This window comes from Haliea sp. E1-2-M8 (assembly GCF_030649675.1).
Taxonomy (GTDB): domain Bacteria; phylum Pseudomonadota; class Gammaproteobacteria; order Pseudomonadales; family Halieaceae; genus Haliea.
This window is the reverse complement of the sequence record NZ_JAUTDR010000034.1, coordinates 1-41,656: the sequence shown is the minus strand read 5'-3', so window position 1 is coordinate 41,656 and position 41,656 is coordinate 1. Positions and strand designations below refer to the sequence as shown.

The 41,656-nt window shown below is 62.5% G+C and carries 39 protein-coding genes and 3 tRNA genes; 33 read left to right on the top strand and 9 right to left on the bottom strand.

Annotated elements, in window-relative coordinates:
• The first annotated feature begins 199 nt into the window (after window positions 1-199).
• The 9 genes from phoB (at window position 200) to hisC (ending at window position 11,460) form a co-directional block, all read left to right on the top strand.
• Window positions 200-910, top strand: coding sequence for a phosphate regulon transcriptional regulator PhoB (gene phoB, locus Q6D67_RS19755; protein WP_304707394.1), 711 nt, complete (start codon window positions 200-202; stop codon window positions 908-910).
• A complete protein-coding gene (phoR, locus tag Q6D67_RS19750) occupies window positions 907-2,181 on the top strand; it encodes a phosphate regulon sensor histidine kinase PhoR (protein WP_304707393.1) in 1,275 nt (424 codons plus the stop codon). The genes phoB and phoR overlap by 4 nt, the downstream gene beginning before the upstream one ends.
• A 111-nt stretch (window positions 2,182-2,292) precedes the next feature.
• Window positions 2,293-3,264, top strand: coding sequence for a PstS family phosphate ABC transporter substrate-binding protein (locus Q6D67_RS19745; RefSeq protein WP_304707392.1), 972 nt, complete (start codon window positions 2,293-2,295; stop codon window positions 3,262-3,264).
• A 78-nt stretch (window positions 3,265-3,342) separates the two neighbouring features.
• Window positions 3,343-5,586 (top strand): ABC transporter permease subunit, encoded by a 2,244-nt coding sequence (locus Q6D67_RS19740; protein ID WP_304707391.1) that lies wholly within the window; start codon window positions 3,343-3,345, stop codon window positions 5,584-5,586.
• Window positions 5,586-7,298: a phosphate ABC transporter permease PstA gene (pstA, locus tag Q6D67_RS19735; protein ID WP_370552001.1), complete on the top strand. Its 1,713-nt coding sequence runs from the start codon at window positions 5,586-5,588 to the stop codon at window positions 7,296-7,298. The genes Q6D67_RS19740 and pstA overlap by 1 nt, the downstream gene beginning before the upstream one ends.
• Before the next feature lie 103 nt (window positions 7,299-7,401).
• Window positions 7,402-8,139 carry a phosphate ABC transporter ATP-binding protein PstB gene (gene pstB, locus Q6D67_RS19730; RefSeq protein ID WP_304707396.1) on the top strand — a complete coding sequence of 246 codons (738 nt, stop codon included), beginning with the start codon at window positions 7,402-7,404 and terminating at the stop codon, window positions 8,137-8,139.
• Window positions 8,140-8,149: 10 nt separating this feature from the next.
• Window positions 8,150-8,875, top strand: a complete 726-nt coding sequence (gene phoU / locus Q6D67_RS19725) for a phosphate signaling complex protein PhoU (protein WP_304707390.1) — start codon at window positions 8,150-8,152, stop codon at window positions 8,873-8,875.
• Between the two features lie 104 nt (window positions 8,876-8,979).
• Window positions 8,980-10,254, top strand: coding sequence for a putative porin (locus Q6D67_RS19720; RefSeq protein ID WP_304707389.1), 1,275 nt, complete (start codon window positions 8,980-8,982; stop codon window positions 10,252-10,254).
• Window positions 10,255-10,398: 144 nt separating this feature from the next.
• Window positions 10,399-11,460, top strand: coding sequence for a histidinol-phosphate transaminase (gene hisC, locus Q6D67_RS19715; protein WP_304707388.1), 1,062 nt, complete (start codon window positions 10,399-10,401; stop codon window positions 11,458-11,460).
• 376 nt (window positions 11,461-11,836) lie between these two features.
• Here the strand turns inward: hisC and Q6D67_RS19710 are convergent, their stop codons facing one another.
• Window positions 11,837-12,709 (bottom strand): IS110 family transposase, encoded by an 873-nt coding sequence (locus tag Q6D67_RS19710; RefSeq protein ID WP_304707387.1) that lies wholly within the window; start codon window positions 12,707-12,709, stop codon window positions 11,837-11,839.
• On the opposite strand from Q6D67_RS19710, the gene Q6D67_RS19705 reads away from it, so the two are divergent.
• Complete coding sequence (locus Q6D67_RS19705) at window positions 12,708-12,845, top strand: hypothetical protein (RefSeq protein ID WP_304707386.1); 138 nt, start codon at window positions 12,708-12,710, stop codon at window positions 12,843-12,845. The two genes, Q6D67_RS19710 and Q6D67_RS19705, sit on opposite strands and share 2 nt — an antisense overlap.
• A gap of 5 nt (window positions 12,846-12,850) precedes the next feature.
• Here the strand turns inward: Q6D67_RS19705 and Q6D67_RS19700 are convergent, their stop codons facing one another.
• Together Q6D67_RS19700 and gltA are read right to left on the bottom strand one after the other, a co-directional pair.
• Window positions 12,851-13,972, bottom strand: a complete 1,122-nt coding sequence (locus Q6D67_RS19700; RefSeq protein ID WP_304707385.1) for a beta-ketoacyl-ACP synthase III — start codon at window positions 13,970-13,972, stop codon at window positions 12,851-12,853.
• A gap of 115 nt (window positions 13,973-14,087) precedes the next feature.
• Window positions 14,088-15,380, bottom strand: coding sequence for a citrate synthase (gene gltA, locus Q6D67_RS19695; protein ID WP_304707384.1), 1,293 nt, complete (start codon window positions 15,378-15,380; stop codon window positions 14,088-14,090).
• A 323-nt stretch (window positions 15,381-15,703) separates the two neighbouring features.
• Between gltA and sdhC the strand changes: the two genes are divergently transcribed.
• From sdhC to sucD, 9 genes are all read left to right on the top strand, one after another.
• The gene (sdhC, locus tag Q6D67_RS19690) at window positions 15,704-16,078 is read left to right on the top strand and encodes a succinate dehydrogenase, cytochrome b556 subunit (protein ID WP_304707383.1); all 375 of its coding nucleotides are present in this window, start codon (window positions 15,704-15,706) and stop codon (window positions 16,076-16,078) included.
• A complete protein-coding gene (gene sdhD / locus Q6D67_RS19685) occupies window positions 16,072-16,434 on the top strand; it encodes a succinate dehydrogenase, hydrophobic membrane anchor protein (RefSeq protein WP_304707382.1) in 363 nt (120 codons plus the stop codon). The genes sdhC and sdhD overlap by 7 nt, the downstream gene beginning before the upstream one ends.
• Window positions 16,435-16,437: 3 nt before the next feature.
• Window positions 16,438-18,210, top strand: coding sequence for a succinate dehydrogenase flavoprotein subunit (sdhA, locus tag Q6D67_RS19680; RefSeq protein WP_304707381.1), 1,773 nt, complete (start codon window positions 16,438-16,440; stop codon window positions 18,208-18,210).
• Between the two features lie 30 nt (window positions 18,211-18,240).
• A complete protein-coding gene (locus tag Q6D67_RS19675; RefSeq protein WP_304707380.1) occupies window positions 18,241-18,945 on the top strand; it encodes a succinate dehydrogenase iron-sulfur subunit in 705 nt (234 codons plus the stop codon).
• A 61-nt stretch (window positions 18,946-19,006) separates the two neighbouring features.
• Window positions 19,007-21,865: a 2-oxoglutarate dehydrogenase E1 component gene (locus tag Q6D67_RS19670; RefSeq protein ID WP_304707395.1), complete on the top strand. Its 2,859-nt coding sequence runs from the start codon at window positions 19,007-19,009 to the stop codon at window positions 21,863-21,865.
• Between the two features lie 20 nt (window positions 21,866-21,885).
• Window positions 21,886-23,166, top strand: coding sequence for a 2-oxoglutarate dehydrogenase complex dihydrolipoyllysine-residue succinyltransferase (gene odhB / locus Q6D67_RS19665; protein ID WP_304707379.1), 1,281 nt, complete (start codon window positions 21,886-21,888; stop codon window positions 23,164-23,166).
• Between the two features lie 23 nt (window positions 23,167-23,189).
• Window positions 23,190-24,629, top strand: coding sequence for a dihydrolipoyl dehydrogenase (lpdA, locus tag Q6D67_RS19660; RefSeq protein ID WP_304707378.1), 1,440 nt, complete (start codon window positions 23,190-23,192; stop codon window positions 24,627-24,629).
• 109 nt (window positions 24,630-24,738) lie between these two features.
• Complete coding sequence (gene sucC, locus Q6D67_RS19655) at window positions 24,739-25,908, top strand: ADP-forming succinate--CoA ligase subunit beta (protein WP_304707377.1); 1,170 nt, start codon at window positions 24,739-24,741, stop codon at window positions 25,906-25,908.
• A 1-nt stretch (window position 25,909) separates the two neighbouring features.
• The gene (sucD, locus tag Q6D67_RS19650; protein WP_304707376.1) at window positions 25,910-26,785 is read left to right on the top strand and encodes a succinate--CoA ligase subunit alpha; all 876 of its coding nucleotides are present in this window, start codon (window positions 25,910-25,912) and stop codon (window positions 26,783-26,785) included.
• Between the two features lie 234 nt (window positions 26,786-27,019).
• Here the strand turns inward: sucD and Q6D67_RS19645 are convergent, their stop codons facing one another.
• Window positions 27,020-28,552 (bottom strand): alpha/beta hydrolase domain-containing protein, encoded by a 1,533-nt coding sequence (locus tag Q6D67_RS19645; protein ID WP_304707375.1) that lies wholly within the window; start codon window positions 28,550-28,552, stop codon window positions 27,020-27,022.
• 125 nt (window positions 28,553-28,677) lie between these two features.
• Between Q6D67_RS19645 and htpG the strand changes: the two genes are divergently transcribed.
• Complete coding sequence (gene htpG / locus Q6D67_RS19640; protein ID WP_304707374.1) at window positions 28,678-30,597, top strand: molecular chaperone HtpG; 1,920 nt, start codon at window positions 28,678-28,680, stop codon at window positions 30,595-30,597.
• A gap of 135 nt (window positions 30,598-30,732) precedes the next feature.
• Entirely contained in the window at window positions 30,733-31,275 is a 543-nt protein-coding gene (locus tag Q6D67_RS19635; RefSeq protein WP_304707373.1) for a DUF4892 domain-containing protein, read from the top strand.
• A gap of 30 nt (window positions 31,276-31,305) precedes the next feature.
• Here the strand turns inward: Q6D67_RS19635 and folE are convergent, their stop codons facing one another.
• Entirely contained in the window at window positions 31,306-31,854 is a 549-nt protein-coding gene (gene folE / locus Q6D67_RS19630; protein ID WP_304707372.1) for a GTP cyclohydrolase I FolE, read from the bottom strand.
• Between the two features lie 194 nt (window positions 31,855-32,048).
• Between folE and prmB the strand changes: the two genes are divergently transcribed.
• From prmB to Q6D67_RS19615, 3 genes are read left to right on the top strand one after another with little or no spacing between them, the layout of a single operon-like run.
• Complete coding sequence (gene prmB, locus Q6D67_RS19625; RefSeq protein ID WP_304707371.1) at window positions 32,049-32,969, top strand: 50S ribosomal protein L3 N(5)-glutamine methyltransferase; 921 nt, start codon at window positions 32,049-32,051, stop codon at window positions 32,967-32,969.
• A gap of 37 nt (window positions 32,970-33,006) precedes the next feature.
• Window positions 33,007-34,113 carry a chorismate synthase gene (gene aroC, locus Q6D67_RS19620; protein WP_304707370.1) on the top strand — a complete coding sequence of 369 codons (1,107 nt, stop codon included), beginning with the start codon at window positions 33,007-33,009 and terminating at the stop codon, window positions 34,111-34,113.
• 9 nt (window positions 34,114-34,122) lie between these two features.
• Complete coding sequence (locus tag Q6D67_RS19615; protein WP_304707369.1) at window positions 34,123-34,341, top strand: hypothetical protein; 219 nt, start codon at window positions 34,123-34,125, stop codon at window positions 34,339-34,341.
• A gap of 12 nt (window positions 34,342-34,353) precedes the next feature.
• Here the strand turns inward: Q6D67_RS19615 and Q6D67_RS19610 are convergent, their stop codons facing one another.
• A complete protein-coding gene (locus Q6D67_RS19610; RefSeq protein WP_304707368.1) occupies window positions 34,354-34,875 on the bottom strand; it encodes a glycine cleavage system protein R in 522 nt (173 codons plus the stop codon).
• Window positions 34,876-34,946: 71 nt separating this feature from the next.
• Here Q6D67_RS19610 and Q6D67_RS19605 point away from each other — a divergent pair, with 71 nt between their 5' ends.
• Genes Q6D67_RS19605 through Q6D67_RS19585 form a run of 5 tightly spaced genes read left to right on the top strand, consistent with a single transcriptional unit; the run spans window position 34,947 to window position 37,956 of the window.
• Entirely contained in the window at window positions 34,947-35,744 is a 798-nt protein-coding gene (locus Q6D67_RS19605; protein ID WP_304707367.1) for a class I SAM-dependent methyltransferase, read from the top strand.
• 3 nt (window positions 35,745-35,747) lie between these two features.
• Window positions 35,748-36,002 (top strand): YheU family protein, encoded by a 255-nt coding sequence (locus Q6D67_RS19600; RefSeq protein ID WP_304707366.1) that lies wholly within the window; start codon window positions 35,748-35,750, stop codon window positions 36,000-36,002.
• Window positions 36,002-36,238 carry a sulfurtransferase TusA gene (gene tusA / locus Q6D67_RS19595; protein WP_304707365.1) on the top strand — a complete coding sequence of 79 codons (237 nt, stop codon included), beginning with the start codon at window positions 36,002-36,004 and terminating at the stop codon, window positions 36,236-36,238. Before Q6D67_RS19600 ends, tusA begins: the two co-directional genes overlap by 1 nt.
• 6 nt (window positions 36,239-36,244) lie before the next feature.
• Window positions 36,245-36,823, top strand: a complete 579-nt coding sequence (locus Q6D67_RS19590) for an elongation factor P hydroxylase (protein WP_304707364.1) — start codon at window positions 36,245-36,247, stop codon at window positions 36,821-36,823.
• Window positions 36,820-37,956, top strand: coding sequence for a 4-phosphoerythronate dehydrogenase (locus Q6D67_RS19585; protein ID WP_304707363.1), 1,137 nt, complete (start codon window positions 36,820-36,822; stop codon window positions 37,954-37,956). Before Q6D67_RS19590 ends, Q6D67_RS19585 begins: the two co-directional genes overlap by 4 nt.
• 134 nt (window positions 37,957-38,090) lie before the next feature.
• Here the strand turns inward: Q6D67_RS19585 and Q6D67_RS19580 are convergent.
• The 3 genes from Q6D67_RS19580 to Q6D67_RS19570 form a co-directional block, all read right to left on the bottom strand.
• Window positions 38,091-38,166: transfer RNA gene (locus tag Q6D67_RS19580), tRNA-Gly, on the bottom strand.
• A gap of 39 nt (window positions 38,167-38,205) precedes the next feature.
• A tRNA-Glu gene (locus Q6D67_RS19575) sits at window positions 38,206-38,281 on the bottom strand.
• A gap of 83 nt (window positions 38,282-38,364) precedes the next feature.
• Window positions 38,365-38,742, bottom strand: coding sequence for a PA2817 family protein (locus Q6D67_RS19570; protein ID WP_304707362.1), 378 nt, complete (start codon window positions 38,740-38,742; stop codon window positions 38,365-38,367).
• A 71-nt stretch (window positions 38,743-38,813) separates the two neighbouring features.
• Between Q6D67_RS19570 and Q6D67_RS19565 the strand changes: the two genes are divergently transcribed.
• From Q6D67_RS19565 to Q6D67_RS19550, 4 genes are all read left to right on the top strand, one after another.
• Window positions 38,814-39,731, top strand: coding sequence for an ABC transporter ATP-binding protein (locus Q6D67_RS19565; protein ID WP_304707361.1), 918 nt, complete (start codon window positions 38,814-38,816; stop codon window positions 39,729-39,731).
• Window positions 39,728-40,501: an ABC transporter permease gene (locus tag Q6D67_RS19560; protein WP_304707360.1), complete on the top strand. Its 774-nt coding sequence runs from the start codon at window positions 39,728-39,730 to the stop codon at window positions 40,499-40,501. The genes Q6D67_RS19565 and Q6D67_RS19560 overlap by 4 nt, the downstream gene beginning before the upstream one ends.
• A gap of 9 nt (window positions 40,502-40,510) precedes the next feature.
• Window positions 40,511-41,326, top strand: coding sequence for an NADPH-dependent 7-cyano-7-deazaguanine reductase QueF (queF, locus tag Q6D67_RS19555; protein WP_304707359.1), 816 nt, complete (start codon window positions 40,511-40,513; stop codon window positions 41,324-41,326).
• Between the two features lie 74 nt (window positions 41,327-41,400).
• Window positions 41,401-41,488 (top strand) — tRNA-Ser (locus Q6D67_RS19550).
• Window positions 41,489-41,656: the final 168 nt, after the last annotated feature.

Sequence of the window (41,656 nt, the reverse complement as noted above, 5' to 3'; positions counted from 1 at the left end):
TCCGGTAGCGTAGGTGTAGGAGCGCACTCTGTGCGCGACCGCCCGCGGAGCGGGCTCCCACAGGCCCCGTGCGCGATCGCCCGCCCGCAGAGCCGTTCCTACGGTAAAAACAGCGTGCAAAAGCGCCGCTGTAACTTTATTGTCACAATTTCCTCATCTAATACTCCCAAGTGGAATAGTAACGGGAGAATTGTGACCGATGAATGAACGCAAGGTGCTGATTGTCGACGACGAATTCGCGATACGCGATATGCTGCGCATGGCGCTGGAAATTGCCGAATTTCGCTGCATTGAGGCTGAAAACATCCAGGACGCGTTTACCCTGATCGTCGATGAACGCCCGGACATCGTGCTGCTGGACTGGATGCTGCCCGGGGGCAGCGGCCTCGAACTGTTGCGCCGGCTCAAGCGTACCGACACCACGCGCGACCTGCCGGTGATCATGCTCACCGCCAAGACGGCGGAAGACAATGTGATCCAGGGCCTGGATGTGGGCGCGGATGACTACATCACCAAACCCTTTGCCCCCCGGGAGCTTATCGCCCGCATCAAGGCCCTGCTGCGCCGCGCTACCGGCGGCGACGAATTGGATCGGATCCAGGTGGGTGACCTGGTGCTCGACGGTGAGAGCCGGCGCGTTTTCCTCGTCGATGAGCCTGTGGATATGGGCCCCACCGAGTTCAACCTGCTGCACTTTTTCATGTCTCATCCCGAGCGCGCCTATTCCCGCAACCAGCTTTTGGACCAGGTCTGGGGTGCCAATGTCTATGTCGAAGAGCGCACTGTGGATGTGCATATCCGGCGCCTGCGCAAGGCCCTGCAGACCGCGGTCGCTGACTACAGCGACCTGATCCAGACGGTGCGGGGCACCGGTTACCGGTTCTCCGCCCGCGGGGTTCCCGCGCGGTGAATGCTGCCGGCGCCTGGTTGGTGGAGCTGCGCCGGCTGGTTTTGCTCTCCGCTGTCGCCCTCGTGGTCGGCTGGCTGGTGGGGGCCCCCTGGCTGGTGTTGGCCCTCGCGCTGCTGGCATTGCTGGCGCGCTGGCTATATCAGCTGCAGCGCCTGCTTAGCTGGCTGGCGGACACATCGGTGGAACCGCCTGAGGCCCCCGGAATCTGGGGCGTGATCTACGACCGCCTGTACCAGGTGCAGCGTGCGGCCCAGGGGCGGCAGGCGCAGTTGCAGTCGCGGCTGGACTACCTGCAGGGATCCCTGTCTGCCATGCACGACGGCGCGGTCATGGTTACCGCCAGCGGTGCGATCGAGTGGAGCAACACGGCGGCAGAGCGGTTGCTGGGGTTGCGTTATCCCGCCGATCGCGGCCAGGCTCTGCTCAACCTGGTGCGCTTGCCCGAGTTTCATCGTTATTTCCTCGCTGCCGCCTTCGATAGTCCGCTGCAGGTGGTGCTCAAGGGGGAGCATGTGCAATACCTGCAGTTTACGGTCACCTCCTTCGGCGGCGGCGACCGGTTGGTGTTCGTGCGGGATGTCACCAAGGAAGCCAAGCTGGAGCAGATGCGGCGCGATTTTGTCGGCAACGTCTCGCACGAACTGCGCACACCGCTGACGGTCATCAAGGGTTACCTGGAAACCATTCTCGCCAACGCAGACCAGCTTGAGCAGCGCTTCCACCGGCCCCTGCAGCAAATGCAGCAGCAGGCAGCGCGCATGGAAACGCTGCTCAAGGACCTGCTCTGGCTCTCCCGAATCGAGAGCGTGCGCACCCAGCCCAGGCGCGAGCAGGTCAATATTGGCGCACTGCTGCAGGAGATGGAGGACGAGTTGCAGACTTCTCATCCCGGGCGCAAACTGGCTGTGCAACTGGAGACCGCGGAGAAGGTAGCAGGAGATTACCGGGAACTGCACAGCGCGGTATCCAACCTGGTGCTGAATGCGTTTAAATACAGCAAGGATGACACTGTTGTGACAGTGCGCTGGCGCCGGGAGGGTGAACACTTGCTGCTTTCGGTGCAGGACCGGGGTATAGGCATAGATTCCGTTCACCTGCCGCGCGTGACTGAGCGTTTTTACCGGGTGGATGACAGCCGCTCTTCGGCCACCGGCGGTACCGGTCTTGGCCTGGCCATCGTCAAGCATGTGGCGGCGGCCCATCGGGCGGAGCTGCGTATTGAGAGTACCCCCGGGGTGGGCAGCACCTTTACCCTGGTCTTTCCGGGGTAGCAGCCCCGGCGGGTGATTTTTTGCGCTGCCCGACACGGAATTGTCATAATTTTGTCACATACGGCGGTTACCGTGTGCGACTTCAACGTTGTTTAAAGACGGGAGCCCCATATGTCGATCAAAAATCTGTTCCAGGCCGCGGTCGCGGTTGCCGGCATCAGCCTCGCAAGCGCAACATTTGCGGACCTCGATCCCGACCTTCGCGATTATGAAATCGCCAGCGGTGTTTCGGGCAATCTGTCCAGCATCGGCTCCGACACCCTCGCCAACCTGATGACATTGTGGGCCGAGGAGTTCAAGCGCGCCTATCCCAACGTCAATATTCAGATACAGGCTGCCGGCTCATCCACGGCACCGACGGCATTGGTCGAGGGGACGGCCAACTTCGGCCCCATGAGTCGCGAAATGCGCGACCAGGAGATCGAAGCGTTTGAAACTCGCCATGGCTACAAGCCCACCGCGGTGCCCGTGGCCATCGATGCGCTCGCGGTCTACGTTCACAAGGATAACCCTATCGCCGGCATGACGATTGCCGAGGTGGATGCGGTATTTTCATCCACCCGCAAGTGCGGTGCTGCCGCCAATATCAGCAAGTGGGGTCAGTTGGGCCTGGGCGGCGCCTGGGAAAACCGTGATCTGCAACTGTTCGGCCGCAACTCGGTATCCGGTACCTACGGCTATTTCAAGAGCGTCGCTCTGTGCAAGGGTGATTTCAGGAACAGCGTCAATGAGCAGCCCGGGTCAGCCTCGGTAGTGCAATCAGTGTCCACATCTGTCAATGGCATCGGCTACTCGGGCATCGGCTACCGCACCTCCAGCGTGCGTACCGTCCCGTTGAGCAAGCGTGAGGGCGAAACACCGGTCGAAGCCAATGCCGAAAACTCCATCGATGGCAGCTATCCTCTGGCGCGCTTCCTGTACGTGTATATCAACAAGAATCCGAACCAGCCGCTGTCACCGCTGGAACGCGAATTCATCAAGATGGTGTTCTCGCGCCAGGGCCAGGAAGTTGTCTTGAAGGACGGCTACATTCCGCTGCCGGCTGCAGTAGTGGAGCGCTTCAGCAAACAGCTGGACCTGTAACCAACTCGGCCGATCGGGCAGGCGCCCCTTCAGGGCGGCCTGCCCGGACTTCGTACCCTACACTCGAGAGCCGCAGCCTTGGCCAGATTAAGCGAGCACGTTTCGCCCTTTACCCCCCGATGGCGCCACTTCAAGGATCGCGCGGCGACTGTCGCCGTGACGGCCGGCGGCTCCGGGGTGCTGATCGCCATCCTGCTGATCTTTTTCTACCTGCTGTATGAAGTTTTGCCCCTGTTCAGCAATGCCAGCATGGAACTGCGGGCCTCCGTCGACTCTCCCTTCGGCGAGGCGCCACTGCACCTGGCGGTTGAGGAGCAGACGGAACTGGGTTTTGGCGTCTTTGCCGACGGCACAGCACGTTTCTTTGTGCTCGACACCGGAGAACTGGTACTCAGTGAAGGCCTCGCGCCGGAACTGGGGGCCGTTACCGCAGTGGCGGCAGAGGGGGCCGAGGGCCGGTTGTTCGCGACGGCCCACAGCTCCGGCAGTATCTCCATGTACAGCCATGAGTATCGGTTGACCTATCCGGGCGGAGAGCAGGTCGTCACCCCGAGGATAGAGCGTCACTACCCTGATCTAGCGCTGGATTTTGGCCCTGTGCCGGTGGTAAAACTGGCGGTGGGCGATAACAGCGAAGGGCTGGTAGTCGCCGTCCTGAACCAGGCGGGGGAGCTGCGGGCACAGCGGGTTAATCGCGAGGAAAACTTCATCACCGGCGCCGTGTCGCTGGAGCAGGAGGAGCTGAAAATACCCGCCCTGGGCGGTGAAACTGCAGCTTTTCATATTGACGAGAACCTGGACTGGCTGTTTCGCGTGGATAAAGCCGGCGGCTTCACCGTGCTGAACCTGCGGCAGCGTGACAGCAACGGCTACCTGCAGGTGGTCAGCCAGGGTGAGCTGTTTACCGGTGGCGGGCGCCTCTCGACCAGTACCATGCTGCTGGGGGGTATCTCCCTGCTGGCGGCCTCCGACCGCGGCGAGCTGGCGCAGTTCTTCATGGTGCGCGATGGGGAGGGTGGCAATTATCTGCAGCGCATTCGCGAGTTTGATACCGGTGGCGTTGTTGTCAGCGAGTTGGTAACTGAACAGCGCCGCAAGGGCTTTCTGGCCCTGGGGCGCGACGGTGAACTGCAGATCTACCACACCACCTCCCACCGGCGTCTGCTGAGTCAGGATGCGCTGCCCCTGGGCGCGGGCGCGGCGGCGATTTCCCCGCGGGCGGACGCACTTGTCTACGTCGATAGCAACGGTGACCTGCGCAGCTGGCGTATCCACAACGAACATCCGGACATCTCCTGGTCCGCTCTCTGGAACAAGGTCTGGTACGAGAGCTATGACGAGCCCGCCTATGTTTGGCAGTCGTCCTCCGCCGACACCGATTTCGAACCCAAGTACAGTTTTGCCCCGCTGGCCTTCGGCACTCTGAAGGCCGCGTTCTACACCATGATGATTGCCGCTCCGCTAGCGATCTGTGGCGCTATCTACACTGCCTATTTCATGGCCGCACCCCTGCGGCGCAAGATCAAGCCGATGATCGAGCTGATGGAGGCGCTGCCCACGGTGATTCTGGGCTTCCTGGCGGGGCTGTGGCTGGCGCCGCTTATAGAGGACAAGCTTACCGCGGTGGTCACCCTCATGCTGGCCCTGCCGGTCGGCGTATTGCTGTTCGCCTTCCTCTGGTCACGGCTGCCGCTCTCCATTCGCTCCTGGGTGCCTGAGGGTTGGCACGCGGCGGTACTGATTCCCGTAGTGATCCTCATTGGCTACCTAAGCTTTGCCGCCAACGACAGCTTCGAGTTGCTGTTGTTCGACGGCGATATGCGCCGCTGGATCACCACAGAGCTGGGAATATCTTTCGATCAGCGCAATGCGCTGGTGGTGGGTATCGCCATGGGCATGGCGGTGATACCCACCATCTTCTCCATCGCCGAGGACGCCATCTTCTCCGTGCCCAAGCACCTGAGCTACGGCAGCCTGGCTCTGGGTGCCACACCCTGGCAGACCCTCGTGGGCGTGGTCATTCCCACCGCCAGCCCGGGGATCTTCTCGGGCCTGATGATCGGCCTGGGGCGGGCAGTGGGCGAGACCATGATTGTGCTCATGGCCACCGGCAACACGCCGATCATGGACGTCAACATCTTCGAGGGTATGCGCACGCTGTCGGCCAACATCGCGGTGGAGGTGCCGGAGGCGGAAGTGGACAGCACGCATTACCGGGTCCTGTTCCTCGCGGCATTCGTGCTCTTCATGTTCACCTTTGCGGTCAATACTATCGCCGAGCTGGTGCGACAGCGGCTGCGGGTAAAATACGGGTCCCTGTGATGAAAATGATCAACGAACAGGAGCTGCACAGTGATCGCGCTCCCGGGGTTAAATCCTGGCTGCGCAGCGGTGAGCCGCTGATCTGGCTCAACGGCGCTGCGGTGAGTGTCAGCGTGATTGCGGTAATGGGTCTGCTGCTGCTGCTCGCCGTGCGCGGCCTCAGCCACTTCTGGCCGGCGGATGTGCTGGCGGTAACGGTGAGCTACCAGGACCAGTCGCGGGAGCTGCTGGGCGAGGTGGTGGAAGAGGTCGAGGTAGTCGGCACTCAATTGGAGGGCGCAGGCATCGAGCTGCAGGGCCCGGGGCCCTTTTACCAGCGCACCCTGCTCAAGCAGGGCAACCGCGACTTCCTCGGCACCGATTTTACCTGGCTGATCAATGAGCAGTTCGGTGAGCGCCGTTTCCCCTCCGACGCGCTGGTGATCGAGCGCCTGGAATGGGGTGATTTCTACGGCTACCTGCGCGGCGTCAGCCGCTTCAATACGCCCGAGGTCACGGTCGCGGAGGAGGGGCCGGAGCTTACCTGGCAGGCGCTGCAGGAACTTATTGCCGAAACCGACGCGGTGCGCGAGCAGATTCGCCAGATCGAGCGGGTGGAGATCGGTGCGATCAACTACGAGTTGGAGCGCCTGCGCCTGCGCGAGCGTGAACTGGAGATGGACGGAGCCCTGGATGCGGCAGCGCAGGCGGATCTCGCCAGCCTGCGGGCAGAGCAGGAAGCCCGCTTCCGCGTTCTGCAGGAAGAGCTCTATGTTCTCTACGACAGTATCAAGGACCACAGCTACAGCGCCGAGCTCGCCGACGGCCGGGTAGTTACCCTGCCCATCGCCAAGGTGGTGCGCGCCTATCAGCCCAATGCCATGAGCATACCCGCCAAGGTGGGGCTGTACTTTGAACGGCTCTGGGAATTCCTTTCTGCCGAGCCCCGCGAAGCCAATACCGAGGGCGGTATTTTTCCTGCCATGTTCGGTACCGTGCTGATGGTGATCCTGATGTCCATCATCGTTACTCCCTTCGGCGTGGTCGCAGCCGTCTACCTGCGTGAATACGCCAGCCAGGGCTTCATCACCCGCACCATACGGATTGCGGTCAACAACCTGGCCGGGGTGCCATCGATCGTCTACGGCGTGTTTGGTCTCGGCTTCTTCATTTACTTCGTCGGCGGTGAACTCGACCAGCTGTTCTTCCCGGCGGCCCTGCCCCGGCCAACCTTCGGCACTCCGGGCCTGATGTGGGCCTCATTGACCCTGGCCCTGCTCACCCTGCCGGTGGTGATTGTGGCGACAGAGGAGGGCTTGTCGCGGATTCCGAAAAGCTTGCGCGAAGGGTCCCTGGCGCTGGGTGCGACCCGCGCGGAAACCCTCTGGCGGGTGGTTCTGCCCATGGCCAGTCCGGCAATGATGACGGGTCTGATCCTGGCGGTGGCCCGGGCCGCGGGCGAAGTGGCACCACTGATGCTGGTCGGCGTGGTGAAACTGGCGCCGACCCTGCCGCTGGACGGCAATTATCCCTATCTGCACCTGGACCAGAAGTTCATGCACCTGGGTTTCCACATCTATGATGTGGGTTTCCAGAGTCCCAATGTGGAGGCGGCGCGGCCTCTGGTCTATGCTACAGCACTGCTGCTGGTGCTGATCATCGCGCTGCTGAATCTCGCCGCCGTGAGCCTGCGCAACCGCCTGCGGGAACGCTACAAGTCGCTGGAACACTAGACAGGATCCCACCATGCAAACCCATGCTCTCGATATCCAGGCGCTGAAGCGCGACCAGGGCCCCTCTACGGGCCAGCTCGGGCCTGCGCACACCAGTCTGCGGATGGAAAACCTCAACCTGTTCTACAACGATGTGCAGGCCCTGTTCGATATCAATCTGGAAATCCCCCGCCAGCGGGTGACCGCCTTCATCGGCCCGAGCGGCTGCGGCAAATCCAGCCTGCTGCGCTGCATCAACCGCATGAACGACCTGGTAGATGGCTGCCGTATCAATGGCAGGCTACTGCTGGAAACTGAGGACGTATACGACCGACGGGTGGATGTCGCGGCGTTGCGCCGGCGCATCGGCATGGTGTTCCAGAAGCCCAACCCCTTTCCCAAGAGTATCTATGAAAATGTCGCCTATGGCCTGCGCATCCAGGGAATCAACAAGAAGCGGATCCTCGATGAGGTAGTGGAAAAATCCCTGCGTGCCGCGGCGCTGTGGGAGGAGGTCAAGGACCGCCTGCACGAGAGCGCCCTGGGGATGTCCGGGGGCCAGCAGCAGCGTCTGGTGATTGCCCGCACCATTGCGGTGGAGCCGGAAGTGCTGCTGCTCGACGAGCCAGCCTCGGCCCTGGACCCCATCTCCACGCTAAAGATCGAGGAGTTGATCTACGAACTCAAGTCGCGCTATACCATCGTGATCGTGACCCACAATATGCAGCAGGCAGCCCGGGTGTCGGACATGACGGCCTTCATGTACATGGGCAAGTTGATTGAGTACGACGACACCGATACGCTGTTCACCAACCCGGAACAGAAGCAGACCGAGGATTACATCACCGGTCGCTACGGCTGAGGACACTGTCATGCTGAACCAGGATAGCTATAAACAACACATATCAGCCCAGTTCAACGCCGAGCTGGAGGCCGTCAAGAACCACCTGCTGGAAATGGGTGGGCTGGTGGAGCAGCAGATCGGCAAGGCCGTGGACTCCCTCCTCAACCGTGACAGCGGCCTGGCGGAGGAGGTTATCGCGGGCGATGAGCAGGTCAATGACCTGGAAATCAGCATTGACGAGGAATGCTTTCGTATCCTCGCGCGGCGGCACCCTGCGGCCAGTGACCTCCGCCTGGTACTGGCGATTTCCAAAGTCACCACTGATCTGGAGCGCATCGGCGACGAAGCCAGTAAAATTGCCCGACAGGCGGTCAAGGCCTCCGAGGAAGCTGCGTCCAGCGCCGGGAGCTTTGTCGAGATCCGGCATATCAGCAACCACGTCGGCGAGATGTTGCGGCAAGCGCTGGATTCCTTTGCCCGCCTGGATGTCGATATGGCGGTGGAAACCGTGGTCGCCGACCGCTCCGTGGACGCCGAGTACGCCACAGCGATGCGTAGCCTGGTGACGTTCATGATGGAGGATCCGCGCACCATCGGTCCCGTGCTGGGGCAGATGTGGGCGCTGCGCAGCCTCGAGCGGGTGGGAGACCACGCCTGCAATATCGCCGAGAGCGTAGTCTACCTGGTGCGGGGGCTGGATGTGCGCCATGTCGAGCCGGATGAACTGCTCAACCAGGTGGAGGATCGACACTAGGGCAGCGCGTACTCGCTTGTCATGACAATGTCATAAAAAAGACATAAAATTGACATTAAAGCGTCATGCATCATGGCGCTGAAATAGACAGGTGAGGGCGGTACATGAGCGCAACAAGATTGGGGACGGCAGCGTGGTCTGCCGTTCTGGTAGGCATTGTGACCAGCGGCAACGCCGAGGCCGCGGTCAGCGACGCCGAATTCGAGCAGTTGCGGGCACAGATGACCGCCCTGATACAGCGGGTATCCGCGCTGGAGCAGGAAAACGCAGAACTGCGTGAAAACACTGCCCGTGCGGTTTCCGAGCTGGAGCTCACCCGGGCGCCCGATGCGGCGCCGTCCCGGCCCGCAGGTCACTGGTCCGACACGATCCGCCTCAGCGGTGACTTCCGCTACCGCTATGAAGAAATCGATATCGAAGCGCGGGATGTGCGCAGCCGGCACCGCCTGCGCGCTCGGGCGGGCCTGGTCGCGCAGCTGCCCAACTCAGTCGAAGTGGGGCTGCGCATCGCAGCGGGCAATGAAGCGCCGCCTTCAGGCAACACTACCCTGGGCAGCGGTGGCAGCAGCAAGGATCTCTTCCTCGATCAGGCCTGGGTCACCTGGAAGCCTTTCAACGGGGCTTACCTGACCGGTGGCAAGATGAAGAACAACTTCTACCGGCCGCAGGGCTCCGGCCTGTTGTGGGACTCGGACTACACGCCGGAGGGGATTGCGCTGGGCTGGTCCGGTAACGGTGTCTTTCTCAATGCCGCCGCCATTGGTCTGGAGAGCGACAGCAATCGGGCCAACCATACCTTCTACTACGGCGTGCAATCCGGGTTTACCCTGGACCTGGGAGAGCAACTCGCGTTTACAGCCGGTGCCGGTTATCTCGATATCCCCGTACAGGGGAAAACAGTCCTTTATGGTGACAGCGATGACTTTTATGGCAACAGCTTCGCTTGCGACTCCGACGGTCGCTGCACCTACAGCAACAATTTCGAGGAACTGGAGCTGTTTTCCGACCTGACCTGGAGCGGGATGGCGCTGCCGCTGGCAGTATATGCGCACTATGTGCAGAACCTGGATGCCGATGAGTACGACACGGGGTGGCTGGCGGGCGCGCGCCTGGGCAAGGCCAGTGGCGCCGGCAGCTGGGACCTGGGTTACCAATATGAGCGAGTGGAAGCCGACGCGGTGTTTGGCCTGTTGCGCGATTCCAATGTCGCCGGCGGTGGCGCCGACATCCGCGGCCATAAACTGTCCGGCCGCTACGCTATCGACAAGCAATGGCATATGGGCGTGTCTGTCTACGTCGACAATGAGTCGGGTGAAAACGCCCTTGGCGCCGGCCGCGACCTCGACCGCATAGTCCTCGACACTATATTCAAGTATTGAGCTGCTGCAGTCACACCTGGCGGGCCGCACCTGGCCGGCCACACCTCGCCGGCCACACCCGCCCGGCCCCTGTGCGGCTTGCAATGCCGCATTGCTCCAGTAGAATACCGCGCTTCCCGCACTGTGCCGACCGCAGGATTGTGCATGAGCCGCTTCTGGAGTGACCTTACCCGGCGCCTGACGCCCTACGTGCCGGGCGAACAGCCCCGCCATCAGCGGCTGGTGAAACTCAACACCAACGAAGCCCCGTACCCGCCGTCGCCGCAGGTGCTGGCGGCGATCCAGGGCATCGACGGCGAGGCCCTGCGCCGCTATCCCGACCCGGAATCCACCGCCCTGCGCCAGGCCCTGGCGAAGTACTACGGCCTGGCGGCGGATCAGGTGTTTCTGGGCAACGGCTCCGACGAAGTGCTCGCGCACACGTTTCTGGGGTTATTGCAGCAGGAGCAGCCTCTGCTGTTTCCAGACATCAGCTACAGCTTTTACCCGGTCTGGTGCCAACTCTACGGTATCGACTTCGAGCCGGTGCCTCTGGGCGAGGATTTCACCGTCGATGTCGCCGCCTACGCGCGCCCCAACGGTGGCATCATCGTGCCCAACCCGAACGCCCCCACCGGCATCCTGCTGGGCCTGGCTGATATCCGGCGCCTGTTGCAAGCCAACTCCGACCGCGTGGTAGTCATCGATGAGGCCTACATCGATTTCGGCGGCGAGTCCGCTGTCACCCTGATCAACGACTTCGCCAACCTGCTGGTCGTGCAGACCCTGTCCAAGTCCCGCGCCCTCGCCGGCCTGCGTGTCGGCATGGCATTCGGCCAGGTGCACCTGATCGACGGCCTGCAGCGGATCAAGAACTCCTTCAACTCCTATCCCCTGGACGCCATCGCCCAGCGCGCGGTCATTGCCTCACTGGCCGACGAGGACTGGTTCCAGGACAGCCGCGACAAGGTCATCGCGACCCGTGCGCGGCTCACCCGGGGGCTGGAATCGCTGGGTTTCTCCGTGCTGCCCTCGGCCGCGAACTTCGTCTTCGCCACCCCGGGCCCCGGGTGCGATGCCCAGGCGCTGTTCCTGGCGCTGCGGGAGCAGGGCATTGTCGTGCGCTATTTCGACAAGCCGCGGATTTCTGACTATCTGCGGATTACGGTGGGCACGGATGAGCAGTGCGATGCATTGCTGGAGGCGCTGCCGGCCTTGCTGGCGTGAGTCTCCTCGCGTACCCCGGTAATGTGAATCGGAGCACTGAATTCGGTTGGCGGGACGCTGGAGGGCTACAGGGACTCGCCGTGAATACATATATGGTCTCCTCCCCCTTTGCAAGGCTGGAACACTGATTCAGGGACAGGTTGCTGACATATATCCGGCCTGTTGATGGAGCCATTGATTCTTGGAGCTCCTGGCCTCGATGAGTATCCGCACCTACCGTCCTTATCATCCGAGCGGCCTCGCGGGCCGTCGTATTCACCAGGTTTTCGGCAGGTCGGTCTGACCTGTTAGTGACATCACGTGTTCGTTGCCTTCGCAACCTTGGGGTAGGTACCTCCTCTCTAATGCTCTGCTGACTGGTGAGCCTGTCTCAGGCCTAACTTGCCATTCTCGGTTGATAGGTTTCACCCCGGGCAACAATCACCCAGGCGATCCGAACTAGCTTGTTCGCCAGGGCAACAACTGCCTTGTTGTGCCCCCGCGTCTGTTTCAGGCGCATGACCCACTGACTCAGGGCATCTTTCTTGCCCGCGGCGTATCGCAGCACCGCCTGTGCGCCATTGATAATCTGTGAGCGGACATAGCGGTTTCCGCGCTTGGTGATACCCAGTAGTACTTCTCGGCCGCCTGTACTGAACTGCCTTGGAACCAGCCCCAGTGCCGCCGAAGCATCGCGCCCCCGGCGGAACTGCTGACCCCCACCTATCCAGGCCTGGAACACATTGGCAACAATGGGGCCCATGCCCGGTATCTCACACAGGCGACGGCACGTGTCATCCTCCCGCGCCTGCTCCTTCAACTGCCGGTCATACCAGACAATCTCTTCCAGCAGGCCCAGGTACCGATCGTACGCCTGTGCGAGGATGTGGCGGGCCACTACCGTCAGGCCATTGCTCGCGTCCTCCAGAACCCGGGGCACACCCACCTTGAGCGCTCTGACCCCGACAGGCAGAGCAACACCTCGTTCAGCCAGCAATGATCTCATCTGGTTACCCAGCCTCACCTGCTCTTCTTTCAGCTGCTTGCGTTGCAACACCACCAGAGCGGAGTCCTGTTGGGCTATGGTTTTGACCGGCACCGGCCGCAGATGGCCATGCAGGTGTGCCTCCGCCAGTGCCCTGGCGTCGTTGTAGTCGTTCTTCTGGCCACGCTGGTAGCTTTTGACGTGCTTGGGTGGGTAGAGCACGGCAGTATGGCCCATCTGTTCTACCTGCTGCGCTAGAAAGTGCGCACCAGAACAGGCTTCCATGACCACAGCGCTGACGCGCTGCTGGGCCAAGAAGCTCGGCGTGTCCTGCAACCCCCACCCGGATACGCGTTGCCCGGGTTCCGTGCGGATCCTGGCAGTGGCGAACAAGAAGGACTGGCGTAATCCCGTGGAGTGAGGTCGTCAAACCCGCTGCAGAATCACGCTGCCAATGCTGTAGCCCGCACCGAAGGAACACAGCACCCCGAGATCACCACTGGCAAAATCCCCGCGATGCTTGTGGAACGCAATCACTGAGCCCGCGGAACTGGTATTGGCGTACTCGTCCAGAATGGTGGGCGCTTCTGCGGCGGTGGCATCCCGGCCGAGGACCTTGCGTGAGATGAGCTGGTTCATGCTCAGATTGGCCTGGTGCAGCCACAGGCGCTTGAGGGAGTCGGGCGCGATGTTCAGGCGCTGCAGCTGCTCGGTGATCTGCTTTGCCACAGCGGGGCAGACTTCCTTGAAAACCTTGCGCCCCTCCTGCACAAACAGCTTGTCGGGCTCGCCGATACCTTCCTCGGCGGCGCGGTTGAGAAAGCCGAAGTTGTTGCGGATGTTGTTGGAGAACAGGGTCTGCAGTTTGCTGTCGACAACGCGGTAGCGCTCCGCGGCAGTGGCGCTGTCGCTGCTCTCGACGATAATCGCGGTGCAAACGTCGCCGAAGATAAAGTGGGAGTCGCGGTCGCGGAAGTTGAGATGGCCGCTGCAGATCTCGGGATTGAGGATGAGCACACAGCCCGCGCTGCCGGAGCGGATGCTGTCGCGCGCCTGCTGGATACCGAAGGTGGCGGAAGAACAGGCCACGTTCATGTCGAAGCCGAAGCCCTGGATACCCAGTGCGTCCTGCACCTCCACCGCAATAGCGGGGTAGGGCCGCTGCAGGTTGGAACAGGCGACAATCACTGCATCGATATCCACCGCGGACTTGCCAGCCTGAGCCATGGCTTCCCGGGCGGCGGCCACGGAGATTTCGCACTGCACCGAGCGACTGTTGTCCGGGCGTTCAGGAATGTGCGGAACCATGCGGTTGGGGTCGAGTACTCCGGCCTTGTCGATTACATAGCGGGATTTGATCCCCGAAGCCTTTTCAATGAATTCCGCGGAGGAGGGCTGCATGGGCGCCAAGCTGCCTGCGGTGATGGCATCTGCGTTGGCGGCATTGAATTGCTCGACCCAGGTGTTGAATGAGAAGACAAGCTCTTCGTTGCTGATGGATTGGGGTGGTGTATACAGCCCTGTGCCGCTGATAACGACGTCACTCATGACCTGCCTGTTCCCTGTTGCTGTGCCCGATGGGGCGAGTGTAACGAAAAAAGGCCGCGCGAGGGCGGCCTTGTTGGGGGCGCGTAGCCCGGGGCGCGCAGCCCGCCGCGCGGGTTCAGCCGCGTTTATCCAGCGGCACGAAGTCGCGCTGGGCGTGGCCGGTGTAGAGCTGGCGGGGTCGAGCGATCCGGTAGCTGCCGCTGATCATCTCGTGCCAGTGGGCGATCCAGCCTACCGTGCGGCCAACGGCGAAAATCACGGTAAACATGCTGGTGGGAATGCCGATGGCCTTGAGGATGATACCGGAGTAGAAGTCCACGTTGGGGTAGAGCTTTTTCTCGATAAAATAGCTGTCTTCCAGGGCGATCTGCTCGAGGCGTGTGGCGATGGCCAGCAGCGGGTCGTTGTCGATGCCCAGCTCCGCGAGTACCTCGTCGGCGGCCTCTTTCATCACCTTGGCGCGGGGGTCGAAGTTCTTGTAGACACGGTGGCCGAAACCCATCAGCCGGAACGGATCGTCCTTGTCCTTGGCGCGGGCCACGAACTCGTCAATGCGGGAGACATCGCCGATCTCCTCCAGCATTTCCAGCACTGCCTCGTTGGCGCCGCCATGGGAGGGGCCCCAGAGAGCTGCAATGCCCGCAGCCATACAGGCGAAAGGATTGGCGCCAGAGGAACCCGCCATGCGCACAGTGGAGGTGGAGGCGTTCTGCTCGTGGTCGGCGTGCAGCAGGAAGATGCGGTCCATGGCCTTGGCCAGCACGGGGCTGATGTTGCTGGGCTCACAGGGATTGCCGAACATCATGTGCAGGAAGTTCTCGGAGTAGCTCATGTTGTTGTCGGGGTACATGAACGGCTGGCCGATGGAGAACTTGTAGCTCATTGCGGCGAGGGTGGGCATCTTCGCGATCAGACGGAACGCGGCGACTTCGCGGTGATGCTCGTCCGAGATGTCCAGTGAGTCGTGATAGAACGCCGACAGCGCGCCGACTACACCGCACATGACTGCCATTGGGTGTGCGTCGCGGCGAAAACCGTTGAAGAACGTGCGAATTTGCTCGTGCACCATCGTGTGGCGCTTGACTGTGCTGACAAAGTTGTCTTTCTGCGCTTTGCTGGGCAGTTCGCCGTAGAGCAGCAGGTAGCAGGTTTCCAGGTAGTCGCTGTGCTCGGCCAGCTGGTCGATCGGGTAGCCGCGATGCAGGAGGACGCCCTCGGCGCCGTCAATGTAGGTAATCTGTGAGTCGCAGGCAGCCGTGGAGACGAAGCCGGGGTCGTAGGTAAACATGCCTTTGGCGGTGAGGCCGCCGACGTCGATAACGTCTGGGCCGATAGTGCCGGAGTAGATTGGCAGCTCGATGGTTTCATCCAGCCCGTCTACCTTCAGGGTTGCCTTTCTTTCACTCATAGGGGGTCCTGCGATGTAGTTCCGTGGGGGGCCCAACTATAGAGTCTCGACAGCTTTTGTCAATTCATCCGGGCCTATTTGCGATCATTCTGGGCGCTTCTGAGCCTATTGTCCCGAATCATGAAGTTGGGAGATCGGCGATGTTCGCGGCACTTTTTCCAACCTCGTGTCTGTGGTGTGCAGGTTTGTAATTGATCTCGCATCCTCCTATAATTCTGCGCGCTTTCCCCGCGTCCCTGAGCGGGTGGCAACAGCGTCTGGCCTTACGTGTGGCCGGCCCCATTAATCGCCCTTGTGGCGTCTGCAACGGTGGTACCTGAACTGTGAAAGACAAACGTCCTGTTAATCTGGACATCGGCAGCATGCGGCTCCCCATCACCGCATGGACATCGATTACCCATCGCGCTTCCGGTGTATTTCTTTTTGTTGCCATGGCCTTCCTGGTCTGGGCCCTGGATATGAGCCTGCGCAGCCCGGAAAGTTTTGCCTCCCTGCAATCGACCATGACCAGCCCCTTGGCCAAGGTGATCCTGTTGGTTATCGCGGCAGCCCTGATCTACCACGCTCTCGCGGGAGTCAGGCACCTGATCATGGATTTCGGCATCGGTGAGAGTCTGGAAGGCGGCATCCTTGGCGCGCGCCTGATCATCGTGCTGTCTGTTGTGCTGACACTGCTGGCGGGGGTGATGATATGGTAACTGCAGTCACAAGTTTTGGTCGCTCCGGGACGTCAGACTGGCTGGTGCAGCGGGTCAGCGGTGTCATTCTGCTCGTGTACTTCGTTTTCCTCGCCTGGGTTGTGCTCGCCGGCGTCGATTATGCCAGTTGGAAAGCGCTGTTTGGCCAGACCTGGGTCAAGGTTTTCAGCCTGATGGCCCTGCTGTCCCTGGCAGCCCACTCCTGGATTGGTCTGTGGTCGGTGGTCACGGACTACCTGACCGAGCGGATGATGGGAACCACCGGCAACGTGCTGCGCATTTCCGCGCAGCTGGTGATTGCACTGGTACTTTTTGTTTATGTGGTCTGGGGCGTACAGATCCTTTGGGGATATTGAGACATGACAGCATTGCGAACCATTTCATTTGACGGCGTCATCGTGGGTGGTGGTGGCGCGGGCATGCGCGCCGCGCTGCAGCTGGCCCAGTCAGGCTACAAGACCGCGGTAATCTCCAAGGTGTTCCCGACCCGTTCCCACACTGTTTCCGCCCAGGGCGGCATCACCTGTGCCATTGCCAGCGCCGATCCGAATGATGACTGGCGCTGGCACATGTACGACACCGTCAAGGGCTCCGACTACATCGGCGACCAGGACGCCATCGAATACATGTGCAGCGTCGGTCCGGAGGCGGTGTTCGAGTTGGAGCACATGGGCCTGCCCTTCTCCCGCACGGAAGAGGGCCGCATCTACCAGCGCCCTTTCGGCGGCCAGTCCAAGGGTCCTGACAACCCGACCCAGGCGGCCCGCACCTGTGCTGCAGCTGACCGTACCGGTCACGCCCTGCTGCACACCCTGTACCAGGGCAATCTGAAGAACCAGACTGTATTCTTCAACGAGTGGTACGCCACCGACCTGGTCAAGAACCAGGATGGCGCGGTGGTTGGGGTGATTGCCATCTGCATGGAAACCGGCGAGACCGTTTACGTCAAAGCCAAGGCGACGGTGTTTGCCACCGGCGGCGCCGGGCGTATCTACGCCTCGACCACCAACGCCCACATCAACACCGGCGACGGTATCGGCATGGCCCTGCGCGCCGGCTTCCCGGTGCAGGACATCGAGATGTGGCAGTTCCACCCCACCGGTATCTATGGCGCCGGCACCCTGGTGACCGAAGGCTGCCGCGGCGAGGGCGGCTACCTGATCAACAAGGACGGCGAGCGCTTCATGGAGCGCTATGCGCCCAATGCCAAGGATCTGGCGGGTCGCGACGTGGTCGCGCGCTCCATGGTTCTGGAGATCCTTGAGGGCCGCGGCTGTGGCCCCGAGGGTGACCACGTGTTGCTCAAGCTCGATCACCTGGGCGAGGAGGTGCTGGAGTCGCGCCTGCCGGGCATCTGTGAGCTGTCGCGCACCTTTGCCCACGTCGATCCGGTGAAGGAGCCGATTCCGGTGGTTCCGACCTGTCATTACATGATGGGTGGCATCCCCACCAACGTCCATGGCCAGGCCCTGACCGTGGATGCGCAAGGCAATGACCAGATCATCCCCGGCCTGTACGCCTGTGGTGAGGTCGCCTGTGTCTCCGTGCATGGCGCCAACCGCCTGGGTGGCAATTCGCTGCTGGACCTGGTGGTATTTGGTCGCGCTTCCGGCCTGTTCATCGAGAGTGCGCTGCGCGAGGGGATCGAGCTGCGCGATGCCAGTGCCTCGGATATCGAGCAGGGCATGTCCCGGCTCAACAAGCTCAACGAGGCCACCGGCAGCGACAAGATTCCGGACCTGCGCAAAGAGTTGCAAAGTATCATGCAGAACTACTTCGGTGTGTTCCGCAAGGGCGAGTTCATGCAGGAAGGCATTCGCAAGCTGGCGGATCTGCGCGGCCGCATCGAAGGCGCCGCCCTGCCCGACAAAAGCAGCACCTTCAATACCGCCCGTATCGAGGCGCTGGAGTTGCACAACCTGCTGGAAGTGGCCGAGGCCACGGCGATTACCGCCGAGGCCCGCAACGAAAGCCGCGGCGCCCACGCCCGCGACGATTTCCAGGAGCGGGACGATGAGAACTGGCTGTGTCATTCCATGTACTACCCGGGCGAGAAGCGGGTCGGCAAGCGCGGCGTGAACTTCAAGCCGCTGACCGTACCGACCTTCGAGCCCAAGGCCCGTACGTATTAATCGCTGCGTAGCTACCCAGAGGTCACAAGCATGTTGCAAGTAAGTATTTATCGCTACAACCCGGAAACCGACCAGAAGCCCTGGATGCAGGATTTCCAGTTCGACACCGAGGGCAAGGACCTGATGGTGCTGGATGTGCTCGAGCAGCTCAAGGCGCAGGACAGCTCGGTGACCTACCGCCGGTCTTGCCGCGAAGGCGTGTGCGGCTCCGATGGCGTGAACATCAATGGCAAGAACGGGCTGGCCTGCATTACCCCCCTTTCTGCCACCGTCAAGAACAACAAGCTGGTGATCCGCCCGCTGCCGGGCCTGCCGGTGATTCGCGACCTGGTCGTGGACATGAGCCTGTTTTATGCCCAGTACGAAAAGATCCAGCCCTATTTGCAGAACGATACGCCGGCGCCCGCGATCGAGCGCCTGCAATCGCCGGAAGACCGGGCCAAGCTGGATGGTCTCTACGAGTGTATACTGTGTGCCTGCTGTTCCAGCAGCTGCCCCTCGTTCTGGTGGAACCCGGACCGCTTTGTCGGCCCGGCGGGCCTGTTGCAGGCGTACCGCTTCCTGGCGGACAGCCGCGACACCGCCACCGACGAGCGCCTGTCGCGGCTGGATGACCCCTTCAGCGTGTTCCGTTGTCACGGCATCCAGAACTGTGTCAATGTGTGTCCCAAGGGGCTGAATCCGACCCGCGCGATCGGCCACATCCGCACGATGCTGCTGACCCGGGCAACCTGAACAAGCATATGGTGAGACCAGCCGGGTCACCGCCGGCCTGAAAGCAACCCGGAAGGGCATGATGCAAGACAGTCCAATGGAGCTCCTGCGCAGGAGCTCGCATATTGCCGGCGGCAACGCCAGCTACGTGGAGGATTTGTACGAATCCTATCTGCTGGATCCCAATGGGGTCCCGGAACAGTGGCGGGACTATTTTGACAAACTGCCCAGGGTGGATTCGCCGTCGGCCCTGATCCAGGACATTCCCCATTCCACGATCCGCGACCGCTTCGCCCAGATCAGCAAGATGCGGGTGCGCACCGAAGCCACCGTGGCGCACGATTCCCAGGCTACCGATTACGAGCGCAAACAGGTCAAGGTGGTGCAGTTGGTGTCCGCCTATCGCCAGCGCGGCCATCAGAAGGCCAGCCTGGACCCCCTCAGCCTGCATGTGCGCGAACATGTGCCGGACCTGGACCTCGCCTTTCACCAGCTGTCCGCGGCGGACCTGGAGACCGTGTTCCAGACTGGCAGCATGTATATCGGCAAGGCCGACGCAACCCTCGGTGAGATCGTCGAAGCCCTGGAACGCACCTACTGCCACACCATCGGCGCCGAGTTCATGCACATTGTCGATACCGAGCAGCGGCACTGGATCATGCAGCGCATGGAATCTGTGCGCTCCGCGCCCAATTTTTCCACGGATGTTCGCAAACAGCTGCTGCGGCGGCTGATCAAGGCCGAGGGGCTGGAGAAATCCCTGGGTTCCAAGTACCCCGGCACCAAACGTTTTGGGCTGGAGGGCGGTGAGTCGCTGATCCCCATGATGTCGGAGATGGTGCAGCGCAGCGGCTCCTACGGCGCCAAGGAAATCGTGATTGGCATGGCCCACCGCGGTCGACTCAACGTGCTGGTCAACATTTTCGGCAAGAATCCCTCGGATCTGTTTGCAGAATTCGAGGGCAGGGCGGTTTACGACAAGTCCGGTGACGTCAAATACCACCAGGGCTTCTCCTCCAACGTGATGACACCGGGTGGAGAAGTGCACCTGGCGCTGGCGTTCAACCCCTCGCACCTGGAGATCGTGTCCCCGGTGGTGGAGGGGTCGGTGCGCGCCCGTCAGGACCGCCGCCAGGATCCGAAGGGCGACACCGTGGTGCCGATCGTGCTCCACGGCGACGCCGCCTTTGCCGGGCAGGGCGTGGTGATGGAAACCTTCCAGATGTCCCAGACCCGGGGCTACAAGACCGGCGGAACCCTGCACATAGTGTTGAACAACCAGGTCGGGTTCACTACCAGTGATCGCGAGGATGCGCGCTCCACCGAGTACTGCACCGATGTCGCCAAGATGGTTCAAGCGCCGATTTTCCACGTCAATGCGGATGATCCGGAAGCGGTGCACTTCGTGACCCATCTGGCGGTGGATTTCCGCAATTCGTTCAATCGCGACGTGGTGATCGACCTGATCTGCTACCGGCGCCGCGGCCACAACGAAGCCGACGAGCCCGCCGTGACCCAGCCCCTGATGTACGAGCGGATACGCAAGCACAAGACGACCCGGGATCTGTACGCGGCCCGGTTGATAGAGCAGGGCGTAATTACCGCCGAGGATGACGAGTACCTGGTCAATGCCTACCGGGAGTCTCTGGATCGGGGTGAGCCGCTGGTAAGCGGCCTGGTGTCGGAGCCCAACGCCAGCCTGTTTGTCGATTGGGCGCCTTATCTGGGCCACGACTGGACCCTGCACTGCGATACCCACATGGACCTGCACGCCCTGCAGACTCTGGCTCACGATACCAACCTGGCGCCGGAGAATTTTCCGCTGCAGCGCCAGGTCGCCAAAATTCTTGAAGACCGGCGCAAGATGGCCGCCGGTGCCCTGGCCCTGAACTGGGGCGCGGCGGAAACCCTGGCCTATGCCAGTCTGTTGCAGGCGGGCTATCCCGTGCGCCTCACCGGCCAGGACGTCGGTAGAGGCACCTTCTCCCACCGCCACGCGGTGCTGCACAACCAGAAAGACGGCAGTCGCCACATCCCCCTGCAGCACATCAGCGACGAACAGGCGCCGTTTGTTATCTACGACTCGCTGTTGTCGGAAGAGGCGGTACTTGCTTTTGAGTATGGCTACTCCACCACCTCGCCCACGGGCCTGGTGATCTGGGAGGCCCAGTTTGGGGATTTCGCCAATGGTGCCCAGGTCGTGATCGACCAGTTCATCACCAGCGGCGAACACAAGTGGTCGCGCCTCTGTGGCCTGACCATGCTGCTGCCCCACGGCTACGAAGGCCAGGGCCCCGAGCACTCTTCTGCCCGCCTCGAGCGGTTCATGCAGCTGTGTGCGGAGCACAATATTCAGGTCTGCGTGCCCAGCACCCCGGCACAGGTATTCCACATGCTGCGGCGCCAGGCCATCCGCCCGCTACGCAAGCCGCTGGTGGTAATGTCGCCGAAGAGTCTGCTGCGGCACAAGGAAGCGGTTTCCTCGCTGGAAGATCTGGCCAACGGCCGTTTCCACAACGTGCTGGATGAAACCGAGGCTCTCGACAAGAGCGCGGTCAAGCGGGTCGTGCTCTGCAGCGGCAAGGTCTACTACGACCTGCTCGCAGTTCGCCGCGAGCGCGGCATCGAAGATGTCGCGCTGATCCGGCTGGAACAGCTCTACCCGTTTCCGGAAGCGGAACTGCTCCAGGTGCTGGGCAATTATCCCAATATCACCGATGCGGCCTGGTGTCAGGAAGAACCCCAGAATCAGGGTGCCTGGTATTCCAGCCAGCACCACATGCGCCGGGTAATGTTTTCCCACAAGCAGGAGGTGTACCTGCGCTATGTGGGGCGCGACTCTTCCGCCTCGCCTGCAGCGGGCTATATGGCGTTGCACCTGGCGCAGCAGGAAGAATTTATCAATGATGCCCTGGGGCCCACCGGGTCCGGGCAGCGCTAGCACTTTCCAAAGGAATCGAAATGGCGATTGAAATCAAGGCTCCGACCTTCCCCGAATCTGTAGCGGACGGGGAAATCGCGGCCTGGCACAAGCAGGAAGGCGAAGCGGTTTCCCGCGATGAGCTGATACTGGAGATCGAAACCGACAAGGTGGTGATGGAAGTGGTGGCGCCGGAGGATGGCGTTATCAGCAAGATTCACGCGGCGGAGGGCGAGACCATCCAGAGCGCACAGTTGCTGGCGACGCTGGAACCAGGCGCCACCGCCAATGGCGACTCGGCGGAGCAGCCGACAGAGAAGCCCCAAGAAAAACCTGCAGAGAAGGCGGCGGATGCTACTGCGGAAGCGCATGACAGCAAAGCCAGGGAAGCGGCGGAAGCACGCATGGGTCCCGCGGCGCGCCAGCTGGTGGAAGAGCACAAGCTTGATCCGGCGGCGATTGCCGGCACTGGCAAGGACGGGCGCGTGACCAAGGAAGACGTGCTGGCGCACATGAAGGAAGCGCCGGCGAAGCAGCCTGCTGCGCCGGCCGCGGCGGATAACGACCCCAAGGGCGCGGCGCCGGCGATGCCACAAGTGCCTGCGGGCCCCACCGCCGAGCGCGTGGAGAAACGTGTGCCCATGACCCGCATGCGTGCGCGGATTGCCGAGCGCCTGCTGGAAGCGACCCGTGGCACCGCCATGCTGACCACCTTCAACGAGGTCAACATGGCGCCGGTTATGGGCCTGCGTGAAAAGTACAAGGAACAGTTCGAGAAGACCCACAACGGAACCCGTCTCGGCTTCATGGGCTTTTTCGTCAAGGCCTGCTGCGAGGCGCTCAAGCGCTTCCCCGAAGTCAATGCGTCTGTCGACGGCAACGACGTGGTCTATCACGGCTACCAGGATATCGGCGTCGCCGTGTCTACCCCCGGTGGCCTGGTAGTGCCGGTACTGCGCGATGCGGATTTCATGAGCCTGGCAGATGTCGAAGCGGCAGTCCGCGACCTCGGTCTGCGCGCCCGGGACAACAAGCTGACCATCGACGACATGACCGGGGGTACCTTTACCTTGACCAACGGCGGCGTCTTTGGTTCGCTGCTGTCGACGCCCATTCTCAACCCGCCGCAGACCGGTATTCTCGGCATGCACAAGATCCAGGAACGGCCCATGGCGGTGAACGGGCAAGTGGTGATCCTGCCAATGATGTACCTGGCCCTGTCCTACGACCACCGCCTGATTGATGGCAAGACTGCGGTGCAGTTCCTGGTGGCGGTCAAGGACCTGATTGAAGACCCGGCGCGCATCCTGCTGCAACTGTAAACACAACGGAATTGGGATAACTAATGGCTGACAAATACGATGTGGTAGTAATTGGCTCAGGCCCCGGCGGCTACGTGGCGGCTATCAAGGCGGCCCAGCTGGGCCTGTCCACTGCCTGCGTGGAGCAGTGGCTGGACGACGACGGCAAGATCCGTCTCGGCGGCACCTGCCTCAACGTCGGCTGCATTCCGTCCAAGGCGCTGCTCGACAGCAGCCAGAAGTTTGTCGAGGCCCGCGACCACTTCGGCCTGCACGGGATCGGCATCAAAAAGCCGACCATGGATATCGCCGCCATGATGGCGCGCAAGACCAAGATCGTGGACCAGCTGACCGGCGGTATCACCGGCCTGTTCAAGCACAACGGCGTCACCAGTATTCAGGGCCGCGGCAAGGTGCTGGCGGGCTGCAAGGTCGAGGTGACGGACAAGGACGGCAAGGTCAATGTGGTGGAGGCGGGCAATATCATCATCGCTGCCGGCTCCGTGCCTATCGCGATTCCACCGGCGCCGGTGGACAACGAGTACATAGTCGATTCCACCGGTGCGTTGGAGTTCGCGGAGGTACCCAAGCGGCTGGGCGTTATTGGCGCCGGTGTCATTGGCCTTGAACTGGGCAGTGTCTGGGCCCGTCTCGGATCCGAAGTGGTGATGCTGGAGGCCCTGGACGAACTGTTGCCGATGATGGACACGCAGATCGCCAAAGAAGCGGGAAAGATCTTCCGCAAGCAGGGCCTCGATATCCGCCTGAGCACCCGGGTGACCGGTGCGGAAGTAAAGGACGGCAAGGTTGAGGTAACGTTCAGCAATGGTGATGGTGAGCACGTCGAGGTGTTCGATCGCCTTGTCGTCTCTGTCGGCCGCAGGCCGCGAACGGAGGACCTGCTGGCCACGGACTGCGGCGTCAACCTCGATGAGCGTGGCTTCATCTACGTCAATGACTACTGCGCCACAGAGGCACCGCATGTCTACGCCGTGGGCGATGTGGTGCGCGGCCCGATGCTGGCCCACAAGGGCTCGGAAGAAGGAGTCATGGTTGCCGAGCGAATCGCCGGCAAGAAGGCCCAGCTCAACTACGACTGCATTCCGTCGGTGATCTACACCCACCCGGAGGTGGCTGCTGTAGGCCGCACCGAGCAGGAGCTCAAATCCGACGGTGTCGACTTCAAGGCCGGGGTATTCCCCTTTACCGCCAGCGGCCGCGCCCTGGCGGCGAACGACACCGACGGCATGGTCAAGATTATCGCCGACGCCGAGACCGACCGTATCCTGGGCTGCCACATCGTCGGCCCCTCGGCCGCGGACCTGGTACAGCAGGTAGTCATCGCGATGGAATTCGGCGCCAGTTCCGAGGATCTGGCGCTTACCGTATTCGGTCATCCGACGCTGTCGGAAGCCGTACACGAAGCTGCCCTGGCGGTGCATGGCCACGCCATTCACATCGCCAATCGCAAGCCTCGTAAGTAAACTTTGCCCGGTCGCGCGCGCATAAAATCAATACTTGCGCAGACGAGGCACTGGGGGGTGTGGGTGCTTGCGCCCACTCCAGTAAGTAACGCAAAACACAGGACAAAGCATGAACCTTCATGAGTATCAGGGCAAACAGCTGTTTGCCGAGTACGGCTTGCCCGTATCCAAAGGCTACGCTGTCGACTCGCCGGATGAGGCAGTCAAGGCGGCGGAAACCATCGGCGGTGATATGTGGGTGGTCAAGGCCCAGGTTCACGCCGGTGGCCGCGGCAAGGCTGGCGGTGTCAAGCTGGTCAAGACCATGGACGAAATCCGCGACTTCGCCGCCAAGTGGCTGGGTCAGAATCTGGTCACCTACCAGACCGACGAGAACGGCCAGCCGGTCAGCAAGATCCTGGTAGAGACCTGCACCGATATCGCCGAGGAGCTGTATCTGGGCGCGGTGGTGGATCGTGCGACCCGTCGCGTCGTCTTCATGGCGTCCACCGAGGGCGGTGTGGAGATCGAGAAGGTTGCGGAGGAGACCCCGGAGAAAATCCTGCGTGCCATCATCGACCCGTTGGTGGGCGCACAGCCCTACCAGGGCCGTGACCTGGCGTTCAAGCTCGGTCTCGAAGGCGAGCAGATCAAGCAGTTCGTGAAGATCTTCATGGGCCTGGCGCAGCTGTTCAAGGACAAGGACCTGGCGCTGATCGAGGTCAATCCGCTGGTCATCACCGAGCAGGGCAACCTGCACTGCCTGGATGCCAAGCTGGGCGTTGACGGCAATGCGCTCTATCGCCAGCCCAAGCTGCGCGAAATGCACGACCCCTCCCAGGAAGATGCCCGCGAGGCCCTCGCCGCCAAGTGGGAGCTGAACTACGTGGCCCTGGACGGCAATATCGGCTGCATGGTGAACGGCGCTGGCCTGGCCATGGGCACCATGGACATCGTCAAGCTGCACGGCGGTTCCCCGGCCAACTTCCTCGACGTGGGCGGCGGTGCCACCAAGGAGCGCGTTTCCGAGGCGTTCAAGATCATCCTCTCCGACGCCAATGTGAAAGCCGTACTGATCAACATCTTCGGCGGCATCGTGCGCTGTGACCTGATCGCCGACGGCGTCATTGGCGCGGTGCAGGAGATCGGCGTGGAAGTGCCTGTGGTCGTGCGCCTGGAAGGCAACAACGCAGAGCTGGGGCGCAAGGTCCTGGCAGACAGTGGACTGAATATTATTGCTGCCACCAGCCTCACAGATGCTGCCCAGCAGGTCGTCAAAGCAGCCGGAGGAGTAGCCTGAGATGAGTATCCTGATCGACAAGAACACCAAGGTAATCTGCCAGGGCTTCACCGGCTCCCAGGGCACCTTCCATTCCGAACAGGCGATTGCCTACGGCACCAAGATGGTGGGCGGCGTGACCCCGGGCAAGGGCGGCCAGCAGCATCTGGACCTGCCCGTGTTCAACACGGTGGCCGAGGCGGTCGAAAAGACCGGCGCCGATGCTTCGGTGATCTATGTACCTGCCCCCTTCTGCAAGGATTCCATTCTGGAGGCCGCCAACAGCGGGGTGAAGCTGATCGTGTGCATCACCGAGGGCATCCCGACCCTGGACATGCTGGATGCCAAGGTCAAGTGCGACGAACTGGGTGTGCGCCTGATCGGCCCCAACTGCCCCGGCGTCATCACCCCCGGCGAGTGCAAGATCGGCATCATGCCCGGTCACATTCACCTGCCGGGCAAGGTAGGCATCGTCTCCCGCTCCGGAACCCTGACCTACGAGGCGGTCAAGCAGACCACCGACTCCGGTTTCGGCCAGTCTACCTGTGTCGGCATCGGCGGTGACCCGATCCCGGGTTCCAACTTCATCGACATCCTGGCGATGTTCGAGAAGGACCCGGCCACCGAAGCCATCGTCATGATCGGTGAGATTGGCGGCACTGCCGAGGAAGAGGCAGCGGCCTACATCAAGGCCAACGTCAGCAAGCCGGTGGTGTCCTACATTGCCGGCGTCACTGCGCCCAAGGGCAAACGCATGGGCCACGCCGGTGCCATCATCTCTGGCGGCAAGGGCACAGCGGACGAGAAGTTCGCCGCGCTGGAAGATGCCGGCGTCAAAACCGTGCGCAGCCTGGCGGAGATCGGCAACGGTCTTGCTGAAGTCACCGGCTGGAAGTAAATTCTTCAGTGCTCGAACGAAAGCCCGCCTAGTGCGGGCTTTTTTATGCCTGGGAGCAAAGTTCTGGAAAGACAGGGGACTTCGTAAGGCGGTCCCTGCCTCGGGTCGGGCCTTTGGAGACTCGCCGCAAGTACATCCATGTAGGCTCGTATCGCGCATCCATGCGCTCAACGGTCTCCAAAGGCCCGACCCGAGGCAGAGACCTCGCTATCGAGCGATGCCTGGTTCCTCAGCCTATTCGCCAGGCACCTGCGACTGCCACTGCAGCGGCGCTACCGCGCGGATGCGATCGGCGTCTTCTTGGAGCAGGAAGCCGCCGGCGATGGCTTCGTCCAGGGCCTCGGAGACGGCGGCTTCGTAGCCGGCCTGGTCGACGTAGAGGGAGGCCATTTGCGCGGCGTCGAAGAGTACGGTGGTGCCGAACAGGAAGCACAGGCGGTCGCCTTCCTGGCCTTCGCCGGAGAGTGTGGCTACCGGTGCGTCGACCCAGGGCGTGCGTACGCCGCCGAGGACATTGCCGAGGTCGTCCTTGAGGAACGCGCTGCTAGCATCATCTACCGCCAGACGCTCGGCCGTGGGTGGCGCGGTACCGTCGCGGACCCAGGTGACCAGGGCCCGCAGGGCGGCGCTGAGGGTCCAGGCCATGGGGCCGGCATTGACCGGGCGGGCGCAGCTCAGGAAGCCGGGGATACCGTTGGCTTCGTCCACCAGCAGAAAGCGTGGATCCTCGCCGGTGTCCTCGCGGCCGATGATGAAGGAGTAGTAGTCGCCGTGGGCGGTGCCGGCTACTTCCCAGAGGCGGAAGCGGTCGGTGTCCGGCTGGCGCTCGGTGATAGAGCCGAGCAGGAAGACATCGGTTTCGGTCTGGAAGTTGAACACGGGCACGTTGAGGTCGTCCCGGATCAGTACGCTCTCCGGCGTCCCGATGGGCTCCAGCGGGGACTGCGTCAGTGCCGCTGAGCCGTCGCCGCGGCTGTGGACGAGGTAGCCATCGAAAGTGTTGTATAGCGGGTGCACCGCGTTGATGTAGGTGACCAGCCGGAACGCGGACTGGGACTCACCCACGGCGATCAGGCGCTCGACCTCGAGACCCTCCAGCAGGTTTGCGTTGCCGGGTTCGCGCAGGGCCTGGGCAGCCTGGGAAAACATGTCGTAGGAAAAACTGTCTCCGGGGTGATCGAGCGATTCATAGCGCTCGGGATTTGCCGCTTTCAGGTGCAGCGGGGCCACCGGGGTTTCGGCGCCCTCAATGCCCACACGCTGGGTGGAAACCCCCACCCAGACATGGCCCTGGCGCAGGATCTCGACGTGGGCCGAACCGTAGGAGGGGCCGGTATCGAAGCCGGCGGTGACGTTTAGCCACTCCACCAGCACGGTGCCGCTGAAATCGGCCGCATCCAGCGGCTGATAGACCACGACCCTGGTGCGATAGGTCGCGGTCTCTGCGGTCTCCACCTCCCAGGCGCCATCCGTGCCCAGCTCGCCGACATTGCGGAAGGCCGTGGCTTCGCCGGAGAGGAAGAATTCGCGCTGTTGGTAGCCCACATCAGCCAGGTCGAAGGTGGTCGAGAGCAGGAACAAACCCCCTGCGTCCGGCGGATCCGTCACCTCTGGCTGCGCGATGGGCAGGTAGGTGGGGGCGGGCGGTGGCGGCGGTGGCTCGGGTTCTGGCGCCGCCGGTGTGCGATCGCTGCTGTCGCTGCAGGCCGCGAGCAGAATGGCGGTCAGGCCGAGGGCAAGGCCGAGGTGGTGGCGGGGTAATTTCATCGCATTGCTCCGTGCTGTTATGAGACTAATATGCAGTAGTCTGACTTGAAATACCACCATTCCGACCCCACCTTTGCAACTTGTGTAAAAAACTCTCAACACCAGCCAAGACACGCGAGGGAACCATGACTGCGGATGTGAAAAAAGAAACCCTGGGCTTTCAAACCGAGGCCCGGCAGTTGCTGCACCTGATGATCCACTCCCTGTACAGCAACAAGGAAATCTTCCTGCGGGAGCTGATTTCCAACGCTTCTGACGCCATCGACAAGTTGCGCTTTGCGGCGCTTGCAGATGAGTCACTGCTGGAAGGGCAGAGCGACTACGCGATTCACGTCGACGTTGACAAGGAGGCGAATACCATCACCATCAGTGACAACGGCATCGGCATGACTCGCGACGAGGTGATCGACAACCTCGGCACCATCGCCAAGTCCGGCACCGCCGCGTTCCTGCAAAATCTCACCGGGGACCAGAGGAAAGACTCGCAACTGATCGGCCAGTTCGGCGTCGGCTTCTACTCTGCGTTCATTGTCGCAGACCGGGTCGAAGTCCTTACCCGCAAAGCTGGTCAGTCAGCGGACACGGGCGTTTTGTGGGAATCCCACGGTGAGTCCGAGTTTTCCATTGAGGGCCGGGCCAAGGACAGCCGCGGCACCAGCATCACCCTGTTCCTGAAAAAGGATTGCGGTGAATTCGCCGATGACTGGCGTGTGCGCAGCGTTATCAAGAAATACTCTGACCATATCTCGGTGCCAGTAATGATGCTGGAGGCGGCGAAACCCGCTGCCGAGGATGCAGAGGAGGGCGCCGAGGCCCCGCAGCCCGAGTACCAGGCCGTGAACGAGGCCACGGCCCTGTGGACCCGCCCCCGCACCGAAATCAGCGACGAGGAATACAAGGCGTTCTACCAGCACATTTCCCATGACTTCGACGAACCCCTGAGTTGGAGCCACAACAAGGTCGAGGGCAAGCAGGAATACACCAGCCTGTTGTACATTCCCAGGCGCGCGCCTTTCGACCTCTGGAACCGTGACATGGCCCGCGGTCTGAAGCTCTACGTGCAGCGCACTTTCATCATGGACGATGCGGAACAGTTCCTGCCGCTGTACCTGCGCTTCGTCAAGGGTGTAGTGGATTCCAGTGACCTGCCGCTCAATGTGTCCCGTGAAATCCTGCAGCAGGACAGCACCGTGGACGCCATGCGCGGGGCTGTGACCAAGCGCGTACTGGACATGCTGACAAAGCTCGCGAAGAAAGGCGGGGAAGAGTACGCGACGTTCTGGAAAGAATTTGGCCAGGTGTTGAAGGAAGGCCCGGCGGAGGATTTCGCCAACAAGGAGAAGATCGCCAGGCTGCTGCGCTTTGCTACCACTCATACCGACAAGGAGGAGCAGGACCAGTCCCTGGAGGACTACATCAGCCGCATGCAGGAGGGCCAGGACAAGATCTACTACGTGGTCGCGGAGAACTTCAACACCGCGCGCAAGAGCCCGCATCTGGAAGTATTCCGCAAGAAAGGGATCGAGGTGTTGCTGCTCAGCGACCGCGTCGACGACTGGCTGATGAACCAGCTGCAGGAGTTTGACGGCAAGAAGCTGCAGGATGTCGCCCGCGGTGCCCTGGATCTGGAGGACGACTCCGAGGAGGGCAAAGCCGAGCAGGAGAAGCTGAAGAAGGACAGCGAAGGTCTGGTCGAGCGGCTGAGCAAGGTGCTCGAGGACAAGGTCTCCGAGGTGCGGCCCTCGGCACGACTCACCGAGTCTCCGGCTTGCCTGGTGGTGGGCGATCACGATATCGGCGCCCAGATGCGGCGTATCCTCGAGGCCGCAGGCCAGCCCGTGCCCGAGAGCAAGCCGATCCTGGAGATCAACCCCGGCCATCCCCTGCTGAAGATGCTGGATACCGAGGCGGACGAAGAGCGCTTCGCCGACCTCGCCCACATCGTGGTGGATCAGGCTACACTGGCCGAGGGTGGCCAGTTGGAGGATCCCGCCAGCTTTGTCACCAAGCTCAATGCCCTGTTGCTGCAGCTGAGCAAGGGCTGAAAGTAATGAGGACAGCGGGCGCCTGCGCCACGATCACGCCGCGTCGGTGTCCTCGGCGGGTGTGGTGTGGGAATCCTGCCGCAGTGCACCCACAAGGAGGAGTCGTTGATTAACCGGGCCTTTATCAGGCGTACCATGCAGCTTCTGCTGAGCGCGTTTCTGGCGATGGGCAGCTTTGCGCTGGCGGAAGAGGCGGCCTATGATCCGGCGGCTCTGCTGCAGGAACTGGAGAACTACCCTCACGCCGTGTCGGTTGCCAGCAAGTCGGAAACCGTACGCGATCACGAGATCGGGCTGGGTCCCATGCAGAAGTCCGACGGTGACTGGATTTTTCGCAGCAGCGAACGGTTGGATGGCGAGCTCAGGCGCGAGACCTGGCAGATCATTGACGGCTTCGCCGCGCGCGAGGTCCTCGCGGGTCTGGAAGCGGCATTGCTGCTCGCGGGGGCGGAGGTGCTTTTTTCCTGTAACGCCCGCGCCTGCGGTTCCGCCGCCCAGTGGGCCAGTCGCGTCTTCAACCAGCGCATCCTCTATGGCCGCGCCGAAGAGCAGCGCTATCGGGTTTATGCGGTGAGCAGCGCGGCCGGCGAGTTCCGGGTCGTGTTGTACAGCGGTGCGCGCACCACTGACCGCCAGTACCTGCACGTGGATTTGCTTAAGCTGCCGCCGGGGCAGTGAGCTGTGCCGCGCGGCTGCGCGGTGTCGAAGTCAGCGGCGCAGCTGCAGCAGGGACAGGAACTCGTCGCGGGTTTTCTGTTCGCTGCGGAAGCTGCCCAGCATCGCCGAGGTCTTCATAAGCGAGTTCTGTTTCTCCACCCCGCGCATCATCATGCACATGTGCTGGGCCTCAATGATCACTCCCACACCCTCGGCCTCGGTCACCTCCATGATGGTCTGGGCGATCTGCATGGTAAGAGACTCCTGGATCTGCAGGCGGCGGGCAAACACGTCGACGATGCGCGCTACTTTGGACAGTCCCAGCACCTTGCCCGTAGGGATGTAGGCCACGTGGCATTTGCCGATGAAGGGGAGCAGGTGGTGCTCACACAGCGAATACATCTCCACATCCTGCACCAGGACCATTTCGCTGGAGTCGGAGGGAAACAGGGCATCGTTGACGACTTCCTCCACCGATTGCTGGTAGCCGTGAGTGAGGAACTCGAAAGCCTTGGCGGCGCGCTTGGGCGTGTCCGCCAGGCCGGGTCGCGACAGGTCTTCGCCAATCGCCTCGATGATCTTTGCCCAGTGCTGGTCCACGCCGTGTCTCCTGAAATTACCGCCGCTTCGGAGCGGGTTGGCGATAGTAGCAATCGCGTCTGTGCAAGGCAAACAGCGGCGGAGTATCCTCGGAGCCCTGAAGGCCGAGACCTCGCACTGTGCTCTCCGAGCGATGCTACAATGTGAAGACTCCTGTTGCGCAAAGCAATCACTGACCTCCGTGACTACTGCACATGACCACAACACACGAACAACTGCACTGTGTTACCTCTGTCGGCGAGGCTCTGGACCAGGTTGCCGCCGCGCTGGATGCGGCGGACCTGTACTACGGCCACGGTACCGACAACCCCTGGGACGAGGCGGTGCAATTGGTGCTGGCGGTGGTGGGGCTCCCCGCCGACAGCGACAACAGCGCGCTGCCTCACCCCGTTACCCGCGAGCAGGCGGTGCAGATGGCCAGTCTGCTGCACCGGCGCATAGCAGAGCGCATCCCCCTGCCTTATCTCACCGGGAAAGCGTTTTTTGCCGGCCTGCCCCTGCGCTGTGACGCTCGCGCCATCATTCCCCGCTCACCCATCGCCGAGCTGGTGCTGGCGGGCTTCCAGCCCTGGTACGCGGGCCCCGGCCCGGAGCGCATCCTGGATCTTTGCTGCGGCGGCGGTTGCATCGGTCTCGCCAGCGCCTGGTACCTGCCTGACGCTCGAGTGGACCTGCTGGACCTGGACTCCGATGCACTCGCCCTGGCGGCGGAGAACGTCGCCGAGCTCGGTCTGGAAGCCCGGGTAAGGGTGCTGCAGTCTGACCTGTTTGCAGCCGTGCCCGGGGAGCTCTACGACATCATCGTCAGCAATCCGCCCTATGTCGACGCGGGTGACCTTGCGGGCATGCCGGCGGAGTATCGCCACGAGCCGGCCCTGGCCCTGGAGTCTGGAGTCGACGGACTCGACCTCACTCGCCGCCTGCTCGCGGCCGCAGAAGATTACCTGCAACCGACGGGTCTCCTGGTGGTGGAAGTGGGCAACAGCCAGGAGGCGCTGGAAGCGGCGTTCCCGGCCGTGCCCTTTACCTGGCTGGAATTCGAGCACGGCGGCCACGGGGTGTTTGCCCTGACCGCGCGGGAGCTGCGGGAAAACCGTTCAAGCCTGCGCGGATAGCGTATACTGCGGCGTTTTTGGCGGAGGTCATCGCACCATGTCAGGCAATACCATCGGCAAGCTGTTCACGGTGACCAGCTTCGGCGAAAGCCACGGCCCGGCCCTTGGCTGTATCGTCGACGGGTGCCCTCCGGGCGTGGAACTGTCGGTGGAGGACCTGCAGCGGGACCTTGATCGGCGCAAGCCCGGGACGTCACGGTACACCACCCAGCGCCGCGAGGCCGACGAAGTGCAGATCCTGTCCGGCGTGTTCGATGGCAAAACCACGGGCACCTCTATCGGCCTGCTGATCATGAACACCGACCAGCGCTCGAAGGACTATTCCGAGATTGCCAACACCTTTCGTCCAGCCCATGCGGACTACACCTACCAGCAGAAATACGGCTTCCGCGACTACCGCGGAGGCGGCCGCTCCTCGGCCCGGGAAACCGCCATGCGGGTGGCCGCCGGCGCCATCGCCAAGAAATTCCTGCTCCAGCGCTACGGCATTCTGGTGCGCGGCTATCTCGCCCAGCTGGGTCCAATACGGGCCGAAACGCTGGACTGGGATACGGTGGAACAGAACCCCTTTTTCTGCCCGGACCCTGCCCAGGTGGCGGTGATGGAAGAGTATATGGCGGGGCTCAACAAGCGCGGCGACTCCATCGGTGCGCGTATCAACGTGGTCGCCAGCGGGGTCATGCCGGGGCTGGGCGAGCCAGTGTTTGACCGTCTGGACGCCGATATCGCCCACGCGATGATGGGCATCAATGCGGTCAAGGGCGTCGAGGTCGGCGCCGGTTTCGCGGTAGTTGAGCAGCAGGGCAGCGAACATCGCGACCTGCTGACGCCGGCAGGCTTTACCGGCAATAACGCCGGCGGCGTGCTGGGCGGGATCTCCAGCGGCCAGGACATCACCGTCAGCCTGGCGCTCAAGCCCACCTCCAGTATTCGCCAGCCCGGCGCCACCATCGATACATCCGGTGCGGCCATGGAGATGGCTACCCACGGCCGCCACGATCCCTGTGTCGGTATCCGCGCCACCCCGATTGCGGAAGCCATGCTGGCCATCGTCCTGCTGGACCATGTGCTGCGCCATCGCGGCCAGAACATGGATGTCGTCTGCGCTACGCCGGTCATTCCCGGCGCGGCGCCGGGGCACTGAGTGCGGCCGGTGGCGAAGCGCAGAAGACGCCATGTTCGCACCCTCATTCTCGGCGTGCTCGCCATGGGGGTGTTGGTGTGGGGGGCGGTGGACACCTTCGAGGTGCCGCTGGAGAGGCTCTGGGAGCTGTTTCTGCAGACCCTGGCGGTGGTGGCTGTGTTGATTCTGGCCGCCGCCGGCGCCGCTGTCCTGTGGATCCTGCTGCGGCGCCTGCTGAAGCGTGACTGAGCGGGGCTATACCTAAACGCCGCCGAGATCGATCTCCAGCGTCATTTCCTCGGCGATCGCCTCCAGGGCGTCCTCGAGGGCATCCATGGACGCGGACTGCGGAATTTCGGCCAGGATATCCGCCCGAAACAGTGGCTCGCCACTCATCGGCGCGCTGCTGACCCCACTCTCCATCTCGATTACATTGACCTGCTCTGCCGCCAGCGCGCGGGAAATCTCGCGCACGATGCCCGGGCGGTCCGGCCCCAATACCGCCAGGGTGACCCGGCGCCCTTCGCCGCACACGGGTATCGCAGAGGCGGGGGTGACGCGGACACTGATTCCACTGCTGTCCAGGCTCTTGAGGGCCTGCTGCAGCGCCTCATCGGCGTCCTCCGGCAGCGATACCAGTACCAGGCCGGCGAACTTGCCGCCGAGCTGGGACAAGCGGCTTTCATGCCAGTTGCCGCCGCAGCGCTCAATGGCACTGGACAATTCCTGGACAAGCCCGGGACGGTCATCGCCGATAAAGGTTACGATAAAAGAAGTTTTCACGATCGGGCTCCACATTCGCTGCCGCAGCCCGTATATTAACTCGCATCCTCACGAGGCAGAAGGAAAGCACCATGAAATATATTGTTGCACTGTTACTGGCCCTGGCCATAGCGCCTGCGCACGCCGAACTCGACTGGGACAGCGCCCTCAACGGCCCCCAGCGTGCTGACGCGAACAAGGCCCGGGATACGTCGCGCCACCCCCGCGAGACCCTGGAGTTCTTTGGCATCGAGGAAGGTATGACCGTAGTCGAGTTGTCCCCGGGTGGCGGCTGGTACACCGAGGTGCTGGCGCCGCTGGTAGCGGACAGCGGCAAGCTCTACGCCGCCCACTTCAGCCCCAATGCAGCGGGCAGCCCATACTACCGCAACGCCCTTGGGGGCTTTCTGCAGAAGCTGGCGGGCGACCACAAGCTGTATGGTCCGGTTGTGGTGACCTCGCTGGCGCCGCCGGCTGAGACTACCGTGGCTCCGGCGGGTTCCGCCGACCTGGTACTGGCCTTCCGCAACGTACACAGCTGGATGGGAACGGACAGTCTTGATGGCACCCTGGCGGCGGCCTATACCGCCCTCAAGCCGGGTGGTGTGCTGGGGCTGGTGCAGCACCGTGCCAAGGCCGGCGATGATCCCGAGGTCATGGCCAAGAATGGCTATGTGACCGAGGCCCATGTGATCGCCGCCGCCGAGAAGGCGGGTTTCACCCTTGACGCCTCCAGCGAGATCAACGCCAACCCCAAAGACACTGCGGATCATCCCGACGGTGTCTGGTCACTGCCTCCGTCCCTGCGCGGTGGCGATGAAGGCCGCGACAAATTCGAAGCCATTGGCGAAAGTGACCGCATGACCCTCCGCTTTATCAAGCCGGAGTGAGCCTTGGCTGATCTGTTGGACATTCCGCTGGCGCGGCTGGCACCGGATGTGCTGGCCGGCTTGCTGGAGGAGTTTGCCAGCCGGGACGGCACCGACTATGGCGATCGCGAGCTGAGCCTGGAACAGAAGGTGGCCCAGCTGCGGCGGCAGCTGGATAGCGGTGACATGCGTCTGCTCTACGATAGTGACAGCGAGACCTGGGACCTGGTGTCCCGGGATATGGCCCGGGCCTTGCTGGCAGGTGAGACCATCGGCTGATGCGCTTTGATGCGGACCATGAACTGGATGTTACCGGCCTGTATTGCCCGGAGCCGGTGATGTTGCTGCACGGCCGTGTCCGCGATCTCGCCGCGGGGGAAACCCTCTGTGTGATTGCTACCGATCCCACTACCCTGCGCGATATTCCCCGGTTCTGCAGCTTTCTCGGCCACGACCTGCTGCAGCAGGCGGAAGAGGGCGGGGAGATCCTGTTTCTGCTGCGCAGGGGGGCCTAGGCCCCGGTGATTTCACTGGCAAACGCTGCGATCTCTGATCCCTTCTGTTCTGGCCGCCTGCAGCGGGTGTTCGACGCCTGTTTTGCAGGCTCGGAAAACACCTTGCTGTGTGGCGGCGCCGGGGAGCCCTTGTACGCGCCGGCGACCAACCCTGGCGACCCCCACCGGCTCTGGTATCGAGAGGATTTCTTTGCCAGCGCCCTGCACGAGGTGGCGCACTGGTGCATCGCCGGCCCCGCGCGACGCCTGCTGCCCGACTTCGGCTACTGGTACGCGCCGGAGGGGCGCAACGCGGACCAGCAGGCCGCCTTCGAGTCGGTTGAAGTGGCGCCCCAGGCCCTTGAGTGGTGCTTCGCCATCGCCTGCGGCTACCGCTTTCAGGTCAGTACCGACAATCTTGCCGCTGAGCGGGGGACGCCCGCGGATCACAGTGCCTTCAAGGCGGCGGTATGCCGGGAAGCCCGGCGCCGGGCCAGACAAGGCCTGCCGCCCCGCGCCCGGCAGTTCCATGCCGCGTTGCAGGCGGAATTCGGGCTCGCTACCCGCCTGACTCCCGAGTTGTTCACCCCGGACGCCCTGACTTGAGCGCGCTGCGCATCCTCGCCGACCGCAATATCCCCGCCGTGCAGGACTGCTTCGGGCACCTGGGCACTGTTCGCACTGTTGAAGGTCGCGGTCTGCAGGCCGCGCAACTGGCGGAGGTTGACGTGTTGTTGGTGCGCTCCGTCAGCCGGGTCGACGCGGAGCTGCTCGCCGGCACTCCGGTACGCTTTGTCGGTACCGCCACCGCGGGTGTGGACCATATCGACCTCCCCTGGCTGCAGCGCAGCGGCATCGGTTTTGCCGCCGCCCCGGGCGCCAATGCCAACTCCGTGGTGGAATATGTGCTCGCCGCCATCGCGGCGGTAGACAATTGCCTGGAGCGGCTGCTGGCCGGTGGCCGGGTCGGGATCGTTGGCTGCGGCCATGTCGGCAGCCTGCTGGCGCTGCGCTTGCGGGCCCTGGGTATTGCTAGCCTGCACTGCGACCCCTGGCTGGACCAGAGTGCCCTGGCTGTCCCCGCAAGCCTGGACGAGGTCCTGGCTTGCGATGTGCTCTCCCTGCATCCATCGCTCACCACTGCCGAGCCCTGGCCCAGCCACCACCTGCTGGGGCCGGAGGCGCTGGCGACGCTGCGGCGGGAGCAGCTGCTGATCAATGCCAGCCGCGGACCGGTGCTGGCCAACGACGTTCTGCTGGCGCGTCTGCAGCAGGCGAACGCGCCCCACTGCGTGCTGGATGTCTGGGAGTTCGAGCCGCAGGTGCCGCCGCCGCTGCTGGAGCGGGTACAGTTCGGGACCCCGCATATCGCTGGCTATAGCCACGATGCGAAGCTGGCTGCGACCCGCATGCTGGCGCAGGCGCTGGAGGATCAGTTGGGGCTGGAATCCGCGCCGGTGGGGCCCGGTATGGCGGTGCCGGTGTTCGACCTGCCTCCGGAGCTGGCGGGCGTGGAACTGCTGCGCCATCTGTGCGGGCTACGCTACGACCTGGCGGCGGACGACCGGCGTCTGCGCGAGGCAGTGTTGGGGGTGGCGGAGGCCGAGGCCCGGGCGGCCTTCGATCGGCTGCGCAGGGAATACCCCTTGCGGCGGGAGCTGGCGGGGAGCAGGGTGCGAGTGACGAACAGGGAGCAAGAGCCGCTGGTGCGGGCGCTGGGGGCGGTGGTGGTGGATTAGATGGAGCGGTGCATTGAGNCCCTTGCGGCGGGAGCTGGCGGGGAGCAGGGTGCGAGTGACGAACAGGGAGCAAGAGCCGCTGGTGCGGGCGCTGGGGGCGGTGGTGGTGGATTAGATGGAGCGGTGCATTGAGATGGAGCGGGAAACCGGGTTCGAACCGGCGACCTCAACCTTGGCAAGGTTGCGCTCTACCAACTGAGCTATTCCCGCGGGTCGTTCTGGAAGCAGTGTAGCACTGTCTCAATTGAGTGGCGTCCCCTAGGGGGTTCGAACCCCTGTTACCGCCGTGAAAGGGCAGTGTCCTAGGCCACTAGACGAAGGGGACGCAAAGGTCTCAATCGAGAGGCGCGCATTTTAGGTAGTGAGCCGAAGCGCGTCAATACCCGGGGGCGGTTTTTTAGCGCGAAATCACGGCAGCCGCAGGCGGGCGCTTGCCTCAGCCCGGTAGGCAAAGGTGTCACCGCGCTCTGCTGCTGCCAGGCGCTCCTCGTCCAGGGCCTGGAAGGTGGCGATTTCTTCATCGGTCATCACATGCAGGCAATCGCCGCCGAGGAACCAGAGCAGGCTGCGGGGGAAGGTGGGGGCGAACTCCGGGTGGTGGCTGAACAGGCGCAGGGCCAGAGCCGCACCATCGCGGTACAGGTCCGCCTCGGGCAGGGCCAGGAACTCCTCCGCCAGCAGGCGCAGCGGGTCCTGCTCATCCAGTGCAGTTGTACGTCGGGCCAGGGTGCTGGCGAATTCATGCCACAGTCCGCGGCAGTGTTGCAGGTATTGGGTGTCGTCCATTGTCTCGTTCGGCGCGTCGATTGCGGGTACAATAGCGGGCTTTCATTTTCCCGTAGTTGCAACGAGGCTGCATGATACCAGCACTGACGATCGAAAATCTCACCAAGGATTACGGCAGCGGCCTGCAGGCGCTCAAGGGCATAAGCCTGGAAGTGCAGCAGGGCGATTTCTTTGCCCTGCTTGGCCCCAACGGCGCCGGCAAGTCCACCACCATCGGCATCATTTGCTCCCTGGTGTCCAAGACCAGCGGCCGGGTGGCGGTATACGACTACGACATTGACGTCGATTTCGCCGGCGCCAAGAAAAATATCGGCATTGTGCCGCAGGAATTCAACTTCAACATGTTCGAGACGGCCTTTGACATTGTCGTCAACCAGGCCGGTTACTACGGGATGCACCGGGATCTGGCGATGCAGCGCGCCGAGAAGTATCTGCGTGAGCTGGGCCTGTGGGACAAACGCGATGTGCCTTCCCGGATGATGTCCGGGGGCATGAAGCGGCGCCTGCTGATCGCCCGCGCCCTGGTGCACCAGCCGCGGCTGCTGATCCTCGACGAGCCCACCGCCGGCGTCGATATTGAAATGCGCCGCTCGATGTGGGATTTCCTCAAGAAACTCAACAGCGAGGGCACCACTATCATCCTCACCACGCACTACCTGGAAGAGGCCGAGGCGCTGTGCCGCAATATCGCCATCATCAATCATGGCAAAATTGTCGAGCACACTTCCATCCGCGACCTGTTGCGGCGCCTGCACCGGGAGGTGTTCATCTTCGATGCGGTGGACGCGCTGCCGGAGTCGGTGGTCGTCGATGGCTTCAGCGTCCGTCGCGTGGACGACAACACCCTGGAAATCGAAGTCGAGAAAGGGCAGCACATCAACGAAGTGTTTGCCGGTCTCAACCAGGCCAACATCAGGATCAGCAGCATGCGCAACCGCGCCAATCGCCTCGAGGAAATGTTTGTGAATTTGGTGGAGGGCGCCGCATGAGCCTGCGTGAACAGTACATTGCGCTTATGACCATCCTGCGCAAGGAGATCAAGCGCTACCTGCGGATCTGGACCCAGACCCTGCTGCCCTCGGCGATCACCATGTCCCTGTATTTCGTGATCTTCGGCTCCCTGATTGGCTCCCGCATCGGCGACATGGGCGGCTTCACCTACATGCAGTTTGTGGTGCCCGGCCTGATCATGATGGCCATCGTCACCAACTCCTACTCCAACGTGGTGTCGTCCTTTTTTGGCTCCAAGTTCAACCACAGCGTGGAAGAACTGCTGGTGTCGCCGACGCCCAACTACGTTATCTTGCTGGGCTATGTCATCGGTGGGGTCACCCGCGGCCTGCTGGTGGCGATCATCGTCACTATCGTGTCACTGTTCTTCACCCAGCTGCACATGCACAATTTTTTCGTGGTAGTGATAATCGTGCTGATGACCTCTATCCTGTTTGCGCTGGCAGGCTTTATCAATGCCGTCTACGCCAACAACTTTGACGACATCTCTATTATCCCGACGTTCGTGCTGACCCCGCTGATCTACCTCGGCGGCGTGTTCTACTCCATGGACCTGCTGCCGGAGTTCTGGGCCAATGTGTCCAAACTGAACCCGCTGGTGTACGTGGTAAACGCCTTCCGCTACGGGGTGCTGGGCGTGTCCGATGTCAGCCTGGGTTTCGCCTTCGGGATGATCACCTTCTTCACGGCACTCGCCTGGTTCTACAGCATGCACCTGCTGAATTCCGGCAAGCGCCTGCGGCAGTAGGCCTTGGCCGTGAACAGGGATGATTTGCTGCTGGGCAAGCAGGTGCCGGTGGTCAACCACTATGCGCCGGAGCTGCTGTTCCCGATTCCCCGGCGCGAGGCCCGCGAAGCACTGGCTTTGCCTGAACCGCTGCCCTTCGAGGGGGCGGATATCTGGCACGCCTATGAGTTGTCCTGGCTGGACAGTGATGACAAGGCCCAGGTGCGCGTCGGGCGCTTCAGCATCCCGGCCAGTACCCCCAATCTGGTGGAATCGAAGTCCTTCAAACTGTACCTGAACTCACTCAACAACCTGGTGTTCGATGACGATACTGCCGCTCTGGCCTGTATCGTCAGGGACGTCAGCGCTGCTGTGGGGGCGGAGGTGGGCCTGGCGGTGTTTGATCCCGATGACCCGGCTATCGCCCCCGGCCAGCCCAGCGGCGAGTGCATAGACAGCGCTTTCGGCCGTTGGCCCCGCCGCGAGCCCGACGCCGCCATGCTGCAATGCGACCCTGCCTCGCTGGTCGAAGAGCAGCTCTACAGCCATCTGCTGCGCTCCCTGTGCCCGGTCACCGGCCAGCCCGACTGGGCCACCCTGTGGCTGCACTACCGCGGACCGGCCCTGGACCACGCTGCGCTGCTCAGCTATATCCTCGCCTACCGTGAACATCAGGAGTTTCACGAGCAGTGCGTCGAGCGTATCTTTCGCGACATCCAGCAGCGCTGCCGCCCGGAGTTTCTGCATCTGCAGGCCTTTTACACCCGCCGCGGCGGTCTCGACATCAACCCCTTCCGCAGCAGCGGCGGCGGCCAGCCGCCCTGGTTGCGGCTGGCGCGGCAGTAGGCCGGTAATTCAACGTGAAAGTCCCTCCCGGGACTGGTAACGGCCAGCGTTTGTGGTAAGATTCGCGCCCTTACGGTGAGGTGGCCGAGTGGTCGAAGGCGCACGCCTGGAAAGTGTGTAACGGGCAACCGTTCGAGAGTTCGAATCTCTCCCTCACCGCCACTACATCTTTAAAAACAATAACGGCTCTACCCAATTAACGGGGGATGGGCCGGTTTTCACTAAACCCGGTTGATGATGCCATCCGGGTAACTTCAAGGTAAGCGCAAAATAATCTACGCCCTGCCAACGCCGCCCTGAACTGTGCAAGCTGCACCCTCCGAATGGTCA

What these genes read in the sequence shown, in the direction of transcription:
- phoB (WP_304707394.1), top strand. Translation starts at nt 200, where the DNA reads ATGAATGAACGCAAGGTGCTGATTGTCGACGACGAATTCGCGATACGC.
- Q6D67_RS19745 (WP_304707392.1), top strand. Translation starts at nt 2,293, where the DNA reads ATGTCGATCAAAAATCTGTTCCAGGCCGCGGTCGCGGTTGCCGGCATC.
- pstA (WP_370552001.1), top strand. Translation starts at nt 5,586, where the DNA reads ATGAAAATGATCAACGAACAGGAGCTGCACAGTGATCGCGCTCCCGGG.
- pstB (WP_304707396.1), top strand. Translation starts at nt 7,402, where the DNA reads ATGGAAAACCTCAACCTGTTCTACAACGATGTGCAGGCCCTGTTCGAT.
- phoU (WP_304707390.1), top strand. Translation starts at nt 8,150, where the DNA reads ATGCTGAACCAGGATAGCTATAAACAACACATATCAGCCCAGTTCAAC.
- Q6D67_RS19720 (WP_304707389.1), top strand. Translation starts at nt 8,980, where the DNA reads ATGAGCGCAACAAGATTGGGGACGGCAGCGTGGTCTGCCGTTCTGGTA.
- hisC (WP_304707388.1), top strand. Translation starts at nt 10,399, where the DNA reads ATGAGCCGCTTCTGGAGTGACCTTACCCGGCGCCTGACGCCCTACGTG.
- Q6D67_RS19705 (WP_304707386.1), top strand. Translation starts at nt 12,708, where the DNA reads ATGACCACAGCGCTGACGCGCTGCTGGGCCAAGAAGCTCGGCGTGTCC.
- Q6D67_RS19710 (WP_304707387.1), bottom strand. Translation starts at nt 12,709, where the DNA reads ATGGAAGCCTGTTCTGGTGCGCACTTTCTAGCGCAGCAGGTAGAACAG.
- Q6D67_RS19700 (WP_304707385.1), bottom strand. Translation starts at nt 13,972, where the DNA reads ATGAGTGACGTCGTTATCAGCGGCACAGGGCTGTATACACCACCCCAA.
- gltA (WP_304707384.1), bottom strand. Translation starts at nt 15,380, where the DNA reads ATGAGTGAAAGAAAGGCAACCCTGAAGGTAGACGGGCTGGATGAAACC.
- sdhD (WP_304707382.1), top strand. Translation starts at nt 16,072, where the DNA reads ATGGTAACTGCAGTCACAAGTTTTGGTCGCTCCGGGACGTCAGACTGG.
- sdhA (WP_304707381.1), top strand. Translation starts at nt 16,438, where the DNA reads ATGACAGCATTGCGAACCATTTCATTTGACGGCGTCATCGTGGGTGGT.
- Q6D67_RS19675 (WP_304707380.1), top strand. Translation starts at nt 18,241, where the DNA reads ATGTTGCAAGTAAGTATTTATCGCTACAACCCGGAAACCGACCAGAAG.
- Q6D67_RS19670 (WP_304707395.1), top strand. Translation starts at nt 19,007, where the DNA reads ATGCAAGACAGTCCAATGGAGCTCCTGCGCAGGAGCTCGCATATTGCC.
- odhB (WP_304707379.1), top strand. Translation starts at nt 21,886, where the DNA reads ATGGCGATTGAAATCAAGGCTCCGACCTTCCCCGAATCTGTAGCGGAC.
- lpdA (WP_304707378.1), top strand. Translation starts at nt 23,190, where the DNA reads ATGGCTGACAAATACGATGTGGTAGTAATTGGCTCAGGCCCCGGCGGC.
- sucC (WP_304707377.1), top strand. Translation starts at nt 24,739, where the DNA reads ATGAACCTTCATGAGTATCAGGGCAAACAGCTGTTTGCCGAGTACGGC.
- sucD (WP_304707376.1), top strand. Translation starts at nt 25,910, where the DNA reads ATGAGTATCCTGATCGACAAGAACACCAAGGTAATCTGCCAGGGCTTC.
- Q6D67_RS19645 (WP_304707375.1), bottom strand. Translation starts at nt 28,552, where the DNA reads ATGAAATTACCCCGCCACCACCTCGGCCTTGCCCTCGGCCTGACCGCC.
- htpG (WP_304707374.1), top strand. Translation starts at nt 28,678, where the DNA reads ATGACTGCGGATGTGAAAAAAGAAACCCTGGGCTTTCAAACCGAGGCC.
- Q6D67_RS19635 (WP_304707373.1), top strand. Translation starts at nt 30,733, where the DNA reads ATGCAGCTTCTGCTGAGCGCGTTTCTGGCGATGGGCAGCTTTGCGCTG.
- prmB (WP_304707371.1), top strand. Translation starts at nt 32,049, where the DNA reads ATGACCACAACACACGAACAACTGCACTGTGTTACCTCTGTCGGCGAG.
- aroC (WP_304707370.1), top strand. Translation starts at nt 33,007, where the DNA reads ATGTCAGGCAATACCATCGGCAAGCTGTTCACGGTGACCAGCTTCGGC.
- Q6D67_RS19605 (WP_304707367.1), top strand. Translation starts at nt 34,947, where the DNA reads ATGAAATATATTGTTGCACTGTTACTGGCCCTGGCCATAGCGCCTGCG.
- tusA (WP_304707365.1), top strand. Translation starts at nt 36,002, where the DNA reads ATGCGCTTTGATGCGGACCATGAACTGGATGTTACCGGCCTGTATTGC.
- Q6D67_RS19570 (WP_304707362.1), bottom strand. Translation starts at nt 38,742, where the DNA reads ATGGACGACACCCAATACCTGCAACACTGCCGCGGACTGTGGCATGAA.
- Q6D67_RS19565 (WP_304707361.1), top strand. Translation starts at nt 38,814, where the DNA reads ATGATACCAGCACTGACGATCGAAAATCTCACCAAGGATTACGGCAGC.
- Q6D67_RS19560 (WP_304707360.1), top strand. Translation starts at nt 39,728, where the DNA reads ATGAGCCTGCGTGAACAGTACATTGCGCTTATGACCATCCTGCGCAAG.